At 63.3% G+C, this 56243-nt stretch carries 52 protein-coding genes and 2 tRNA genes (2 of these 54 only partly in view); 32 read left to right on the forward strand and 22 right to left on the reverse strand.

Going from position 1 to position 56243, the window contains the following annotated elements; translation table 11 throughout:
* A protein-coding gene (locus tag K3146_RS10730; RefSeq protein WP_221546278.1) for an alkaline phosphatase D family protein crosses the window boundary here: on the reverse strand, window positions 1-381 show its start. It extends 1293 nt beyond the left edge of the window; the window shows 381 of its 1674 coding nt (coding positions 1-381); the start codon lies at window positions 379-381; its stop codon lies off the left edge, out of view.
* Between the two features lie 165 nt (window positions 382-546).
* Between K3146_RS10730 and K3146_RS10735 the strand changes: the two genes are divergently transcribed.
* From K3146_RS10735 to K3146_RS10780, 10 genes are all read left to right on the forward strand, one after another.
* Window positions 547-732 (forward strand): hypothetical protein, encoded by a 186-nt coding sequence (locus K3146_RS10735; protein ID WP_221546279.1) that lies wholly within the window; start codon window positions 547-549, stop codon window positions 730-732.
* Window positions 729-1334 (forward strand): hypothetical protein, encoded by a 606-nt coding sequence (locus K3146_RS10740; protein ID WP_221546280.1) that lies wholly within the window; start codon window positions 729-731, stop codon window positions 1332-1334. The genes K3146_RS10735 and K3146_RS10740 overlap by 4 nt, the downstream gene beginning before the upstream one ends.
* On the forward strand, window positions 1331-1522 hold the full coding sequence (locus tag K3146_RS10745) for a helix-turn-helix transcriptional regulator (RefSeq protein WP_221546281.1): 192 nt from the start codon (window positions 1331-1333) through the stop codon (window positions 1520-1522). Before K3146_RS10740 ends, K3146_RS10745 begins: the two co-directional genes overlap by 4 nt.
* A gap of 111 nt (window positions 1523-1633) precedes the next feature.
* Window positions 1634-2704, forward strand: a complete 1071-nt coding sequence (locus K3146_RS10750; protein WP_221546514.1) for a YjgN family protein — start codon at window positions 1634-1636, stop codon at window positions 2702-2704.
* 3 nt (window positions 2705-2707) lie between these two features.
* Entirely contained in the window at window positions 2708-3775 is a 1068-nt protein-coding gene (locus K3146_RS10755; RefSeq protein ID WP_221546282.1) for a M48 family metallopeptidase, read from the forward strand.
* Between the two features lie 41 nt (window positions 3776-3816).
* Window positions 3817-4572, forward strand: coding sequence for an alpha/beta fold hydrolase (locus K3146_RS10760; protein ID WP_221546283.1), 756 nt, complete (start codon window positions 3817-3819; stop codon window positions 4570-4572).
* Window positions 4569-5429 (forward strand): tetratricopeptide repeat protein, encoded by an 861-nt coding sequence (locus K3146_RS10765; protein WP_221546284.1) that lies wholly within the window; start codon window positions 4569-4571, stop codon window positions 5427-5429. Before K3146_RS10760 ends, K3146_RS10765 begins: the two co-directional genes overlap by 4 nt.
* Window positions 5426-6400, forward strand: coding sequence for an LLM class flavin-dependent oxidoreductase (locus K3146_RS10770; RefSeq protein ID WP_221546285.1), 975 nt, complete (start codon window positions 5426-5428; stop codon window positions 6398-6400). Before K3146_RS10765 ends, K3146_RS10770 begins: the two co-directional genes overlap by 4 nt.
* Window positions 6401-6558: 158 nt before the next feature.
* Entirely contained in the window at window positions 6559-11247 is a 4689-nt protein-coding gene (locus K3146_RS10775; protein WP_221546286.1) for an NAD-glutamate dehydrogenase, read from the forward strand.
* A gap of 52 nt (window positions 11248-11299) precedes the next feature.
* Window positions 11300-12526: an NAD(P)/FAD-dependent oxidoreductase gene (locus K3146_RS10780; protein WP_221546287.1), complete on the forward strand. Its 1227-nt coding sequence runs from the start codon at window positions 11300-11302 to the stop codon at window positions 12524-12526.
* Here the strand turns inward: K3146_RS10780 and queG are convergent.
* Complete coding sequence (gene queG / locus K3146_RS10785) at window positions 12510-13571, reverse strand: tRNA epoxyqueuosine(34) reductase QueG (protein WP_221546288.1); 1062 nt, start codon at window positions 13569-13571, stop codon at window positions 12510-12512. The genes K3146_RS10780 and queG overlap by 17 nt on opposite strands.
* 68 nt (window positions 13572-13639) lie before the next feature.
* Here queG and K3146_RS10790 point away from each other — a divergent pair, with 68 nt between their 5' ends.
* From K3146_RS10790 to msrB, 4 genes are all read left to right on the forward strand, one after another.
* Window positions 13640-14608: an ABC transporter ATP-binding protein gene (locus K3146_RS10790; protein WP_221546289.1), complete on the forward strand. Its 969-nt coding sequence runs from the start codon at window positions 13640-13642 to the stop codon at window positions 14606-14608.
* Window positions 14605-15843 (forward strand): ABC transporter permease, encoded by a 1239-nt coding sequence (locus tag K3146_RS10795; protein ID WP_221546290.1) that lies wholly within the window; start codon window positions 14605-14607, stop codon window positions 15841-15843. The genes K3146_RS10790 and K3146_RS10795 overlap by 4 nt, the downstream gene beginning before the upstream one ends.
* A gap of 109 nt (window positions 15844-15952) precedes the next feature.
* Entirely contained in the window at window positions 15953-17293 is a 1341-nt protein-coding gene (locus tag K3146_RS10800; RefSeq protein ID WP_221546291.1) for a cytochrome P450, read from the forward strand.
* A gap of 56 nt (window positions 17294-17349) precedes the next feature.
* Window positions 17350-17844, forward strand: a complete 495-nt coding sequence (msrB, locus tag K3146_RS10805) for a peptide-methionine (R)-S-oxide reductase MsrB (RefSeq protein ID WP_221546292.1) — start codon at window positions 17350-17352, stop codon at window positions 17842-17844.
* On the opposite strand, the gene K3146_RS10810 is transcribed toward msrB, so the two are convergent.
* The 8 genes from K3146_RS10810 to K3146_RS10845 all read right to left on the reverse strand — a co-directional run bounded on the left by K3146_RS10810 (window position 17841) and on the right by K3146_RS10845 (window position 24948).
* Window positions 17841-19601, reverse strand: a complete 1761-nt coding sequence (locus K3146_RS10810) for a hypothetical protein (RefSeq protein ID WP_221546293.1) — start codon at window positions 19599-19601, stop codon at window positions 17841-17843. The two genes, msrB and K3146_RS10810, sit on opposite strands and share 4 nt — an antisense overlap.
* A 1-nt stretch (window position 19602) precedes the next feature.
* Window positions 19603-20046 (reverse strand): GtrA family protein, encoded by a 444-nt coding sequence (locus tag K3146_RS10815; RefSeq protein ID WP_247711198.1) that lies wholly within the window; start codon window positions 20044-20046, stop codon window positions 19603-19605.
* Window positions 20030-21505, reverse strand: a complete 1476-nt coding sequence (locus K3146_RS10820) for a sulfatase-like hydrolase/transferase (protein ID WP_221546294.1) — start codon at window positions 21503-21505, stop codon at window positions 20030-20032. Before K3146_RS10820 ends, K3146_RS10815 begins: the two co-directional genes overlap by 17 nt.
* Window positions 21505-23085 (reverse strand): NAD(P)/FAD-dependent oxidoreductase, encoded by a 1581-nt coding sequence (locus K3146_RS10825; RefSeq protein ID WP_221546295.1) that lies wholly within the window; start codon window positions 23083-23085, stop codon window positions 21505-21507. Before K3146_RS10825 ends, K3146_RS10820 begins: the two co-directional genes overlap by 1 nt.
* Before the next feature lie 102 nt (window positions 23086-23187).
* Window positions 23188-23835, reverse strand: a complete 648-nt coding sequence (locus tag K3146_RS10830; protein WP_247711199.1) for a PilZ domain-containing protein — start codon at window positions 23833-23835, stop codon at window positions 23188-23190.
* Window positions 23836-24009: 174 nt separating this feature from the next.
* A tRNA-Leu gene (locus K3146_RS10835) sits at window positions 24010-24094 on the reverse strand.
* 69 nt (window positions 24095-24163) lie between these two features.
* A complete protein-coding gene (locus tag K3146_RS10840; RefSeq protein ID WP_221546296.1) occupies window positions 24164-24445 on the reverse strand; it encodes an integration host factor subunit beta in 282 nt (93 codons plus the stop codon).
* Between the two features lie 161 nt (window positions 24446-24606).
* Window positions 24607-24948 carry a GntR family transcriptional regulator gene (locus K3146_RS10845; RefSeq protein WP_221546297.1) on the reverse strand — a complete coding sequence of 114 codons (342 nt, stop codon included), beginning with the start codon at window positions 24946-24948 and terminating at the stop codon, window positions 24607-24609.
* A 202-nt stretch (window positions 24949-25150) separates the two neighbouring features.
* On the opposite strand from K3146_RS10845, the gene K3146_RS10850 reads away from it, so the two are divergent.
* From K3146_RS10850 to K3146_RS10865, 4 genes are all read left to right on the forward strand, one after another.
* A complete protein-coding gene (locus K3146_RS10850; protein WP_221546298.1) occupies window positions 25151-26770 on the forward strand; it encodes a peptide MFS transporter in 1620 nt (539 codons plus the stop codon).
* Window positions 26771-26877: 107 nt separating this feature from the next.
* A complete protein-coding gene (locus K3146_RS10855; protein WP_221546299.1) occupies window positions 26878-28263 on the forward strand; it encodes an amidohydrolase in 1386 nt (461 codons plus the stop codon).
* The gene (locus K3146_RS10860; protein ID WP_221546300.1) at window positions 28260-29546 is read left to right on the forward strand and encodes an amidohydrolase family protein; all 1287 of its coding nucleotides are present in this window, start codon (window positions 28260-28262) and stop codon (window positions 29544-29546) included. The genes K3146_RS10855 and K3146_RS10860 overlap by 4 nt, the downstream gene beginning before the upstream one ends.
* A 68-nt stretch (window positions 29547-29614) precedes the next feature.
* Window positions 29615-30301 carry an NnrU family protein gene (locus tag K3146_RS10865; RefSeq protein ID WP_221546301.1) on the forward strand — a complete coding sequence of 229 codons (687 nt, stop codon included), beginning with the start codon at window positions 29615-29617 and terminating at the stop codon, window positions 30299-30301.
* Here the strand turns inward: K3146_RS10865 and K3146_RS10870 are convergent, their stop codons facing one another.
* From K3146_RS10870 to rpe, 8 genes are all read right to left on the reverse strand, one after another.
* A complete protein-coding gene (locus tag K3146_RS10870) occupies window positions 30302-31099 on the reverse strand; it encodes a crotonase/enoyl-CoA hydratase family protein (RefSeq protein WP_221546302.1) in 798 nt (265 codons plus the stop codon).
* A complete protein-coding gene (locus K3146_RS10875) occupies window positions 31096-31914 on the reverse strand; it encodes an alpha/beta hydrolase (RefSeq protein ID WP_221546303.1) in 819 nt (272 codons plus the stop codon). The genes K3146_RS10870 and K3146_RS10875 overlap by 4 nt, the downstream gene beginning before the upstream one ends.
* Complete coding sequence (gene dxs, locus K3146_RS10880; RefSeq protein ID WP_221546304.1) at window positions 31911-33833, reverse strand: 1-deoxy-D-xylulose-5-phosphate synthase; 1923 nt, start codon at window positions 33831-33833, stop codon at window positions 31911-31913. Before dxs ends, K3146_RS10875 begins: the two co-directional genes overlap by 4 nt.
* 74 nt (window positions 33834-33907) lie before the next feature.
* Window positions 33908-34375, reverse strand: a complete 468-nt coding sequence (locus K3146_RS10885) for a Fur family transcriptional regulator (protein ID WP_221546305.1) — start codon at window positions 34373-34375, stop codon at window positions 33908-33910.
* Between the two features lie 36 nt (window positions 34376-34411).
* Window positions 34412-35092, reverse strand: coding sequence for a peptide-methionine (S)-S-oxide reductase MsrA (gene msrA / locus K3146_RS10890; RefSeq protein ID WP_221546306.1), 681 nt, complete (start codon window positions 35090-35092; stop codon window positions 34412-34414).
* Window positions 35093-35319: 227 nt separating this feature from the next.
* Window positions 35320-36906: a bifunctional phosphoribosylaminoimidazolecarboxamide formyltransferase/IMP cyclohydrolase gene (gene purH, locus K3146_RS10895; protein ID WP_221546307.1), complete on the reverse strand. Its 1587-nt coding sequence runs from the start codon at window positions 36904-36906 to the stop codon at window positions 35320-35322.
* Window positions 36907-36914: 8 nt separating this feature from the next.
* Complete coding sequence (locus K3146_RS10900; RefSeq protein ID WP_221546308.1) at window positions 36915-38858, reverse strand: heparinase II/III family protein; 1944 nt, start codon at window positions 38856-38858, stop codon at window positions 36915-36917.
* Window positions 38855-39517 carry a ribulose-phosphate 3-epimerase gene (gene rpe, locus K3146_RS10905; RefSeq protein WP_221546309.1) on the reverse strand — a complete coding sequence of 221 codons (663 nt, stop codon included), beginning with the start codon at window positions 39515-39517 and terminating at the stop codon, window positions 38855-38857. The genes K3146_RS10900 and rpe overlap by 4 nt, the downstream gene beginning before the upstream one ends.
* Before the next feature lie 143 nt (window positions 39518-39660).
* Between rpe and K3146_RS10910 the strand changes: the two genes are divergently transcribed.
* The 3 genes from K3146_RS10910 to K3146_RS10920 all read left to right on the forward strand — a co-directional run bounded on the left by K3146_RS10910 (window position 39661) and on the right by K3146_RS10920 (window position 42649).
* Window positions 39661-39942, forward strand: a complete 282-nt coding sequence (locus K3146_RS10910; protein WP_221546310.1) for a PqqD family protein — start codon at window positions 39661-39663, stop codon at window positions 39940-39942.
* Between the two features lie 211 nt (window positions 39943-40153).
* Window positions 40154-42040 carry an asparagine synthase-related protein gene (locus K3146_RS10915; protein WP_221546311.1) on the forward strand — a complete coding sequence of 629 codons (1887 nt, stop codon included), beginning with the start codon at window positions 40154-40156 and terminating at the stop codon, window positions 42038-42040.
* Window positions 42041-42151: 111 nt separating this feature from the next.
* Window positions 42152-42649: a DUF2141 domain-containing protein gene (locus K3146_RS10920; protein WP_221546312.1), complete on the forward strand. Its 498-nt coding sequence runs from the start codon at window positions 42152-42154 to the stop codon at window positions 42647-42649.
* Here the strand turns inward: K3146_RS10920 and K3146_RS10925 are convergent.
* From K3146_RS10925 to K3146_RS10935, 3 genes are all read right to left on the reverse strand, one after another.
* A complete protein-coding gene (locus K3146_RS10925) occupies window positions 42640-43536 on the reverse strand; it encodes a hypothetical protein (RefSeq protein WP_221546313.1) in 897 nt (298 codons plus the stop codon). The two genes, K3146_RS10920 and K3146_RS10925, sit on opposite strands and share 10 nt — an antisense overlap.
* Window positions 43533-44564 (reverse strand): diacylglycerol kinase family protein, encoded by a 1032-nt coding sequence (locus tag K3146_RS10930; RefSeq protein WP_221546314.1) that lies wholly within the window; start codon window positions 44562-44564, stop codon window positions 43533-43535. Before K3146_RS10930 ends, K3146_RS10925 begins: the two co-directional genes overlap by 4 nt.
* Window positions 44565-44655: 91 nt before the next feature.
* A tRNA-Arg gene (locus K3146_RS10935) sits at window positions 44656-44732 on the reverse strand.
* A 112-nt stretch (window positions 44733-44844) separates the two neighbouring features.
* Here K3146_RS10935 and K3146_RS10940 point away from each other — a divergent pair.
* The 10 genes from K3146_RS10940 (at window position 44845) to K3146_RS10985 (ending at window position 54352) form a co-directional block, all read left to right on the forward strand.
* Window positions 44845-45243 (forward strand): hypothetical protein, encoded by a 399-nt coding sequence (locus K3146_RS10940; RefSeq protein ID WP_221546315.1) that lies wholly within the window; start codon window positions 44845-44847, stop codon window positions 45241-45243.
* Window positions 45244-45291: 48 nt separating this feature from the next.
* Window positions 45292-45777, forward strand: a complete 486-nt coding sequence (locus K3146_RS10945) for an MmcB family DNA repair protein (protein ID WP_221546316.1) — start codon at window positions 45292-45294, stop codon at window positions 45775-45777.
* A 51-nt stretch (window positions 45778-45828) separates the two neighbouring features.
* Entirely contained in the window at window positions 45829-46545 is a 717-nt protein-coding gene (locus tag K3146_RS10950) for a sterol desaturase family protein (RefSeq protein ID WP_221546317.1), read from the forward strand.
* Entirely contained in the window at window positions 46542-46985 is a 444-nt protein-coding gene (locus K3146_RS10955; RefSeq protein ID WP_221546318.1) for a DUF2141 domain-containing protein, read from the forward strand. Before K3146_RS10950 ends, K3146_RS10955 begins: the two co-directional genes overlap by 4 nt.
* Before the next feature lie 117 nt (window positions 46986-47102).
* Window positions 47103-49178 (forward strand): PAS domain-containing protein, encoded by a 2076-nt coding sequence (locus tag K3146_RS10960; RefSeq protein WP_221546319.1) that lies wholly within the window; start codon window positions 47103-47105, stop codon window positions 49176-49178.
* A 77-nt stretch (window positions 49179-49255) separates the two neighbouring features.
* Window positions 49256-50362: a phosphatase domain-containing protein gene (locus K3146_RS10965; RefSeq protein WP_221546320.1), complete on the forward strand. Its 1107-nt coding sequence runs from the start codon at window positions 49256-49258 to the stop codon at window positions 50360-50362.
* Window positions 50363-50373: 11 nt separating this feature from the next.
* On the forward strand, window positions 50374-51285 hold the full coding sequence (locus K3146_RS10970) for an alpha/beta hydrolase (RefSeq protein ID WP_221546321.1): 912 nt from the start codon (window positions 50374-50376) through the stop codon (window positions 51283-51285).
* Window positions 51286-51296: 11 nt separating this feature from the next.
* Window positions 51297-52679, forward strand: coding sequence for a M48 family metalloprotease (locus K3146_RS10975; RefSeq protein WP_221546322.1), 1383 nt, complete (start codon window positions 51297-51299; stop codon window positions 52677-52679).
* A gap of 18 nt (window positions 52680-52697) precedes the next feature.
* Window positions 52698-53384: a DsbA family protein gene (locus tag K3146_RS10980; RefSeq protein ID WP_221546323.1), complete on the forward strand. Its 687-nt coding sequence runs from the start codon at window positions 52698-52700 to the stop codon at window positions 53382-53384.
* A 2-nt stretch (window positions 53385-53386) separates the two neighbouring features.
* Window positions 53387-54352, forward strand: coding sequence for a M48 family metalloprotease (locus tag K3146_RS10985; RefSeq protein WP_221546324.1), 966 nt, complete (start codon window positions 53387-53389; stop codon window positions 54350-54352).
* Between the two features lie 3 nt (window positions 54353-54355).
* Here K3146_RS10985 and K3146_RS10990 read toward each other — a convergent pair whose 3' ends face one another.
* Window positions 54356-54964 (reverse strand): HD domain-containing protein, encoded by a 609-nt coding sequence (locus K3146_RS10990; RefSeq protein ID WP_221546325.1) that lies wholly within the window; start codon window positions 54962-54964, stop codon window positions 54356-54358.
* A 74-nt stretch (window positions 54965-55038) separates the two neighbouring features.
* On the opposite strand from K3146_RS10990, the gene K3146_RS10995 reads away from it, so the two are divergent.
* Window positions 55039-56243: the 5' portion of a sensor histidine kinase gene (locus K3146_RS10995; RefSeq protein ID WP_221546326.1), read on the forward strand. 13 nt of this gene lie beyond the right edge of the window; 1205 of the gene's 1218 nt are visible here — the first part of the coding sequence; it begins with the start codon at window positions 55039-55041; its stop codon lies off the right edge, out of view.

Raw genomic sequence — 56243 nt, forward strand, 5'->3', positions numbered from 1 at the left:
CATCGAACCATCGGGCGCGATGAAGCGGAAATAGTACCAGCGCCCGGGCTCCAGCCCTTCGGCCCAGGCCTTCACGCAGAAATCATTGTCGCCCGAGGCGGTGACCTGCCCCTCGGCGACCACGCGTTGGTTGGCGTCGGCCGAAAGTGCCTGCCAGGTCAGCTCGGTATCCTGCGCCGCGGCATATCGCGTCCACAGGAGCGCTCGCGAATGTCCGGGCTCACCACTGGCAACACCATGGGTAAACCCTCGCGTCTGGTGACCAAGTTGGGCCGACAGGGGCGTGGAGAAGAGCCCGGCGCCGAGCAGACCGCCTCGCATAAGGGTGCGCCGGTCGAGTGCTGGGAGGTTCGGGGAACGGGGCGGTTCGGTCTTCAGCATGCGGCAGTTCTCCTCATCTCTGCCTTCCTGACTGCGCGCGATGGCAGTCCGATGACAAGAACCAAATATCCGATTGACAAGCACACGCTCCCTTTTGGAAAGCACACTTGACATCAGTCGGAAGGTATGACAAATACCCTTTACATCAAGAAAAGGAGACTTGTCATGAAACAGACCTATCAGGCCCTATTGGTGGCCGCATCCATGATCGGAATCGCCTTGCTGGCGGTTTTCGACTTCGTGCCCGTGGAGGTGGCGCAATACTCGCCCTTTCTCCTCCTCGCCCTGTTCCCCGGCGCATGGCTGCGTGATCGCAAGTCCTGCGATCTTCTGAACGGGAGCGAGGCATGAACACGGGAACAAGAGGCGGCTTCACGCGCACGGTACCGTTCTGGGCCGGACTCACTTTCGGGACATTTGGCGCGGTCATGGGCCTGGCGCTGACCGATGCGATCAACAGCGTCACGGCCCTGATCCTGATGATTGTTCCGGCGGGCCTGTTCTTCCAGACCATGCGCGTGGCCAATTCCGCGAGTGATTGCATCGGACGTGGCGAGGCTCAGCGCCTCTATATCAAGCGGGTCGCGATCTTCGCATCGGCATATCTCGTCGTCATTGCCCTCCAGGTCAGCCTGCTCGAGGGCGACGATGTCTCACTCGCAGCGCGCGCCGCTCTCTCGGTGATGCCCGGTCTCGCCATCTGCGGTGTCTTCTGGGCGATCGGGCGGCTCATCGTAGATGAGAAGGACGAATTCATCCGCATGCTGATCGTTCGGCAAACCCTCATCGCGACCGGCCTCGCACTCGGCTTCGCCACCATCTGGGGATTCCTCGAAACGGGCGGCGTGGTGCCGCATATCCCCGCATACTGGTTCGCGGTCGCATTCTTCTTCGGACAATTCGTGGGCGCGGCATCGAACCGCATCACGCATGGATCGTGGGGCGCGCTGTGAAGAACCGTCTCAAGGTGCTGCGCGCCGAGCGCAACTGGAGCCAGCAGGACCTCGCAGATCGGCTCGAGGTCAGCCGCCAGAGCGTCAACGCGATCGAGACCGGGCGCTACGATCCATCGCTCCCGCTCGCATTCAAGATCGCCGATGTGTTCGAACTTGCGATAGAGGAGATTTTCACGCGCGATTGACCGTCCTGCGTGCTTGACTTGAAACGCCCCCGGCTCGATTGTCTTTCCCGGACGGGACTTGCATCGGGCAATCGAATACCGGGGGTCGAATTGAATACGCAATATGAACAGATGGAAGCCGAGAGTGCATTCGGTTTCGACGGCAATTGGAAAGACTTTGCGCGCATCGCGCTACCCAACCTCTTGCTCACTATCGTTACGCTGGGAATTTATCGCTTCTGGGCGACGACGCGCGAACGCCGCTACCTGTGGTCCCACACGCGCTTCGTCGACGAACGGCTCGAGTGGACAGGTACGGGCAAGGAGCTGTTCGTCGGCTTCTTGATGGTGATGCTGCTGTTCGCGCTGCCGGTCTTCGGCCTCCAGTTCGTCTCTCAGGCGCTGATCATGCGCGGCAATGAGGCGTTGGGTGCAGCGCTTGGCATATTGCCGATCGTGGCGATCTTCTACCTCACCGGGGTCGCGCGGTTCCGTGCACTGCGATACCGGCTGTCGCGCACGCGCTGGCGCGGCATTCGCGGGGGCAGCAACGACCAGGGCCTCAAATACGGCCTGTCCTACATGTGGAAGACCTTCGTCGGCTACATCCCGATCGGCCTGCTCATTCCCTGGTCGATGACCAGCCTGTGGAACGAGCGCTGGAGCAAAATGAGCTTCGGTCCCTACGAATTCGAAGCCAATGCCGATCCGGGCAATGTCTTCGCGCGCTTCCTGCTGTTCTACCTTGCGCCGTTCATCCTGTTCGCTGGTGCATTGATTGCGGGAGCGACAGGTGCCCTGGCCGGATACGGGATAGGCGGCGAGGAAGGAGCGAGCATCGGCATGTTCGGCGCGATCATCTTCCTCTTCCTTTTCTTCTATCTCGGCCTCGGCCTGATCGCGGTGGCATTCTATGCCAAGTTCTACCGCGAAGTCGTTGGCTCGACGCGCTGGAAGGACCTCCATTTCAGCTTCGAGGCTTCGACCATGGATTGGGTCAAGCTGCTGATTGGCGATGCGTTGATCGTGGTCTTCACGCTCGGCCTGGGTTTCGTGTTCCTCTCCTATCGTCACTGGAAATTCCTGATTGTCCACCTCGAAGCGGGGGGTGATATCCTCCTCGACGAGCTTACCCAGTCGACGACCAAGACCGCGCGGCACGGCGAAGGGCTGCTCGATGCATTCGACATCGGGGCGTTCTGATCGATGGAAAGCAACTTCCAGACCTCGGCCCAATGGTATGATGGCCATAGCGCCATACGCCACCAGGGCGAAGCCGTGTGGGACGGGGCAGACACCCTAGCGCTTCGCGGCCCGACCGGGGCGATGGAGGTTGCCATTCCCGACCTCGAATACTCCGAGGAACGGGGTGGCGAGCTGGTCTATCGCCGCACGAGCGAGCCGAACTTCCGCCTGATCCTGCCGGCCGATATCCCGCCTGGCCTCGCTTCCAGATTGCCTGAAAAGCAGGTCTATGGCGCCTGGGTCGACAAGCTTGGGCTCGGCAAGGCGAGCGCGATCTTTGCGGCCGTCAGCGTGGCGGCCGTCGCGCTGTTCCTGACCGCGCCCGACTGGCTCGGGCCGCGCGTGCCGGAGAGCTGGGAACGCAATCTGGGCGATGCGATGGTCGGCGATTTCGGTAACCGGCTGTGTCACACGCCCGAGGGCGACGCGGCGCTCGCCAAGCTGCTCGACGCGGTCGATCCGGCCGAGGAGCAGGTTCGCGCCGGTGTCGCCAATATCGACATGGTCAACGCCGTCGCCCTGCCCGGCGGTCAGGTCCTGCTGTTCGACGGGCTGGTGCAAGACGCCAAGACACCCGAAGAACTGGCGGGGGTACTCGGCCACGAAGTGGGGCATGTTCGCGAGCGCCACGTGATGACCGCGCTGCTCCGCCAGTTCGGGATGTCGATCCTGCTATCGGGAGCCAACACGAGCGTCGGCGAAACGGTCTTTGGCCTCGCCGCGATGGGATATTCGCGCGATGCCGAGCGCGAGGCTGATGAATATGCGCGCGAGCGGATGGACGAAAGCCGCATCTCGCCGCTCGGCACCGCGTCATTCTTCGAGCGCATCGGCGGCGAGGGAGAAGGCGAGGAGAATGCGATCATCGGCTGGGTCTCGAGCCACCCCGATCCGGCAGAGCGGGCCAAGGCCTATCGCGAGGCAGCCAAGGGCAAGACATTCGTCCCCGTGTTGAGCGAAGAGGAATTCGCCGCAATCAAGTCGATGTGCGAGAAAGACCCCGACGTCGAGGAGTTCGACTTCTTCTAAGGGGTTGCAATGCGCCGCCGTGGACGCGACACCTCGCGCATATGACTGACGTCCGGTTTCACCGCATGCCCGACGGGCGGCGCATCGCTTTCCGCCACCGCGAAGGCCGCGGCCCCACCCTGGTCTTCCTGCCGGGCTACATGTCGGACATGGAAGGCGGCAAAGCGACTGCCCTGTTCGACTGGGCGGGCGAACACGGTCTCGCATGCCTGCTGCTCGATTATTCCGGTTGCGGACAGAGCGAGGGCGAATTCGCCGAGGGAACGCTGTCGAGATGGCGCAAGGAAGTTCTGGCGCTGATCGACGCGCAGATTTCCGACCCCGTAATCCTCATCGGCTCGTCCATGGGTGGCTGGCTGATGCTGCTCATCGGCATGGCGCTGGGCGATCGACTGGCGGGCCTCGTCGGGATCGCCTCCGCCCCGGACTTCACGGACTGGGACTTCGACGACGCGCAAAAGCGCACGATCACCGAGCAGGGCTTCTTCCAAATGCCGCTGTCGCCCGAGTATGACTACGAGCCGCTGCGCGTGTGGCGCGGGTTCTGGGAAGACGGGCAGGCGCAACGCCTCCTCGCCAGCACTATCCCGCTCGATGTCCCCGTCCGCCTGCTCCACGGTGAACGCGACAATGACGTGCCCTCGCAGATCAGTACGAAACTTGCCGCGGCGCTGCGTTCGGATGCGGTTCAACTGACATTCGTAAAGGACGGCGACCATCGCCTCTCGCGGCCGCAGGATATCGCGCTGCTGCTGCGCACCGTGGACGGCTTGCTATCGGACCTGGAGACCGCTTGACCTACCCCCTCGCCCCGCTCGTTTTCATGCTGGCCCAGGTCGGCCCCAATCCCGCTGCAGGAAGCATGCCTGGGGTCCCGCCCGAATTGCAGGACCGCCCCCCGCGCGAGCGAGCAGTGTCGGGGCCGCAGGCCACCACGCTTGCCGATTGCTTGCGACTGGCCTCGAACGATCCCTACGCCGCGCTGGATCGGGCGCAATCCTGGCGTGAGGCAGCGCAGACAGATCTGGAGTTTGCGCAGTCGGCGCATTGCCTCGGCCTTGCGCTGGTGAAGCTCGGCCGGATGAGCGAGGCCCGGCAGGCCTTCGATCTTGCCAGCGCCGAGGCGCCTCAGGACAATCTTTCCTATGCCGCAAGGCTCGCCGCGATGGCGGGCAATGCGGCGATGGCCGAAAACGACACCGATGCCGCGATTGGCCTGCTCGACCGTGCAGGCGAACTTGCGCTTACCGCTGGCGACGGCGAACTCGCCGCCGACTTGCGCGTAGATCTCGCCCGCGTGCTGGTGCGGGTAGGGCGCGAGGAGGATGCGGCCCTCGCGCTTGCCGAGGCGCGTGAAGCCGATGGGCTCGACACGGAGGCCTGGCTCCTCTCTGCGACGCTTTCGCGCCGGCTGGAGCGGCTATTCGAAGCGCAAAGTCAGATCCAGCGTGCTTCCTTCCTCAGTCCGCGCGATCCTCAGGTAGCCTTGGAGGCGGGCGTGATCGCGGCACTCTCGGGTCGCGCCGAGGATGCACGTGACAGCTTTGAATCGGTGATCCGGCTGGCACCCGGCAGCGCCTCTGCCGAACGCGCTCAGGGATATCTGGACCAGCTCTCCGCGCCCGAAGAAGCCCCTGACACTCCCGAGGAATGACCGCCTTTTCGGTTCTCGACCTCGTGCCCGTGCGCGAAGGAGGGACGCTCCCCGAAGCGTTCGAGGCGGCCACTGCTCTTGCGCAGGCAGCTGAAAGGCTCGGCTGCAAACGGTACTGGGTTGCCGAACACCACGCGATGGAAGGGATTGCCGGAGGGGCCACCTCGGTGGTCCTTGCGCATATCGGCAACGCCACGAGCACGATCCGCATCGGGTCGGGCGGGATCATGCTGCCCAACCATACGCCATTCCAGATCGCAGAGCAGTTCGGCACTTTGGACGCGCTGTTTCCCGGTCGCGTCGATCTCGGCCTCGGCCGTGCACCCGGCGCCGGTCCGGAACTCCAGCGCGCACTGCGCAAGGACCTCCACCGGGCTGCGGAATCGTTCCCGCAGGACGTGGTCGAGTTGATGGCTTTGATGGCCGGGGACGCCGAAATCCATCCGACCCCTGGCCTCGGTGCGAAGCCCGAATTCTGGATGCTCGGCTCGAGCCTGTTCGGCGCCCAGCTCGCAGCCCGACTGGGCATGCCCTATGCCTTCGCCAGCCATTTCGCGCCCGATCACCTCGATGCAGCGCTGGAAATCTATCGCCGCGATTTCCAGCCTTCCGACCAGTGCGACCGGCCGCATGTCATGGCAGCGATGAACCTCTTCTGCGCACTAAGCGAGGCGGAAGCCGAAACCCTGGCAACCTCGCAGATGCAGGCCTTCGTGGCGCTGCGAACGGGCAGGCCCTCGAAACTCAAACCGCCCATAGAAGGCTATCGCGAGCAACTGCCCGCACCGGCGCAGGCCATGCTGGCGCATATCGGCCAGGCGAGCGCGATCGGAACGCCGGAGCAGTGCGCCGAGGCGGTGCGCGGCTTCGTCTCTCGCACTCAGGCAGACGAGATCATCCTTGCCGGCCCCACCTTCGATCCGCAGGCCCGGATCGACAGTCTCTCGCTAGCCATGCAGGCGCTCGGCTGACGCTACGGCTGCCGCCTTTGCATAGGATTGCAAAAATGCGCATTCGCCGCCTTGCCCTCGCTTGCCAACAGGCCTAATCGCGGCCCCTGACCGATCCGGGCAACGACTCGGATATTTCAAGGTGCGGCAACAATCCGCGCCGCAAGCGAGAGGCCCCCATGGGTTCCAAGACCGCCACTACTCCCGCAGCCCAGTCCAAGATGCTCGTGCAGCACATGCGCGATTCGATGCTGCCGGGGGACACGCCCTTCGACGATGCGCGCATGAAGGAGGCGGCGGATTTCGTCACCCAGGTTGCGCAGCAGCGTAGTTTTGGCGAAGTGGCCATGGCGATCGAGTCGGTTACGGAAGGTCACCGCTATACGCGCATCGCGATCGTCAATGACGACATGCCTTTCCTCGTCGATTCGACAGCGGCCATGATCGCATCGCTTGGCATTTCGATCGACCGCCTGGTCCACCCGGTCGTCCCGGTCGAACGGACCAAGGATTGCACGCTCGACCGAATTCTCAAGGGCGAGCCCGAAGATGCCTATTGGGAATCGATGATCTACATCGAGACCGCGCGCGTCGATGCCAAGCAGCGCCGCGCGCTCGAGGAGCAACTTCACGCTACGCTCGCGGATGTGCGTGCGGCAGTCACCGACTGGCCCAAGCTGCGGAAGCAGATGCAGCACGATGCCAAGGCGCTCGAGGCTGAAGAGGGTCGGGCGCTGCTCGAATGGCTCGATTCAGGCATGCTCACCCAGCTGGGCCACGTCGTCCGCATGCGCCACGGCTCGCAACAGGGCGAGCTCGGCATATGCCGGTCGGGGGTTCCACAACTGCTGGTCGATGAAAGCTTCGATCGCGCCTTCAAGTGGTTCGAAGCCAAAGGCGAACAGCGTACTCCGCTGATCATCAAGGCCAACCATATCGCGCGCGTGCACCGCGCCGTGCCGCTCGACCTGTTCATAGTCCCGCGCCGCGAAGGCAAGAAGATCGTCGCCCTGTCGGTCCATGCCGGTGTGTGGACCAGCGCAGCCCTCGCCGCGCCGCCGCGTGCGGTGCCGATCCTGCGCGAGCGGCTCGACCGCATTCGCGACAAGCTGAACTTCGACGAAGGCGGCCATGCCGGCAAGGCGCTGGTCCATGCGATGACCGCGCTGCCGCACGACCTGCTGATCGGATTCAGCGAAGCAGATACCGAGCGCGTCGCCACGACAATGATGGCGTTGGTCGACCGTCCGCGTCCGCGCCTCGCCCTGGTCGAGGCCCCGCTCGCCCGACACCTGTTCGCCTTCGTCTGGCTGCCGCGCGACATGCTGGCGACGCAAGTCCGCCTGCAGATCAAGTCGCTCCTCGAACATGGAGCTGCGGCGCGCCTGCTGGACTGGAGCCTGGAGGTCGAGGGCGGCAACCTCGCCATGCTGCGCTTCGTGCTCGATATTCGCGACGGTGCGAAGGCCCCCGACGAGGCCGATCTTGAAGAGCAGTTGCAGACCCTGCTCCGCGGCTGGAACGAGGCGGTCGAAAACGAGCTCCTCACCATGGTGGAGAAAGGCCGCGCCGCAGCTCTTGCCATGCGCTTTGCGGAGCATTTCCCGACCGCCTATCGTGCCCGCTTCGGCCCGCGCGAGGCGGCGGAGGACATCTCCAAGCTGCGCGCGCTGGGCATCCATGCCGATGACGAAGAAGATGCGCCGCATCGCGGTGCGCGGCTCTATCTGTGCGAGCGTGACGACCCCGCGTGCCTGCGCTTGAAGCTTTACCAGGCGGAGGGCAGCCTGCCGCTGTCGGACGCGGTCCCGGTGCTCGAGAACTTCGGCTTTCATGTGCAGGCCGAAATGCCCACCGTGCTCAATGATGCGCAACTCGGCACGATCCACGATTTCGCGCTTCAGCTCGCCCCGGGCGTAGACCCCAACGATCTCGTCGGCCGCGCAGAAGCGATCGAAGAAGCGGTGTCGGCAGTCCTCAACGGCCATGCCGAGAACGATGTCTTCAACCGGCTCGTGGCGGAAGCGGGGCTCGAGGCAGCTCAGGCCGACTGGCTGCGCGCTTTCTATCGCTATCTGCGCCAGACCGGCATGGGCTTCACGATCTACACGGTGGTCGATGCGCTGGCGAAAAACCGCGACATCACCCGCGCGCTGATCGCCCTCTTCGCCGCACGCCACGATCCGGATTTCAAGGGCAGCCGCGATAGCGCGATCGAGGAGGCGCGCGGCACGATCAAGCGCGGTCTCGCCAAGGTCAAGGCGATCAACGACGACCGCCTGCTGCGTCTCTACAACGCGTTGATCGATGCGATCCTGCGCACCAACAGCTTTGCCCCGGCGGCAAGCGAAGCGCTCGCCTTCAAGATCGACAGCTCACTCGTCCCGGGCCTGCCCAAGCCGATCCCCTGGCGCGAGATATTCGTCTATTCACGCCGCGTGGAAGGCATCCACCTGCGTTCCGGCCCGGTCGCGCGCGGGGGCCTACGCTGGTCCGACCGGCGCGACGACTTCCGCACCGAGATCCTCGGACTGATGAAAGCGCAGCGCGTGAAGAATGCCGTCATCGTGCCGACCGGCGCGAAGGGCGGCTTCTATCCCAAGCAGCTGCCCGATCCCTCGCTCGACCGCGAAGGCTGGGCGGCGGAGGGCCAGGCGAGCTACGAAGTCTTCATCCGCACGCTGCTGTCGGTCACCGACAATATCGTCGACGATAAGGTGGTCCATCCCGAAGGCGTCGTCATCAATGATGGCGAAGACCCCTATTTCGTCGTCGCCGCCGACAAGGGTACGGCGAAGTTCTCAGACGTCGCCAATGCCATCGCAGAGAACCGCGACTTCTGGCTCGACGATGCCTTCGCGAGTGGCGGCTCGAAGGGCTATGACCACAAGGCCATGGGCATCACCGCCAAGGGTGCCTGGGTCAGCGTCCAGCGCCACTTCCTCGAGATGGGTGTCGACGTGCAAACCGACCCGATCCAGGTGGTCGGCTGCGGCGACATGTCGGGCGACGTTTTCGGCAATGGCATGCTGCTGTCGAAAGCAATCAAGCTGGTGGCTGCTTTCGATCACCGCCACATCTTCCTCGATCCCGATCCCGATCCGGCCAAGAGCTGGAAGGAGCGCAAGCGCATGTTCGACCTGCCGCGCTCGAGCTGGGAAGACTATGACGAGGACCTCGTCTCGCGTGGAGGCGGTGTCTATCCGCGCGATGCCAAGGTCATCAAGCTATCCAAGGCAATGCAAGGCGTGCTCGGCCTCGATGTCGCGGAGATCGAACCCGAAGCATTGATATCCGGCATACTGAAGGCGCCCGTCGACCTGATCTGGTTCGGCGGAATCGGGACCTACATCAAAGCAGCTGCCGAGAATAACGTGCAGGTCGGCGATCCGGCGAATGATGCGCTGCGCGTCGATGCCAAGGAACTGCGCGCCAAGGTGATTGGCGAGGGCGCCAACCTCGGCACCACGCAAGCCGGGCGGATCGAATTCTCTTTGAACGGCGGGCGTTGTAACACCGACTTCATCGACAATTCGGCCGGCGTCGATTGCTCGGACAACGAGGTCAACATCAAGATCGCGCTCGCCGCTGCCAAGCGGGCAGGTAAGCTGTCCGAACCCAAGCGCGTCAAGCTGCTCGAAGCGATGACCGACGAAGTCAGCTCGCTGGTCCTGGAAGACAACCGCCTCCAGGCCCTTGCCCTGTCGATCGCCGAAATCGGCGGCGCACGGGCGATGGGATCGCAGCTCCACCTGATCGATACGCTTGAGGCAGGCGGCAATCTCGATCGACGCACGGAAGGACTGGCAGACAACCAGAACTTGCAGCGCCGCGCGGCGGATGGAACCGGGCTGACCCGTCCCGAACTGGCAGTCTTGCTTTCTTCGACCAAGCTCGTGCTTCAGGACGCGATCGAGAACAGCGACCTGCCCGACGATCCGATCCTCGAGGACCTCCTGCTGCGCAGCTTCCCCGAACCCATGCGCAAGACCTTCAAGGCTCAGATCGAGAACCACCGTCTGCGCCGCGAGATCATCGCCACCAAGCTCGCCAATGCGATGATCAATCGCCTCGGCATCATCCACCCGTTCGAGCTGGCGGAAGAGGAAGGCGTCGAGTTGTCGCAGGTCGCGGCCTCGTTTGTCGCGGTCGCGCATTTGTTCGATCTGCGCAGCCTGTGGGACGACCTGGACAAGGCGAAGATGGACGAAAGCGCCCGCCTGCTCATGTTCGACAGGCTGGCCGCTGCCGCCGCGAACCTCATGTCGGATGTCCTGCGAACCGGCGCAGGCCGGGTGAACCCGTCGGACATGGTGGCCAAGCTCGGTAAGGGCGTGAAAGTACTGATCACCTCGTCGGACCAACTCCTCGGCTGCGAGATCCGGAGCCAGTCGGCCAAGCTGCACGATCGATTCGCCGCCGCCGGCGCGCCCGATGCGATCGCCCGCAAGGTCACAGATATCTTCGACCTCGATGGTTCGGTTGGCCTTGCCCAGCTTGCCAGCGATACCGGGATCGGGCCGAAGCCGATCACGCAGGCATTCTCCGATATCGGCGCGATGATGGGGATCGACTGGGCGCAGAGTACTGCGGCAACGATGAATCCCTCCGACGTATGGGAGCGCTTGCTGGTCTCCGGAATCGCGCGTGATTTCCAGCAGATGCGGCTCGAACTGCTGCGCCGCCTGTCGCGCCGCAAGGATGCGAAGAAGGATATGCCCAAGGTCGTCGAAAGCTGGGCGCAGGACCACGAAAGTGCGATGCGCCAGTTCCGTTCGATGGTCGATCGGGCGCAGAGCCAGACGCCCGTGGCACCGGCCATGCTCGCGCAAATTGCCAGCATGGCGCGCAACCTGCTGGCGAGGTGATTGACCGCGCGACGCTTGACCGCGCGGGCTTTTGACGCCAGCGCTTGCGTTCATGGAGCATTATGACGTCGTCATCGTGGGGTCGGGTCATGGCGGTGCGCAGGCTGCGATAGCTTTGCGCCAAGCAGGCCATGAGGAGCCGATCCTCATGGTCAGTCGCGATCGCAACCCGCCCTACGAGCGTCCGCCACTGTCCAAGGAATATCTCGCCGGGGACAAGCCTTTCGAGAAAATCCTCATCCGCCCCGAGCAGTTCTGGGCGGACCGCAATGTCACGCTGCGCCTCGGGGCGAATGTCAATGAAGTCGACTGGATGAGGCATGTCCTGTCGCTCTCGGACGACAGTTCGATCACATACCGCAAGCTCATCTGGGCTGGCGGCGGCGATGCCCGCAGGCTGGGTTGTCCTGGCGCAGAACTGGCGGGGATCCACACAATCCGCTCGCGACGCGACACCGACGCACTGAGGGACGAACTCGCTGCAGGCAACCGCCGCGCGGTGGTGATCGGTGCCGGCTATATCGGCCTCGAGGCAGCGGCCGTATTGCGCAAGATGGACTGCGCCGTAACCGTGGTCGAGATGCAGGATCGCGTGCTCGCCCGCGTCGCCGGGCCGGAGATCAGCGAGTTCTACGCTGCGGAACACCGCGCGCATGGCGTCGACATCAGGCTCGAAACCGGTGTGGACCGGATCGAGGGCGATGGGGAGAAGGTGACGGGTGTGACGCTGACGACCGGCGAGACCATCGCCTGCGAAATCGTCATCGTCGGAATTGGCATCGTGCCTTCGGTCGGCCCGCTGATCGCCGCCGGTGCGGCAGGCAGCAACGGTGTGGATGTCGATACCTTTTGCCGCACCTCGCTCGACGATATCTATGCGATCGGTGACTGTGCGGCGCACCCCAATCCCCATGCAGGCAATGCCGTGATCCGTCTGGAATCGGTGCAGAACGCGAATGACATGGCGACCGTCGCCGCCAAGGCGATCATGGGCGACAAGCAGGATTACGATGCCGTGCCGTGGTTCTGGTCGAACCAGTATGACCTCCGGCTCCAGACGGTGGGCATTTCGACCGGCCATGATGCGACCGTGCTGCGCGGCAACCCGGCGGAGCGCAAGTTCAGCCTGATTTATCTCAAGGAGGGCGAGGTCATCGCGCTCGATTGCGTCAACAACACGCGCGATTACGCGCAGGGGCGCAAGCTGGTGTTGAACCGGGCGGAGATCGATCCGGCACTGCTGGCCGATACCGAGGTCGCGCTCAAGGAGATGGGTTGAGGCGCATCGCTGCCCAGTCGGCGGCTTCAGCCACGGCGGGATCGGGATCGCTTCTCAGTACTTCGACCTGCGCGGCCAATTCGCCATTCCCGCTATTGCCCGCGGCATAGAGGCAATTGCGCACAAAGCGATCGCGTCCGACCCGCTTTATCGGTGAGCCGGAGAAGAACTTGCGGAAACCTGCATCGTCGAAAGCCAGGAATTCGGCCAGGCGCGGGGCCGCCAGTTCTTCGCGCGGCGCCAGTTTCAGATGACGGTGGGCAGTGTCCGCAAACTTGTTCCACGGACATACCGCCAGGCAATCGTCGCAGCCATAGATCCGATTACTCAGCGCCTCGCGAAACTGCTCCGGAATCGGTCCCTTATGCTCGATCGTGAGGTAGGAAATGCAGCGCCGCGCATCGAGCTGGTAGGGCGCGGGAAAGGCTGCAGTAGGGCAAGCGTCCTGGCAGGCACGACACGACCCGCAGCGATCCCTGCCCGCATTATCGGGCGCAAATTCGAGCGTCGAATAGATCGCACCGAGGAACAGCCAGCTTCCGTGATCGCGGCTGACCAGGTTGGTGTGCTTGCCCTGCCAGCCGATACCTGCCGCCTCGCCCAGCGGCTTCTCCATCACCGGCGCCGTGTCGACGAAGACCTTGAGTTCGCTGTCCGGCTCGCGCTCGATGAGCCAGCGGGCGAGCGCCTTCAGCGCCTTTTTCACCACATCGTGATAATCGCGCCCCTGCGCATAGACTGAGATCCTCGCCCTTTCGTCATCACCCTCCAGCGCCAGCGGATCGACATCGGGCGCGTAACTCATGCCGAGCGCGATCACGCTCCTGGCTTCGGGCCATAGGCCTTGCGGGCTGGCGCGCTGGACTTTGCGGCTCTCCATCCACTCCATCGAACCATGGTGTCCGGCGCCGAGCCATTTCTCGAAGCGCCCCGTGCGCAGCGGGTCCTCGCCTGCATCGGCAAAGCCGCACGCCACGAAGCCGAGGCTACGAGCCTCGCGCCTCAGGTCCTGTTGCAGGGTGTCGAGTGACGCCGATTTAACCAAACTTGCTGTTGCTCCCGTTCATATCGCGCGGCTAACTCGCTGGCTCCTTAGGGGAGCCGGATACCGCGATGTCGCGAAACGACGATCAATACAAGAATGGCCTTGCCATCGAAGCCCGCGGCCTCGTGAAAAGGTTCGACGACACGCTCGCGGTCGACGGGGTCGACATCAGCGTGCCTGAGGGGGCGATTTACGGCATCCTCGGTCCCAATGGCGCGGGAAAGACGACGACCCTGCGCATGCTGCTTGGCATCATCGATCCGGACGAAGGCGTACGCCGTGTTTTTGGCCATGACCGGCCCCACGAGATCGCCAAGTGGATCGGCTACCTGCCTGAAGAGCGCGGCCTCTACCCGGCGATGAAATGCGATGATGCGATCGCCTTCATGGGAGCGCTGCGCGGCCTGCCGCTCGACGAAGGGAAGAGACGCGGACGCGAACTGCTTGAGAACCATGGGCTGGGCCACGCGGTCGACCGCCAGATCCGCCAATTGTCGAAGGGCATGGCGCAGACCGTGCAGTTGCTCGGCACGCTGGTCCACCGACCGCGGCTGGTGGTGTTCGACGAGCCCTTCAGCGGCCTCGATGCGATCAACCAGGGCAAGCTCGAAGTGATGATCCGCGACCTTGCGCGCGAGGGTACGACCGTGATCTTTTCCACCCACGTGATCCACCATGCCGAGCGGCTGTGCAACGATGTCGCGATCATCGCCGGGGGCCGGGTGCCCTATGCCGGATCGGTCGATGCGGCGCGCGACCGGATCCCGGCGCAGGTCCGGCTCGAGACCCGCAACGAGGGCGGCGAATGGCGCAGCGCGCTCCCTGCCGATGCCCGTCATGATGCGAAGGCTGCTGACAGCCACTTCTGGTATTTCCCGATCCCCGAGGGCGGGATCGAGGCGCTGCTCAAGCGGCTGATCGACGGCAAGGCCGGCATCCTCTCGCTCTCGATCGAGCGAGCAGGGCTCCACGATGCCTTCGTCGAAATTGCCGGCGAAGCTGCCGCACGGGCGCTTGAAGAGGAGAACGAGGCATGAGCCACGAACACGAAGCCTCGCGCCTTTCCTTCTTCGAGGCCGCCTGGGTGGTCGCACGCCGCGACTTCAAGGCGATCCTGTTCAGCAGGGCCTTCTTCTTCTTCCTGCTCGGGCCTCTGTTCCCGATCGTCGTCGGCGCGCTGGCCGGTGGCATCGGCGGACAGGTGCAGCGCGAGGCGGTCGTCAACACGGTCGCGCTTGCCATGTCCGACGAAGACAACGCCGCTCTCGTCGCGGCAGGCGAAGCGGCCAAGGACACTATCGGTGGATTGCCGCGTGTTGCAGTGATCGATAGCGAAGAACGCGAGTCGGAAGGACTGACGCCCGAGAGCTTGCTCGATACCTCCGAATTCGCAGTGGTTGTCACGGGCAGTCTGGTCAGCCCCGTCATCACCGGGACCCCAGCCCAGATTTCGCGGTGGGACGGGCCGGTTGCCCTCCTTTCGGCGATGGCAAGCGGCACCGCTCCTTCGGCCTTTCCCGAGATCACCGAGCGTCCGCTTGCGACAACGGCGGCAGCGGCGAAATCGGACCGCATCCGAACGGCACAGGCGGGCCAGCTCCTGCTGTTCCTCCTCATGATGCTGCTGGCGGGCATGGTGCTGTCGAACCTGGTCGAGGAAAAGGCGAACAAGGTAATCGAAGTGCTTGCCGCTGCGATCCCGATGGACTCGGTCTTCTTCGGCAAGCTCTTCGCGATGCTCGGCGTGAGCTTCGTGGGAATTGCCGTCTGGGCCCTCTTCGGAGGAGCCATCGGCGCGCTCGCCGGAAGCGCCATGCCTTCGCTGCCCGAGCCTGCACTGGGATGGCCGCTCTTCGTCCTGCTCGGCATAACCTACTTTGCGATGGGCTACCTCCTGCTCGGCTCGCTCTTCCTGACGATCGGCGGCATGGCGACCACCGTGCGCGAGGTGCAGACGCTGTCCATGCCCGTTACCATGGCGCAGTTACTGGTGTTTTTCCTTGCCGCTTTCGCAATGACCAACCCGGGATCGCCGCTGGAACTCTTCGCTGCGATCTTCCCGCTCTCTTCGCCCTTCGCCATGCTGGCACGGGCGGCGCAATCGCCCGACCTGCTGCCGCACCTGCTGGCGCTGGCATGGCAGGTCCTGTGCGTTGCGATCTTCATCAAGGCGGGGGCCACGCTGTTCCGGCGGCGGGTGATGAAGTCCGGCAAGGGCGGCCGCGGCACCAAGGGCCGGATTGCGGGAACCTTGCCCGGTGGATCGGCCTGAGGTCGCTTGCGTGCAATCCCTGCTGACTGAGCCCAGTTAGGTTCGTTTTTGCAACGCACTATTGACACACCTGTCAGTTAGGGCAGGATGTAGGGGAGAGGAGAATCCCATGGCCACTATCGCCCCGCAAAGGCCCGAATGCCGGACGTCGCCCACTGCGTATGAGGCGCTCAAGCAGCATTTCGCCGAGCATCCCGAGGAGCGATTGAGCCATCCGCACAAGTGGGACGTCAGCCGCAGCGACATCTATTACGAAAACACCTGGCAGCCGATCTTCAAGGAGATGCGCGAAGCCGGGCCGCTCCACTACATCCCGGAAAGCCCGTTCGGGCCCTACTGGGCGGTGGTCCAGCATAAGGCGATCCAGCACATCGAGGCGCTGCCCGAGACCTTCTCCTCAAGCTGGGAACATGGGGGCATCACCATCCTCAACCGGCTGACCGAAGAAGAGCTGGCCGCAAGCAATGTTGGCGACCGGCGCGAATTGCCGATGTTCATCGCCATGGACCGGCCGCAGCACACGGGCCAGCGGCGCACCGTGGCGCCCAAATTTACCCCCAGCGGCATGGCAGAGATGGAAGGCGAGATTCGCCAGCGCACGGGAGAGCTTCTCGATTCGCTGCCGCGCGGCGAAGTATTCGACTGGGTCGACAAGGTTTCGATTGAGCTGACCACCGGAATGCTTGCCATCCTCTTCGGTTTCCCGTGGGAAGATCGCCGCCTGCTAACCTTCTGGTCTGACTGGTCGGGCGATACCGAGCTCGCCAGCGTCCGCTCGCTGGACGAGATGCGCTGGGGATTCCTCCATGAGATGGCCGCCTATTTCCAGTCGCTGTGGGTCGAACGCACCCATGACAAGGAGCCGGGCGACGATCTCATTTCGATGATGATCCATTCCGAGGCGATGAACCAGATGCGCCCGGAGGAATTCATGGGCAATCTGGTGCTGCTGATCGTGGGCGGCAACGACACCACCCGCAATTCGATGAGCGGGATCATCTACCAGCTCGACAAGAATCCCGACCAGCGCAAGCTGTTCGAGCAGCAGCCCGATCTCATTCCCAATGCCGTGCAGGAGATCCTGCGCATGCAGACGCCTCTTGCGCATATGCGCCGCACCTGCACCGAGGATACCGAGGTCTTCGGACAGCAGATCAAGAAGGGCGACAAGGTCGTGCTTTGGTATCTCAGCGCCAACCGCGACGAGCAGGTGTTCGAGAACCCCGACAAGCTCGACATCACGCGCGAGAACGCCCGTCGCCATATTGCGTTTGGCTACGGCATCCACCGCTGCGTCGGAGCACGGCTCGCCGAATTGCAGCTGCGGGTGTTGCTCGAGGAACTGCACAAGCGCCGCATGCGCGTACATGTCGCAGGCGATATCGAACGCGTCCGGGCAAACTTCGTCCACGGATTCCGCAAGCTCGAGGTCGAAATCACGGAGTTCTGAGGTAACCTTTCGGTCGTTTCGAACGTATTCATGGGCACAAGCCTATGGAGCATGAGATGCAGACGACTGATCGGAACCGCCGCGCCTTTCTTGGCCTGCTGGGATCGGGTGTTGCCGCCACCACGCTCGCCGCCTGTGGTTCGAGCGAGGTGCAGGCAAAGGACTACCCGGTTTCGTTCAGCGAGGCGCAATGGCGCAAGAAGCTCACCAGGAGCGAATTCTACGTCCTGCGCGAAGCCGGGACCGAGCGCCCCTATACCTCGCCGCTCAATGACGAGAAGCGCGTCGGCACATTCGTCTGTGCCGGCTGTGCGAACGAGCTCTACAGCTCGAAGACCAAGTATGATTCGGGCACCGGCTGGCCCAGTTTCTGGAAGGCCCTGCCAGGTGCGGTGGGCACCAGCACCGACTACAAGATCGGCTATCCGCGCACCGAGGTGCACTGCGCCGATTGCGGAGGGCACCTCGGGCACATCTTCTCCGATGGCCCAAAGCCGACCGGCAAGCGCCATTGCATCAATGGCGTGGCAATGGACTTCGTCCTGGCCTAGTCGGCAATGCGGTAGACTGCGAGCTGCGGCGGGCCGCCAAGCTCGACGCGCTCGAGCCAATCCGGCGCTTCTCCTCCGCGCAAGCGAGCTGCGAGACCATCTGGCGCGACATTCGCGTAGAGCTGGATTTCGGTCATCTCGGTGCACAGGGCGAGGTAATCGGCCCCACTGCCGGATAGCAAAACGCGCGCCTCATCGGGCGATGCCAGGAATGTCCGAATGACTTCGGCCATCGCTTCATTGGCGCGGTGATGGCCGGTGGCTACGACCGCATGATCTGTCTCGAGCAGGATGGCTGGCCCGAGATCCAGCGGAGCCATTACCGTACCCTGCTCCAACCCGCCCAGCAGAGGCGCATTGGCATAGACGTCGCAGGCGCCGCTCGCGACTCCTTCCACCGCCGCAGGTTCGGGGGGGAGGATGGCACGCGCTGCCAGTACCAGCGTCATCGGCGCCAACAGTAGTATGATCGCAATCGCATTCCCGATCGCCGCCAAAGGGGCGCCTTGCTGCCGAATGCGCGCGAGCAGGCTCGACGTGAGCCATCCCAGCGGGATTGCCGCAATGATCGAGGCGAACGCCAGTGAGCGCGCGACCAGCATTCCGAGCGCCACCGAGGCGACCAGCAGGAACAGATACTCGGCCCACCAGGCGCGCAGCCACAGGTCCGAGCGCATGTAGAGCGCAGCGGCCGCCCCCATCGCCGCCAGCATCTGCAGCAGCGCAGGCACATAGACCGACGGGGCCTGCTTCCACAGCGGCTGGCCCTCGAACACCAGCCGGTACCAGTATTCCTCCACTAGCGGATCGAGCGTGGCAAAGGGCGTTGCGATGCAGGTGGGCGAAAGCAGCGCATAGGCTGAGAAGGCCGCGCCCCCGACCAGTGCGAAGAGCAGGAGCATTCCGAACCCGCGCAGGCGCGTGAGCTGTGCGATGAGGGTGGTCCCGAGTCCTGCAACAAGGAAAAACGCCACATGCGCGGGCGAAACGGCATCGCAATAGGCCGTCAACGAAGTTCCGCGTGTTGCGAGGTAGAGCCCCGCAAGCCCGAGCGAGAGCGCCTGCATATATGCAGCCAACCAGCCGCGTTGCTTGTGATCGAACCACCATCTTGCGAACAGCACGAGCGCGAAGGCGGCTGCCATGGGCAGGATCTCGAGCGAGATCGAAAGGCCGGTCGCCATGGCAAGTCCTGCCGTCCAGCCGTTGATCCGCGCATTGCGGCGGCTGATTGCCCACAGCGTGATCGCGACCATCGCCACCTGCCAACCATGGTGGTCGATCCGCATGGGCTGGAACTGGAACAGCAAGGCCGGAAGGAACCCGCAGGCGAGCACCGAGATGATTGCCACGCGTACGCCGAGCAGTCGCCATGCCAGGCTCCCGATGGCGAAGGCGGACACCATGAAGGTCGCAAAGGGAATGAAAACGAGGGCGAATTTCTCCGCGCCCGGCTGGCCAAGCAGAGGGGTGAATGCCGCGATCAAGAGCGCGATCGGAATATCGACGACACGGGTCCAATGCATTGCCGTGCCCGATGGAGGATCGATGCGGTATTGCGTCACGTCGAACCAGCCCTGGCCGGCCAGCAGGTCACGGACCTGTACCAGCCGCAGGACATCATCGGGATCGGGGAATTTGCCCGTGAGCAGGCGACTTGCTGCGGTCACCAGCATGATGGCGCAGACAGCCAGCGAGGCGAGCAAAATTTGGCGCGCGGGGAATTCCCCCTGCCGCAGTCGACGGTCCGCGTTCATGTCAGTCGATGTGGCGGAAAACCACCTTGCTGCGCAAGAGCCAGGTCGCGGTAAAGCTCACCCCGATCGCAGCCAGCTTGGCGATGCGCGGATCGAGCCCGGCCATGTCCCCCGCGCCAACGATCAGCGTCGTCAGCGCGAGACCGACGAGGGCCGAACCCACGAAGAGCGCCTTCTGGCGTGTACGCTGCGGCCCGCGAGCCGCTACCGTGTCGGTGAAGACCGCGCGGCTCGACAGAAGCCAGTGGGTCACGATCCCCACGCTGTAGCCAACGGCCGACGCCGGGGCTGCGGCGACCTGCAGCGAAAGCAGGAGCAGGAAGGAACCCATGTCGACTGCCAGCGCCGCAACGCTGGCGAAGCCGTAGCGCGTCAGGCGGACGAGGTCGAAGCGCTGGAGGATGGCAGCCGGTCGCAGCATCGCAGGCTCAGCCGGCCTTGCCATCAGTGCCACCTTCCGCCTCGACGAAGGACTCCGTGGCAACTCGCTCAGCCGCACTGCCCTTCCACTTCAGCAGCAGGTAAGGCACTTTGTCGGGCGCGAACTGGCTGCGGTGATGGCGGTCGTAATATGGCGGCATGTGGTCGCCCACGATGAGGATATCGGCTTCGGGGAAGTCGCTCGCCGTGATCTCCTTGATGATCGCGTCGTCCATCTGGTTCCACAGCGCGAACTGGCGGCAAATCATCGGGAAGTCGGCGGCGAGAACGGCGGAGTGCGTTTCGCAATTGTCGACCTCGAGATTCATACCCGGCGGCACGGGAAGGTGCGAATTGACGGTCAGCCAGTAGAGGAATTGCGGCTTGTCGGCGGCTTTCAGATCCTGTGCAATCAGCGCAGGCACATCGCGGTCGCAAGCGCCAGGAAATACCCCGCCGCATTCAAGCGTGCCACGTGCCAGAAGATCCTCGGCAAATTGCTGTTTCTGGAATCCGATGTTGGGGTACCAGGTGGCGCGATCGAAGAACGCCCCGGTAAAGCTGTGATAGGCGCGCGTCTCATAGCCCGCTTCGGCAAGGCGCGCCGGGAGACAGCCCGTATCGGCCTGTTCGAGCACTTCGTAATAGTCACCCCAGCGCCCGCACAGTTCGCGAATTTCGGCTGCGGTAGTGGAGTTGAAATAAGTGGTGTTGCCCGAGCTTACCTCGAACCGCTCGGCAATTGCAGGCGTGTTGTAGCGCGCGAATAGCAGGCGATCCATTTCGGCATTGCCAACTGGCGTGCCCAGCGATTCGACCATGATCAGGATCAGGTTGCGCTTGGGCTCTCCGGCAGCCGGAACGGCAGCGAACTGGGTCATGTCGTTCGCCGAAACGAAAGGCGTGCCTTCCACGGCCGCACGCTTGTAGTGGCCGCGCATGCCCTTGCCCATCAGGCCATCGACCTTGGCCAGCGTCATCGTGGCAAGGATCGCCAAAAGCACCAGACGAATGTCGTTGTAAGCCTGCGGACGGCGCATTAGCCACATGGCCAGGGCACACAGACCCACGAGCAGACCAGCCCCGACGATATACTCCACCGAATTGGCCGGATTGATCTCTAGGAAAAACTTGATCGAATGGAGCAACGATCCGAGCGCGAGGTTGAACAGCCCCGCGATAAAGCCGAGGATCGAGTAGATCATCGCCCCCACGAAGGCGACGCACTGGACCCAGACGGGCATTCGGCGCACGATCAGGCCGATAGCGCCTGCAGCATAGATCTCGGGGCGGCGCGGTGGCGCACCGACCAGCCACATGGTGGCAAAGCCGATATTGGCAAGCACGATCCAGATCAGCAGCCAGTTGAGGAACTGCTTCCATTCAGCAGGCTCGAACGGGCGGAAGAGCTTCTTGAAACCCTTCAGCTCGGCCGTCTGTTCGGGCGCTTCGGGTGCGCCCGGCGAAAGAGGAATGCTAGCCATTATGCTGCCTCCTTGCCTTCGTCCTCGCTCTCGATGCGAGTCGGGACTTCCCGGACCGAATTGAGCGCGGCGGCCTGATCTTCGGTCAGCTGGCGATTGGGGATTGAGGCTTCGGCGCCTTCATCGCCCGCCTCGTGGTATTCAGCATCCTCGTTGACGCACCACGTGTCGTAGACGCGCTTGCCGGCGACGATGTTCTCCACCGTCAGCATGGCGGTCATCATGGCGTGATCCTGGTTGTTGTAGCGGTGCATGCCATTGCGGCCGACGAGGTGCAGCGTCGGGTGCTTTTCCTCGAGCTCGATGCGCATGGCATCGACATTGGCGGCATAGTCCTCGTCATAGACGGGATAGGCCTTTTCCTGGCGGACCACCGCGCCCGACTTGACCTTCTTGCGGTCGACCAGGCCGAGGATTTCCATTTCGTCGGTGGCGAGCTTGACGAGATCGTCGTCTTCCATCGACCAGAGGCCATCGCCTTCGAAGCAGAAATATTCGAGGCCGACGCAGGCCATGTCTTCGTCGGGGATCAATTCCGGCGACCAGCTGCGGAAGTTCTGCACGCGGCCGACCTTCACCTTGCTGTCGTGGATATAGATCCAGTTGTCGGGGAAGAGATCTTCGCCTTCGACCATCAGCGCGACGGTGAGGAAGTCGCGGTACTTGAGGTCGCTTGCCTGCAGCGTCGAGGCCGGCAGCGGGTGGAGGCGCTTCGACAGCTCGCGCATGGGTGCGCTGCTAATCGCGTGCGCGGCTTCGACGATCACTTCGCCGTCCTTGCCTGCTGCACTCATGCGCCAACTGCCGTCGGCCTGCGCGGAAAGCTGCTTCAGGCCGTGGCCCATGATGACATGACCCTTGCCGGTCGCGAGAATCTTGTCGCGCGCCGCATCCCACATCATGCCCGGGCCAAGGCGCGGGTAACGGAAGGTTTCGAGCAGGGTCTTCACTTCCTGCCCATCGTTCGGCTTCTTGTTGAGGCCGAGGCTGCGCTTCAGGCCATCGACCACCGCACCCCAGAGCGAGAGGCCCTTGATGCGCTGGGCGGCCCAGTCGGCGCTCATCTCGTCACACGGCATGCCCCACACCTTCTCGGTATAGGTCTTGAAGAAGATCGAATAGAGCTTGTGACCGAACTGGTTGGTGGTCCAGTCCTCGAAGCTCTTCACATGCCTTTTGGGGAAGAGCTTGTACTGGAGGTAGCTCGCCATACAGACTGTCGAGCGCAGGATGCCGAGGTTCCAAAGCGCTTCGAAGGCGCGCAGCGGGTAACTGTAGAACTTGCCCTCGTAATAGATGCGGCTCATGCGCGGGCGCTGGATGAAATCGTCCTCGCCGAGGATCTCGTTCCACAGGTCGACGACCTGCTGGCTCTTCGAGAAGAAGCGGTGCCCGCCGATGTCGAAGCGGTAGCCCTCGTGCTCGACCGTGCGGCTGATGCCGCCGACATAGGTCTCGTCCTTTTCGATGATGGCGACCGTCTTGCCCTGCTTGGTCAGCAGGTAACCCGCCGTAAGCCCAGCCGGCCCCGCGCCGATGATGGCGACGTCGACCTTGAGCGGATTGCCCTTCGAAACCATGAATACCCCCGAGTTCTCTTGTCTCACGGGGAGTGAAGGAAAATGGTTAGGAGGTGGTTAACGCGGCGATCATTCAAGCGTTTAGAAGCGAGAAAAACCGTGTCAGGCCGCGTCCGACACATCCTCGAGCAGTGCCGGACACTGGACGGATGCCGCCATCAGAGCGAATTCGCGTAGCGAGAAGGTGTCCTCGAACACCAGTCCGTAATTCGCATCCTTGCGCCAGCGAACCTTGGCACGCGTTTCGGGAAAGCTGGTCGAAACGACGCGCAGGCTCTGGTCGATCGCGAAGGCCGCATCGCATTCGACACGCGCGCCCTGCTGCGACAAGTTCACGGTCTTAGCGTCGCCGCTTGCCGTGAGCGAGGAAAGGGTCAGCGGAATCTCGATATTGAGGCGCAATTGGCGTTTCGGAAAATTCCAGCTTTCGTGGATTAGCCGCTCGACCGTGACCGGGCGATCGAAGCGGTAGCTCGCCTCGCGCCCTTCGCGGCGGGTCTCGACCAGCTCGTAGGATTCGCCGTTCTGAAGTTCCAGGCCGAGTGTGGTCTCGTCCGGCAGTGCGTGGAAGGTACGGAGAGAAATCCCGGTCGAGGAGACATCGCGAATAACGCAGATGAACTCGCCATGCGCGGACACCAGCTTGGCAGCCCTGATCAGGGAGGTGTATCGCGCCGCTCCGCGCCGTTCACCAACATCGATCACCGGCTCTGAATCGCTGCCGAAACCTGCGGAATAATCCATCGTCATTCATACCCCTGGAGTTCGCGGAGGGCTGCACCCCTCACGGCGGAACTCTTGGACCAGTGCCCCTGTGGACTCCTCTAGTATCGACCTACGGGTTAATACGAAGATAAGATGGGGCACGCGACTGTCAGCGCGTCCGACAGTCGCCGGGCGAATGCACTCAAATCGCATGGATCATGGTGCGGGTGGTGGGACTCGAACCCACACGTCCAAAGGACAGGGGATTTTAAGTCCCCGGCGTCTACCATTCCGCCACACCCGCCAACCGGCGAGCCGCGTGCCTAATGCGAAGATGTCATGGCTGCAATTGCGAAGCTGGCAGGTTGAGGGATCAACCCTCGTTCAGGCGTTCGCGAATTTCCTTGCCCGGCTTGAAATAGGGCACGCGCTTGGCGGGAACGTCGACGACCTCGCCCGTGCGCGGGTTGCGGCCCTGCCGGGCCTGCCGTTCACGGGTCGAGAATGCTCCGAAACCGCGCAATTCGACCCGACCGCCCTCGGCCAATCGCTCGGCAATTTCCTCGAAGAAGATATCGACGACCTGCTCAACCTCTTCGGCCCTGAGTTCGGGATTGTCGTCCGCGATGGCGGCGAGAAGTTCGGATCGGATCATTGCGCTCTCTCCCGATCGCCATACGACGATCGCAAATGCCTGTTCGTGCGACCCCAGCCAGCCCGTGGTTGGACGGTGCTGAAGTACCTCAAATGGCAGAATTCTGCGGTTCTCTCAAGGCAACAATTGTTAACGCGGGACGGTTCCGCGTCGGGAGAGGCTCAGGCGTCGGCGAGCAATTCGGCGGGTGCGATGCCAAGCCGCTGTATCCGCTCGCGAATTTCCGGCCATTCCTCGCTGAGGAACGCCTTCCGTTCGCGTTCGCGAAGAGTCGCCGCAGCGCCATCTGCCACGTACATTCCGACGCCGCGCTGGACTTCGACCAAGCCATCGTTCTGAAATTGCTGGTAGGCTTTCGCGACTGTGAGCGGATTGGCGCCCTGTTCCGCCGCAAGCGCGCGGACCGACGGCAACATCTCGCCTTCCTTGTACCGGCCGTCGATGATCGCAGCGGCGATCTGGTCGCGCAGCTTGAGGTAGACGGGCTTGGACTGGTTGCTCATGGAGAATCCCCGAAAGTCGTAGAGTGCTTCAGTGCCATAATACAGCGCGGCGCGCAAGGTTCCCGGGACAGCGGCATTCACCGCAGCGCAATGTGGTCGCGAGTGTAACTAATGCTTCACTTTGCGCACGAGGCCGCTAGGGTGCGCGGCTTCTACGGCCCGAGAGAATGGCTGACTTATTGGATACGGGGATCGATATTAAATGAAAGACTTCGCACTTTGGGCAGAGGCGGACTGGATCGCTGCAATCGCAGCTACAGTGCTCGGGTTGTTCCTTATTGGTGGCGCCTACGCGGTCACACGCAAGGAGCCAGAGGTCGGCGGTCACCCCAAGGGCCTCTACATGCTTTTCTTCGCCGAGATGTGGGAACGCTTCTCCTATTACGGCATGCGTGCGCTGCTGATATTCTATCTGACGCAGCACTGGCTCTTTAATAGCAGCGCTTCGAATGTCATCTACGGCGCTTACATCAGCCTTGTCTACATTACGCCGGTTCTTGGCGGGTGGCTCGCCGATAATTACATCGGCCAGCGCAAGGCGGTGCTGTACGGCGCGATCCTGCTTACATTCGGGCACTTCCTGATGGCGTTTGAAGGTACCGGCGGTCAAAACGATCCGACGATCAACGTCTTCTGGCTGGCGCTCGCTTTTATCATCGTCGGTTCGGGCTTCCTTAAAGCCAATATCTCGGTGCTCGTCGGTCAGCTTTATCCGCGTACCGATGTACGCCGCGATGGCGCATATACCATTTTCTACATGGGCATTAATGTCGGAGCCGCTGTCGGGGCGATCCTCGCTGGCTACCTCGGCTTTACGCTGGGTTGGGAGTACGGCTTCGGCGCTGCTGGCCTGGGCATGCTGCTCGGCCTCATCGTATTTGTCATTGGCAAGCCGCTGCTAATGGGGAAAGGCGAACCGGCCAAGCCCCTGGCCAAGAACACCGAATTGCTCGTCTATGGCATCGGCATCGTCGGCGTAGCGGTGATGTGGGTATTGATCCAGTATCAGTCGCTTGTTGGCGGCATCATGCTGATTGCTGGTGCGCTTTTGCTTGGTTATGTTCTGATTGAAGCCTTCAAACTCGAGAAGCACCCGCGTGAACGCATTTTCGCGGCCCTCTTCCTGATAGCCTTGCAGCCCCTGTTTTGGGGGCTATTCGAACAAGGTGGCGGTTCGCTCAACTTGTTCACAAACGAGTTTATCGATCTGCAGGGCGTTCCTGCTCCGATCTTCCAGTCGATCAACCCCATATACATCATCTTGCTTGCGCCAATCTTTGCGGGCCTGTGGACTTGGCTTGGCAGGAAGGGCTTAGAACCGTCCACTCCTGCAAAGTTTGGTCTAGGACTCGTTCAGCTCGGCTTTGGCTTCCTCGTCCTGGTTTGGGGCGCGGCTACCGTTGGGATCGATGCGAAGATCCCAGTGATTTTCCTTTTTGGCATCTATCTCTTCCACACCACAGGCGAACTTTGCCTCAGCCCAGTGGGCCTGTCGGCAATGAATCGTCTGTCGCCAAGGCACCTTGCGAGCCTGATCATGGGCGCATGGTTCTTTGCGACCGCAGGCGGTGGGTTCGTCGCCGGGGTCATTGGCGCCGCCACCGGCGGCGAAGATGGAGATATGACACGGCAAGCTGCTCTCGATGTTTATTGGACTATCGGCCTTGTTTCTATTGTCGTCGGAATCTTCGTGGTGTTGATTGCGCGGTTCGTCGCGAAGTATATGCATCTCGACACGCTCAGCGACGATGCGCTCGAAGGCCACGCTGAAGCTGGTCTCGAGGCACAGGAGGCCGGAATCCACCCGACCACCAGGGCCTGATCGAGTTCAAACGATCGTCCGGCAGGTGATGCCGGTCGACCAAATTGGATTGACCGGACGGGCCGGGGCAGCGATGCTCCGGCCCGTTCTTCGTTTGGGGGAGATGCATGAAGAGATTTGCCACGCTTGCGCTGACCGCAAGCCTTGCCGCCTGTGCCACCAATGGTACCGACTCGAGAACGGCGTCTGCCTCCGAGGGTGACTGGTCGGCGCCCAAGGGCCGCGACGGGAGCGAGCCGTTTCCAAGCACCTATCGCCGTTACCCCGGGAGCCCCACCGCCCTGGTCGGTGCGACGATATACGACGGCGCCGGTGGCCGGATCGACAATGGAACCGTGCTGTTCCGCGACGGGGAGGTTGTCGCTATCGGCGACGGATCGCTGTCGACCGAAGGCTACGAACGAGTCGATGCCCGCGGCAAGTTCGTCACCCCCGGCGTGATCGACATCCATTCGCATCTGGGCGATTATCCTACCCCCAGCGTCGCAGCGCATTCGGACGGCAACGAGGCGACCAGTCCCACCACGCCCGAAGTCTGGGCCGAACATTCGATCTGGCCCCAGGATCCGGGTTTTTCGCGGGCGCTCGCGAATGGCGGTGTGACCAGTCTCCAGATCCTGCCCGGCTCGGCCAATCTCATGGGTGGTCGTAGCGCCACATTGAAGAACGTACCGGCCCGCACGGTCCAGGGCATGAAGTTTCCCGGCGCGCCCTATGGCTTCAAGATGGCCTGCGGCGAGAACCCGAAGCGCGTCTATGGCAATCGCAATCGCATGCCTTCCACCCGCATGGGCAATTTCGCCGTCAACCGACAGACTTGGCTGGAGGCCCGCGAATATCTCGAGGACGACGATCGCGATCGCGATCTAGGAATGGAAACGCTGGTCGGAGTGCTCGAGGGCGACATCCTCGTTCACAACCATTGCTACCGCGCCGACGAAATGGCGCTGGTGATGGATATGGCCAAGGAGATGGGATACCGCGTCTCCGCCTTCCACCACGCAGTCGAAGCCTACAAGATCGGCGACCTCCTGCGCGAGAACGGCGTTTGTAGCGCGATCTGGGCGGATTGGTATGGCTTCAAGATGGAAGCCTATGACGGCATTCTCGAAAACGCCGCCTATCTCCAGCGCGAGGGCGCCTGCGTGGTCATCCACTCCGACAGCGACCAGGGCATCCAGCGGCTCAACCAGGAAGCCGCCAAGGCACAGGCCGCAGGGCGCCGCGTGGGTATCGAGATCTCCGACGCAGACGTGATCAGCTGGATCACGCTCAATGCGGCCCGGGCCATGGGCATCGACGAGATGACCGGAAGCCTGGAGCCGGGCAAGATGGCCGATGTCGTGCTCTGGAACGGGGATCCGCTGTCGGTCTATTCGCGACCCGAGAAGGTCTGGATCGATGGTGCGCTCATGTTTGACGCCACGGATCGAAAGCGCAGGCCGGTGAGCGATTTCGAGCTTGGCCAGCCCGGTGAAGGAGATGTGAAATGAAGCGCCTCCTGAAACTCGCCGCAAGCGCGCTTGCGATTTTCGCAGCTCCCGCCGCCGCGCAGGATTTCGCGATCACGGGAGCGACCGTTGCTACTGGCGACGGAAGCGAACCGATTGAGAATGCCACTGTGCTGGTTCGCGGCGGAAAGATCGTCGCCGCCGGCCGCGATATCGCTGTGCCCGCCGATGTGACAGCACTCGATGGAAGCGGAACCTGGATTACGCCGGGGCTCGTGGCTGCGGTCACCGACCTCGGCCTCGTCGACGTGGGCGCGGTTTCACAGAGCAATGACAGGTCGGCGAGCGACTCGCGATACAATGCCGCGCTCGATGTCGCACCCACGATCAACCCTGCCTCACAGCATATCAAGGTCAGTCGCAATCATGGGATCACTCGCGCGGTGGTAGTGCCTAACCAGGGCAACGCCATCTTCGCAGGGCAAGGAGCAATTATCGACCTTGGGGCAGACCTCGATGCAGTGCGTAAGCCTCGCGCACTCCAGATGGTCGATCTGGGGGAGGGAGGCGCACGTCTCGCTGGAGGAAGCCGCGCAGCTGCGCATGTTGAGCTGCACAATGCCCTCGCCGAAGCGATCGCCTATGCGAACAATCGCTGGGATGGATCACGGGCGATGCTGGCGCGTATGGATGCCAAGGCGCTCGGGCCGGTCGTCAGCGGCGAGCAGAAGTTGTTCGTCGAGGTAGAGCGTGCATCGGATATTCTTGCCGTTCTGGAATTGAAGGAAGACTTTCCCAGACTCGATCTTGTTCTGGTCGGGGCGAGCGAGGGCTGGCTGGTCGCCAACGAGATCGCGGCCGCTGGCGTTCCGGTCATCGCCGATGGTCTCGACGACCTGCCCGAACGCTTCGAGGAAATCGCCAGCACACAGTCGAATATCGGCCGGATGGTGAAAGCCGGGGTGAAGGTGGCGATCAATGCCGCTGCGATGGAGAACCCGCGCAACCTCAACCAGTATGCGGGAAATCTCGTCGCGCTGACCCGCATTCCGGGGGCGGACGGTCTCAGCTGGGGGCAGGCTTTCGCGGCGATCAGCTCCATCCCTGCAGAGATTGCCGGAATGGGATCGCAAGCGGGTGTACTCGCCCCTGGAGCGATGGGCGATATCGTGGTGTGGGACGGCGATCCGCTGGAGATCGGCTCCATGCCCGTTCGCGTCTATATCGACGGGGTGGAACAACCACTCGACAATCACCAGAGCAGGCTGCGGGACCGCTACCGCGACCTGGATGAAAGCGATCTGCCCAAGGCCTACGACTGGTAGAAACTAGTGGGCTTGCAAACTAGGTTTCGATTTGCTACTTAATTAGCAATCGAGACGAGGAGAGGTGCGTGGAACCCGCATTGCAATCGCTTGTAGCCGCCAGCCTGGCATTCGTCGGGACCCACTTTGCCCTTTCCCATCCGCTGCGGGCTCCGCTCGTGTCGCGGATCGGAGAGAACGGGTTTCGCGGGCTCTACTCACTGGTAGCGCTGGGCACCTTCGTCTGGATGGCTCTTGCGTTTCGCGAGGTTGGGCCGGGCGGTACTCCGTTGTGGAACGGGATGGGCGAAGTGATCTGGATTATCGTGACCATCATCATGCTGCTCGCCTCGGTGATGTTGGCCGGCTCGTTCATCGGCAACCCGGCCCTTCCCGCGCCGGGTGCAGCGCAGATGGCAGAAAGCGGCCCCCACGGTGTCTTTCACGTAACGCGGCATCCGATGATGTGGAGCTTCGCCCTATGGGCAGCCACGCATATCCTGGTCAGTCCGACCCCTCGGCAATTCGTTCTTGCGGGGTCGCTCGGTTTCCTCGCGCTGGTCGGCGCGCATATGCAGGATCGCAAGAAGGAAGCGCTGATGGGCGAGGCCTGGGTGCATTGGGAGGCGAAGACGAGCTATTGGCCGCGCCTCTCCGGCCTTGCGAAAGCCAGTCCTGTTGCATGGCTGGGAGGAATCATGATCTGGCTCGCTGCGACCTTCGGACATATCCACGCAAATGGCATTCCGGCAGGAATCTGGCGGTGGGTAGGCTAGCTACTTTCCCCTGAAACTGGGCGCGCGCTTCTCGATCAGCGCGTCCACGCCCTCCATGTGATCCTGCGTCGAGTGCATCAGCGCCTGCGCATTGGCTGCCATTTCGAGCGCGCCATCATAGCTTGTCGAGCGCCCCTGCCGCATGAGATTCTTCGCCTGCCTCAACGCATGAGGAGGCATGGCGGCGACCTTCGCGGCCAGTGCCTTTGCTTCGTCCATCAGCGCATCATGTGCGACAACACGGCTCACCAGTCCCCAGTCGAGCGCGGTTGGCGCATCGATCACATCGCCGGTATAGAACATTTCTGCCGCGCGCGCCTCGCCGATGATGCGGGGCAAGATCCACGTCCCGCCATCGCCCGGGATAATGCCGAGCTTGAGGAAAGTAACGCCGAACTTCGACTTCTCGCTCGCAATGCGCATGTCAGCCAGACATGCAAGATCGCAACCAAGGCCGATCGCCGGACCGTTGACCGCCGCAATCAGGGGCACGCGCAGCGAGTAGAGCGCGCGCAGGATCTTGTGGATGTTGTTGCGATATCCATCGGCGATTTCCGGTGCAGTGCCGCCGAAATTGCCGGTCTTCTCCTTCATCGCCTTGATGTCGCCACCCGCCGAGAATGCGCGGCCTGCCCCGCTAAGAATGACGCAGCGCACATCCATGTCGGCATTGATGGCGTCGCAGGCTTCGACGAAAGCGTCGCCGTCGCCTGCTGCCCCCAGAGGGTTCATGCTGTCGGGGCGGTTGAGGGTGAGGGTGGTGACGTGATCGTTTGTTTCAACGGTAAGCAGGCTCATGGTTTGGCCCCTCCGGCTTCGATATTCTCCAGGAATGCGAGCACCGCCTCTTCGGCTTCGTCATGCCAGGCAAGATCATGGCCCTTGCCTGAAAATACCACCAGTTCCGCATCGGGGCGCAGTGCAGCAAGCTGTCGCGCGTGGGCATCGGGGATCAGCGTATCCGCGTCGCCGTGCAGGATGAGCACGGGGGCATCGACCTTTGCGATCTTTTCGGCATTCTCGTAGCGCGAGCGCAGGAGAATGCTTGTCGGGACCCAGCGAACCTTCTCGGCGGCGAGCTGGCGAAGGCTGGCGAAGGGCGAGATGAGGATTAGCGCCTTGGGCGCATGTTCGCTTGCAAGCTGCGTCGCAACGCCGGACCCGATCGAGTTGCCGATCAGGATCATGCTTTCTGCAGCGACCCCTCGCTCGGCCAAGAAACCCAAGGCTGCGCGGCCATCCTTGTAAAGGCCATCCTCGCTAGGACTTCCGGGATTTCCCCGATAGCCGCGATATTCGGCCGCCAGCACACCGTAACCGGCTGGCACCAGTCGGTCGGTGGCGACAACGCTCGACACCCAGTCCGCGCCATTGCCATGAAAGTATGCGATAGTCGGCATACCAGGCGCGGCGGCACGGTATCCTGCGGAGATATCGAGGCCGTCAGCAGTGCGATAGGTGACCTGTTCAAAGCCATCCGTTGGCGGAGCGATAACGCGCGGAGCAGGATAGATCAGCCGCTCCTGCTGGCTCCAGAGGAGCGCGAGCACCCCGATATAGGATATCAGCAGAAGTCCGAAGAACCACATCGTCCGGCGCACCGCCGGGCTCAAGCGCGCGCTTCCTCCACTCCTGCACTGTTGTGCCGCAGCGCGCCTAGCACCGTGTCGACGATATGAGGCGCATTGAGGCCTGCCTCGTCATACTGTTTGGCCGGATCGTCCTGGTCCTGGAAGATGTCGGGGAGGCGCATGGTGCGGACCTTGAGGCCAGTATCGGTCAGGCCTTCATCCGAGGCATAGGTCAGCACGTGTGCGCCGAGGCCGCCGATGGCGCCTTCCTCGATCGTCACCACGACCTCGTGGCTGCGCATCAGCTTCTCGATCAGCGCAGTGTCGAGCGGCTTGGCAAAGCGCATGTCGGCAACGGTGGTCGAAAGGCCCTTGGCCTCGAGCTGGTCAGCGGCCTTCTTGGCCTCCTCGAGCCTTGCGCCGAGCGAAAGTATGGCGACCTTCGTGCCCTCGCGCACGATCCGGCCCTTGCCGATTTCGAGCTTCTCGAGAGTCTCGGGGATCTCGACGCCGGTACCCGCGCCGCGCGGATAGCGGAAGGCAATCGGGCCGTCGTCGTATTCGGCGGCGGTATAGGTCATATGCGCCAGTTCCGCCTCGTCGGCGGCGGCCATTACGACCATGTTGGGCAGCGTGGCTAGATAGGTGATGTCGAAGCTTCCGGCGTGTGTGCAGCCATCGGCCCCGACCAGTCCGGCGCGGTCGATGGCGAAGCGCACGGGCAAGTTCTGGATCGCGACGTCATGCACGACCTGGTCGTAAGCGCGCTGGAGGAAGGTCGAATAGATCGCGGCGAAGGGGCGCATGCCTTCCGCGGCAAGGCCGGCGGCGAAGGTTACGCCATGCTGTTCGGCAATGCCCACATCGAAGGCTTTGTCCGGATGCGCCTTTGCGAATTTGTCGACGCCCGTGCCCGAGGGCATGGCGGCGGTGATGGCGCAGATGCGCGGGTCGTCGTTGGCGAGCTTCGCCAGCGTCTCGCCGAACACGTTCTGGTAGGCCGGTGGCCCTCCCGAACTTTTCTTCTGTTCGCCCGTCACCACATCGAACTTGGCGACGCCATGATACTTGTCGGCGCTGTTCTCGGCGGGCGCGTAGCCCTTGCCCTTCTTGGTCACGACATGGATCAGGACGGGCCCCTGCTCGCTGTCGCGCACGTTTTCGAGCACGGGGATCAGGTGGTCGAGATTGTGCCCGTCGATCGGGCCGACATAGTAGAATCCCAGTTCTTCGAACATGGTCCCGCCGGTCACCATGCCGCGGGCATATTCTTCCGCCTTCTCCAGACCGCCCCATACGCGGCGGCCAAGCTTCTTGGCGATGCGCGAGGCCATCGACCTGAGGCCGAGATACTCGCTCGAGGATACCATCCGCGCGAGATAGGCCGACAGCCCGCCCACCGGCGGTGCGATCGACATGTCGTTGTCGTTGAGGATGACAACCAGGCGATTGCCCGCCTGTTCGGCATTGTTCATCGCCTCGTAGGCCATGCCGGCACTCATCGCGCCGTCGCCGATGACGGCAATGCCGCGTCCGGGCTTGCCCTGCATCTTGTTGGCCATGGCAAACCCGAGTGCCGCGCTAATCGAGGTCGAGCTATGCGCAGCGCCAAAAGGATCGTATTCGCTTTCCGCGCGCTTGGTGAAGCCCGACAAGCCGCCGCCCTGACGCAAAGTGCGAATTCGGTCTCGGCGCCCGGTCAGAATCTTGTGCGGATAGCACTGGTGCCCAACGTCCCAGATCAGCTTGTCTGTCGGCGTATCGAAGACGTAGTGGATCGCGGTGGTCAGCTCGACGACACCGAGACCCGAACCCAAATGTCCGCCGGTTGTGCCGACGGCATCGATCATCTCCGCGCGCAGCTCGTCGGAGAGCTGGCGGAGCTGCTCTTGCTTCAGTTTGCGAAGGTCGGCGGGGGTATCGACCGTGTCGAGCAGGGGCGTCTTGGGGCGTTCACTCATACGAATGCCCTACACCGACTTTTCCGAACTGTCGATGAACGGTTTACCGACAAAAATGCACGCTTTGGCGCAGGTCAGGCAGCGCAATCGTCACACAATCCGCGCAATTCCACCACGGGGCGGACATCGGTGAATCCGGCGTCCTTGCCTGCTTCGCGTAGCGCGCCAGTTACGCGATCGTCGTCGATATGCATTGCCTTGCCGCAGTCGTCGCAGATCAGGAAGATGCAATCGTGGCGGCATCCCGGGTGGGTGTTCACGAGATAGGCGTTTGCGCTTTCGATCCGGTTGGCAAGGTTTGTGCGCACGAACAGGTCGAGGATACGATAGACGCTGTTGGGCGCCACGCGCTTGCCGCGCGCAGCTGAGAGGTTGTCGGCGATGTCATATGCTGAAGCAGGCTTCTCGTGCCGCGCCAGCTCCTCGAAAACGGACTGGCGCATGCCCGTCCATTGTTCGCCGGCATCGGTGAGCGTGAGACGGGCCGCGTCGATAAGCGCGTCGCCCGAATGTTCCTTATGTGCGTGTGCGTGTCCTGCCATGGGCGAGAGGTAAGCTCGCCCGCGCGCCGGCGCAAGTCAGTCGCGGCGGAATTCGGCGCGGTAAAGCGAGGGGTAGAGCCGCTTCAGCGCCGCAACCTTAGGCGCGTCCCACCGCACGATATAGCCATGACGCGGGTTCTTGGCGGCGAAATCCTGGTGGTAGGTTTCTGCGGCATAGAACTGGCGCGCAGGCTCCACGCTGGTGACGATTGGCGCATCCCACAGGTCGGTACGCTTGAGCTGTGCGAGGTAGGCAGTCGCGACCCGGCGCTGCTCCGCGGAAAGCGGGATGAGCTCGGCATTGTAGTGCGGCCCGCGGTCAGGGCCCTGGCGGTTCTTCAGAGTCGGATCGATCACGACCGAGAAGAATATGCGCAGCAACTGGTCATAACGAACGACGTTGGGGTCATAAGTGACTTTCACCGCTTCGACGTGATCGGTGATGCCAGAGGAAACGAGCTTGTAATCGGCCTGCTGGCGTGTGCCCCCGTGGTAGCCGGAGACGGCGCTGGTCACGCCCTTGGTATGGCTGAAGACGGCTTCGACGCCCCAGAAGCAACCACCTGCAAAGATCGCGGTCTTGAGGCCGCTGCCCTCCTGCGCCTTGCGAACGGCGGCCGGCGCTTCGACCACCTTCTCGGCGGCGAGGGCTGGCTGCTGGCAGGCGCTGGTCGCGGCGAGCGCGCCTGCGGCAAGGATGAGGGCGAAGCGCTTCATCAGATGATTGCGGCGACTGCCGAGACGATTTCCGCGCCATTGGAGAAGGCGACGATCACTGCACCGGCGAGAAATCCGATGCCGAAGTTGCGATAGAGGTCGGGGCTAAACAGGTTCATGACAGGTCTTTCGTAGGAATATCCCACGTGGTTACACGTCACCCAATTGCAACGTGCTGAATGCGATGGTTGTGAACGGTTCAGCCGATCAGGCGAACCGGGAAGGCCTTAGTGCCGGAAGTGTCGCATTCCGGTAAACACCATGGCGAGATTCTGCTCGTCGGCCGCAGCGATCACTTCCTCGTCGCGGATCGATCCGCCCGGCTGGATTATCGCGGTTGCTCCCGCTTCGGCTGCGGCGAGCAGGCCATCGGCAAAGGGGAAGAAGGCATCGGAAGCGACGGCGCTACCAACAGCCCTGCTCTGCTCCCAGCCATACTTTTCGGCAGCCTCTGCGGCCTTGATCGCGGCGATACGCGAGGAATCGCGGCGGTTCATCTGGCCCGCACCGATGCCAGCGGTCGCGCCGTCCTTGGCATAGACGATGGCGTTGGACTTCACATGGCGCGCCACGGTCCAGGCGAAGAGGCAGTCCTTCAGCTCCTGCTCGGTCGGCTCGCGCTTGGTGACGACCTTGAGGTCGGCCTCGGAGATCGCGCCGTTGTCGCGCGTCTGCACGAGCAGGCCGCCGGTGATCGGCTTGACCAGCAGGCCGCCGCGGCGCGGATCGGGCAGGTCGCCGGTGACGAGGAGGCGCAGATTCTTCTTCTTGGCGAAGGCCTCGCGCGCCTCGTCCGAGACAGAGGGAGCGATGACGACTTCGGTGAAGATCGCGCAAATTGCCGCGGCGGTTTCGCCGTCGAGCTCGGTGTTCACGGCGACGATGCCGCCGAATGCCGACACGCTATCGCAGGCTAGCGCTTCATTCCAAGCCTCGATCAGCGTCGAAGCTTGCGCCACACCGCAGGGGTTGGCGTGCTTGATGATGACCACAGCCGGTTCACCACCGGCGAATTCGGCGCAGAGTTCGAGCGCTGCATCGGCATCGTTATAATTGTTGTAGCTAAGCTCCTTGCCCTGCAGCTGTTCGGCCTGCGCGATGCCTTTCCCGTGCGGGCCGGCAGGCGTGTAGAGCGCGGCCTTCTGGTGCGGGTTTTCGCCATAGCGCAGCTCGACGGGCGACTTTCCATTCACCGCCAGGAATTCGGGGAACAGCTGCTGCTGGTCGGCAAATGCGAACCACTGGCTGATCATCGAATCGTAAGCAGCGGTGGCTGCGAAAGCCTTCGCCGCGCACTTGCGGCGGAAATCGAGGCTGGTTGCCCCAGTGGCTTCCAGCTCGCCGACAAGCGTGTCGTAATCCGCGGGATCGGTGACGATGGTAACAAACTGGTGGTTCTTCGCCGCGCTGCGCACCATGCTCGGCCCGCCGATGTCGATATTCTCGATGATCTCGTCGCGCTCGGCGCCGCGCATCACGGTTGCTTCGAAGGGGTAGAGATTCACCACGACCAGATCGATCGCGCCGATCGCGTGTTCTTCCATCGCCTCGGCGTGTTCGGGATTGTCGCGTACGGCGAGAAGGCCGCCATGGACCATCGGGTGCAGCGTTTTCACGCGACCGTCCATCATCTCGGGAAAGCCGGTGAGATCGGACACGTCCTTCACCTCGAGGCCAGCTTCGCGCAACGCGCGTGCCGTGCCCCCGGTGGAGACAAGCTCTACACCCTTGGCGGCCAAAGCCTTGCCCAGATCAACCAATCCGCTCTTGTCGGACACCGAGAGTAGTGCCCGCTTGATCGCCACGTCAGTCACAGGAAAATTCACCCCATACGTTTGAGCAGCCAGGGGAAGCGTTCCCCGCTGCGCGCGGCCATGCCTTCGACCACGATCTGCTGCACGCCATGCGGACGGCCCTGGCCGTCGGCCCAGAGCGAATCCTCCAGCGTGCAGTGCGCCTCGCCGCTAGTCCCTGCGAGGCGGAATTGCCAGTAGCTTGAATCGGGCAGCGCCAGGTGGACGCCGCGTCCGTCCTCGGTGAGCCGGGCGTCGATGCCGCGTCCGAGGTGAAAGCGTATGGCAAAGCCGATCTTGCCGCGCTTGCCCTTGCGGGTGGACGGTTCGAGTACATCTTCGCCGCGCAACTCGGCGCCGCTTTCGGAAAGGATCAGTATCCGTCGATGGATCAGGCCGTGCCGCGCGGCATAGCCATTGTGCGACGCTTCGAACCGAGTCGCCTTGCGCGCGCCCTGCTCTACCATGCGTCGGGTGAAATCGACTTCCTCGACCCCCTTGCCGATCTGGCCGTTGAGCAGGACGGCAGTAGAGTTCGCCTCGTCGAGGACCAGCGTCGAATGGGCCGATGTACCGCGCAGCCCCTGCTCGATCCGGGCGGGAACAAGCGCGCCGGCGAGCTCCGCGCCGCCGCAGTTGACGATGATCCGCTGCGGGCCGTGAGAGAACTCGAAGGCAAGCGTCGAGGCACAGCCGTGGCGGGCATGGCGGGCCTTGGGCGGCGGCGAGGCATCCATGACCAGCACCGCCTCGCGCGACCGGACCCGCTGGTAACCCCAGTGGCGCGCATCGAGCATCGGGCGGGCACGAACGCCGCTCGCGGTTACAAGTGCATCGAGCGCGGGCTCCGCCAGGACAGCGCTGCCCTGCCAGCTGCCGAGGCCGCGATCTCCCATCCGCAGCGAAAGCAGCGCCGGGACCAGCAGGCCGAGCATCGCCGCGAGGGCCGGTGGCGGATCGCATTTCACCGCCTGGTAGCAAGCGCGCAAGTCGATCAGCAGGGCGATGGCCTGCGCTTGGGCGGTCGGGCTGCGCGAAAGGACACCGCCATCATCGCTCACCAGTTCGCCGAGAGTGCGCAGGAGCCCGGCTTCACCATGGAGGCGCCGCGGTTTGCCATCGGTCATGAGCAAGCCCGCTGCGACGATCGACACCCAGCCGGTGACCTGCGCCAAGCGGTCCTCGCCACTCGCGACTTGCCGGTCGAGCCAGCGCGCTGTGGTCTCGATCGCTTCGAACAGCCGCTCCTTCAGCTTCTCGCCTTCGCCCGAAAGGAGGACGGGCGCATGGACCAGCCAGTTCAGCAGGCGAAGCCCTGCAAGCTCGACATCCCAGGCAGGGCCCTTGCCGGGCTCGGGATTCTTGTCGAGCCAGGCCTTGAAAATCCGGATTGAGGTATCGGCGCACTGGCCGCGCGGCGCGCACGAAGACAGGTCTCGCATCCAGGTGAAGCCGTGGACGGCCCGCGCGAAAGGAGGTGTGAGCTTGGAGGGCGACGCGAAATCGAGCTTGCCGATAGGCGCTTTGAGGCCTGCGACCTGGAAATGCCCAGCCCTTAGCGCCATTCCCACAGCCCGGTCGCCCGCGAGCGGGGTTTCGACCATGGCAACCAGGCGCGGCTTGGCAGGCTTTCTCAGCGGCGCGACGATGAAGGAAGCGGGCACGCCCATTCGGTAGGCCCAGCGCATCGCCGTGTTGATCGGCCCGTCATTGGGCAGGGCGAAATCGGCGGGGACAAGCGCGCGTGCCGGTTCCAGCGGCTCGGGATCATAGACGGGTTCGCTACCCTGCTCCGGTTCGACATGCGGCTCGGGAGCGGCTTCGACCTCTTCTTCTTTCAGAGGGTCTTCGACTTTCGACTCCTGCGCGTCGACAAGCGGCTCAGCCTGCGCGAAGAGCGGCAGCGCGACCTGCATCTCGTCCCGCGCACCCTCGCGCGCCACGTCCAGCAGATCGGCGCGCCCCTTGGTCATCCCCGCCCTTTCAGCGCTGCGATGTTCGCTGCGTATTTCTCCGGTCCGCCGCGGAAGGTTGCCGAGCCCGCCACGAGCACATCTGCACCGGCATCGATGCAAAGCGGGGCGGTCGTGGGATCGACGCCGCCGTCGACTTCGAGGCGGATGTCCTTGCCTGTCTTGTCGATCATCTTCCGGATCGCTTCGATCTTGCGCAATTGCGAATGGATGAAGCTCTGCCCGCCGAAACCGGGATTTACGCTCATCACCAGCACCAGGTCGACCTCCTCGATCAGATAGTCGAGCATCTTGGCGGGCGTGCCCGGATTGAGCACCACGCCTGCCTTCTTGCCGAGATTGCGGATCGCCTGGATCGTGCGGTGGATATGCGGACCCGCTTCGGGATGAACCGTGATGATATCCGCCCCGGCATCGGCGAAAGCCTCGAGATAGGCATCGACCGGGGAGATCATCAGATGGACGTCGAAGGGCTTGTCGCTGTGCGGGCGCAGCGCCTTCACCACGGCCGGGCCAATGGTGATATTGGGCACGTAATGCCCGTCCATCACATCGATATGGATCCAGTCGGCCCCTGCTTCGTCGACCGCGCGGACTTCCTCTCCCAGCCGGGCAAAATCGGCAGAGAGGATCGAGGGGGATATCAGCGGGGCAGTCATGATCTGCGCGTGAGCCTTGGGACGGGGTGGGCCTGGATGCTGCCGAATTACCCGTCCCCACCGCATCTCCACAAGATTCTCCGCAGGCTTATCCACGAGCGGACGGGCTTGGATTGCCTAGCCTGCCACGATAGAGGCTTCCCATGACCGTCTTTCGCAAATGCACGGAGAACTTTGTCGCCACGCTGGTGGATGATGAGGTGTTGATCGTCGATCTCGATGGGGGCGAGCTGTTTTCCCTATCCGGCACGGGCCGGGCAATCTGGGACGCGGTGGACGGCAGGCGGAGCGCCGCGGAGATCGCAGAGATCCTGGCCGAGGCACATGCAGGCGATAAAGCGGATATCGAGACCGATGTTGCCGCATTGCTGGCCGAATGCGAGTTGGCAGCGCTTGTGGAACCGGTCGGACAGGCAGCGCTTTGACGGCAGTCCAGCCTCTGCTAGAATGCAGCAAAAGGACGCCCTTCGATGAGCAAGAAACCAGAAGTCGCAAAATCCGCCAGGCAGCCGTGGACGAAGCCCGAGTTGAAACGGCTCGGGACAATTCGCGACATCGCGGGGCCAATCGGCTTCGGCACACAGGCGGGCCCCAACGCACGCTCCTGACGCACAAGACGACGCGTAGCCATCTACCATGATCGCCGCGATCCGGTGCATGGGCGGGCTGGCCCCCGAGGCCAGGAGATCGATTAGCCAGCTATTGGCCGATCATCCGTCACCAATCCCTGCTCACGCCGCGATCCGGAATTTCGAATGCTGGGGTGCGAAGCTCGATCCCGGAAACATAGGCGCGACGCTGTTTTTCGGGCGGATCGACAATTTCAGGGATACCGCGCACGCACTAGGGCTATCCCCGGAAAGCACACCGGTCGAAATCTACTCGCGCGCGCTCGGTCATTGGGGCGACGAAGCCGACCGCAAGCTTGTCGGCCACTACTCCGCAATTACTCTCGAAGGACCCAATCAGCTACGCCTCGTTCGTTCGCCGTGGACAGCGCCGCCGCTCCACTTCGTGGCAGGGCAGGAGATAACAGGCGCATCCCCGCTCCTCTCGGCGCTCTTCGCGGCAGGCGTGGAAAAACGGATCGACTGGGACCATCTCGTCGACCAGCTCGCCTTCGATCATCATGATTGTGAGCCGGTGGGCTGGTACAAGGGAATTGGCCGTGTGCCCCTGGGCTCCCGCATCAGGATCGATGGGTCGGATTGGACGCTCGATCGCTATTACGATCCCGTCGCAACGGAACCCGTGTGCTTCGATCGCGACGAAGATTATGTCGAGCGTGCGCAGGAACTGCTCGACGAGGCTGCACGCGTGGCACTGACCGGGGTAGAGAAGCCCGCAATCATGTTGTCGGGAGGGTTGGACAGTCCGCTCGCCGCCGCAGCGCTGCTGCGCGAGATGCCAGAAGGCGCGACGCTGCACAGCTTTACCTTCGGGCCGATACCCGAATGGGACGGCTACTCGCCGCCCGGCACATTCGGCGAGGAGCGTGAGCGCGTGCGGCGCTTTGCCGCGATGCATCCGCAGATCGAGCCGCATTTCCCCGACCCCGTTGCGGGCGGTCACGACCACCGGCTGCGCGACCTTCTCGCCCGCACCGAAATCGGAACGGCAAACGTCGCCAATATCGGCATATTCCATTCCCTGTTCGAGCAGGCGAAGGCTGCGGGCTGCGACGCCATGCTGACCGCGCTGCATGGCAATTTCACTATCAGCCTCGACGCGGGCTGGGCGGCAGCCGAGGCCCTGCGGAGCGGGAGGCTGGCAAAGGTCAGGCGATTGCTCGCCGCATCGGCCGAGGACGAAGAGGCGCACTCGATCTTGCGCAGGTTCCTCTCCCAGGCAGTGCTACCCAACCTCCCGGAAAGCGTTCAGCGCGCAGTGCGGCAACAGGTCCATCCCGAGCGTTCTGCGCCTGTACCGCTCGCCTCGCTGCTGAGCGCCGGAACCGCGAACGCATGGCGCAAGAGGTCGACGAAGCGCGGCAGCCGAACGGTATTCGAACGTCCGACAATTCCAGCCAGCCGGGAGGAGGCGATCCGCCGGATGTGGGCCAGCGCCGATAGCGGCGAGGATATCGACCTCGGCATGGAGCGCCTGCACGGAATGGCTCACCGCGACGTTACTGCCTATCGCCCGCTGTTCGAATTCTGCCATGGCCTGCCCACCGACCAGCTGCGCCGCGCCCATGTCGACCGCTTCCTCGCACGACGAATGGCAAGGGGCATGATGCCCGAAGAGCAGCGGCTCGAGACGCGCCAGGGACGGCACAATGTCGATTGGCACGCGCGTATGACCGGCCGGAGAAGCGAACTCCTGGTGCAAGTCTCGGCACTCCGCGCCCATCCGGAGCTTTCGCGCATCCTCGACCTTGATAGGCTCGACCGGTTGCTGGTCGATTGGCCGGAAGAAATGCCACGCGCCCTCGAAGACCGCATCCCGCGCGAAATCGGGATCACGCGCGCGCTGACCACCGCCGCTTTCGTATCCCACGTCGAGAAGCGGAACGACTTCTGATCTCGCCCACAACTGAACGCCGAATTCAGGCGCAATTCAGCGCAAAATGCTAGGAGGGCACGCAAAGATGGGCGGATCGACCCGCCCCATGGTAACGCAACGGGGCCAATCATGACCAAGACAATCACTGCCATTACCGGGACCGCCGCGCTCGCCCTCGCCGGGCTGTCGCTGGCTGTTCCCGCGCAGGCGCAGTATCGCGAGAAGATCACCCACGACCTCTCCAAGTGCGACGCGGGAGGCGGCCCGGCCGTCATGGTCTCGATCACGGACATCAAGGAAAGCACCGGCACCATCCGCATCCAGTCCTATCGCGCGACGAAACAGGATTGGCTCGAGAAGGGTCGCTGGATCTATCGCATGGAAGCCCCAGCCAGGGCTGGCACGATGAAATTCTGCATGCCGCTGCCTGCCCCGGGCCATTACGGTATCGCTGTGCGCCATGACCTCGATGGCGACGGGAAGACCGATATTTTCGGCGACGGCGGCGCAATGTCGAACAATCCCAGCATCAACATCTTCAACATGGGCAAGCCGAGCTACAAGAAGGTCGGCTTCGATGTGGCAAACAGGGTGGAGCGCATCTCCATCCGCATGCGCTATCGCTGACGGCGTCTGGCCAGCCACAAATCGATTGCTGCGCCGGGCATGGCAAGCAAGGGATGTTTCTCCCGAAAGGGCGTGACTTCCAGCGCAATGCCGGTGTGGCGCTCGAGTTTCCAGGCACCGTAGCGGGCGGCACCCTCGAAGGTCGTTGTCGCCTTGGCGAGGCGCAGGATATTGAGCGCCTTGCCAAGCCGCTCGCGCTGGGCCCACGACCTTAGTATCTGCGCCTTGCGATCCTGGCCGAGATGTGGCCGCAAGCCCTCTTCCGCGCGCTCGAAATCGATCCCGGCCGCTTTCCAAGCCAGCGGCAACAGGCCGTCGAAATGCTCCGTATTCACCGAGAGGATGGAATCCTCACGCCCCGGTTTCTCGACCCGGAACTCGGCGCGATAGGTCGCCTGGAAGAGCGCGCGCCAGAAATCCTCGGCTGATCCCTTATCCGGACCAAGCGCCGCTGCGAAGGTCGCGGCGGAAACCGCGGCCGCAGCAATCGCCCTTTCGACTGATGTTACGGAAGCCTCATCGCGCGTCCAAACAAGCGCGCTGGGCTGCACGAAACGCGTCCAGATAGTGGTATCGCGGCTGTCCCCGCGCGCTGCCTCGGCAAACTTCTCCAGGCTCATCGTGGCGATCTTGGCGCGCAGCGTTTCGCCAGCACGATCCCATTCGCGATAACTTACGCGTGGCCAGACTTTCTCGCGTTGCGGCCCGGCCAAGAGGACATAGAAATCAAGGACACCCTCGAGCGAACCGGTGCGCAGATTGGAGCCATAGAACAGCACCGCGCAGGCGCCCGCTTCTTCGCCCAGCATGCGGGCAAAGTCCGCAACCTCGCCGCGCACCTCGCGCGCGAGCGATGCGGATACCCGTTCGGCGAGCGACAGACTCACCCGGCTACGAAAGTGAGTTCGGGGCCCTGCTCGATCCGGTAGCTGCCCGCCGGAAAATGCTCCCCGTCGAGGATGAATGGCGAATCGAGAGTGATCGCAAACCCCTGCGCGGAGAGGTGGTGCAAGCCCTCACGTTCGAGCCAGCGCGGGTGCCAGCCGGCGAGGATCGCGGGTACGGAAAAGAGGACCCTGCGGCGCGGATGGTCGAGCAGCAGCAGGCGGATATCCTTCTGGCCCTTGCCGAAGAGCTTGATGTCGAGCGGCATTGTCTCAAGCGTCGAAGCAAGGATCAGCGTCCGCCGCGAGGGATCGCCATGGCGCGAATGCGCAATTGGCTCGTGCGAGGGGAGGTACTCGAGCTCCATCTTGGCGCCGCGGCGCCAGACGTTGCTGTCGCTACCGAAGAGAGCCTGGGCTACGCCCCATGCGCTCGTCACGCCGACGGCGAGCGAATTGAAGAAACCGGCGCGGTGGGCGTCCTGCCCGGCCTCGACGCCCTGCGCAAAGGCACCCGCTCCGAAGATGAAGCCGAGCATCGGCGGATCCTCGCTGCCCTCTTGGCTCACCGCCAGCGGTTGACGCAGCACGCGCTTGCCTTTCTCGGGATTCTCGAAGGCCGCGATCGCCTGCGCCAGGGACCAGTCGCGCGGGCTGCCCAGATCGACATTGAGCGCATTGGTCTTGCCGCGGGGGAGCACTGCCAGCTCCGGCCAGTTGGTGCCGAAAACGGCCTGACCCATCGTCAGGACGTCGCGAACGGTTCCATCGCCACCGCTGATGACGAGGAAACCGATACCCTCCTGCGCGAATCCCGCGAGCGCGTGGGCGATATCGCGCCGCGTTTGCGGACGGACGATGGAAACATTGGATCGCTCGCCGAAATCCGGTTCGCGCCCCTTGTTGTGATGGCTGCGCGCGCTGAAGATCACGCCGACACGCTGCGATTGCGCAGCGCCGACCGGCGAGCTTGCCGCTTCGTCACCAACCTGCGCCGGAAGGTCGTCGAACTGGTAGATCTTGCGCTCCATGACTGGCTTGGGCCGGTCTAGGGCCTTTTCATCGATTTGGCGAGAGGGGCCCCGGCCCCCTGCGACAAGCAGCCTGAAACAGACGCTACGGTGGCGCACCCGACAGGATTCGAACCTGTGGCCTCTGCCTTCGGAGGGCAGCGCTCTATCCAGCTGAGCTACGGGTGCATTCCGTGGGCGGGGCGCTTAGCAAGGCGGCCTCGTTGCTGCCAGAGTTAATTGCTCAAAGTGAATCGCGCGTTAGCGATTTGGCAAGTGCGCGGGAGTATTCCGTTCGGTCATGAGCGCTATGTCCCACCAGTTCGACTTGTCCCAATCGCGCCGCTTGTCCGGGGCCGAACAGCCGGAGGTCCGGCCTATCGATGCGGCAGCGCTGGCTGCGCAATGGGACGCCATCCACGAAGCCGCTGCCGCCGTCGGCAACCTCGCCCAGCTCGGCGAGGAGCCGGTCGACGAACAGGTCCGCGGTTTGCCCGAGCGTGCGGTCGCGATGGGAGGCGTCAACCTCGCCATGGTGGCTCGCGGGATCGACGATCTTTCCGCGGTCCTGAAACCCGGCCTGCGCGCGCTGCTGGAACTTACCGGCAAGGGTCACGATACGACCTGCGCGGCACTCACGCTCTGGCGCGAATTTCATAACGCGCGCGCTTCGGTGATCGCTCTCGTTCCGGCCGACTGAACTTCCGCGCGGCTTGACCGCGTTCCCATTCTGTTCCATCGATGCGCCATGAGCGAATCTGATGTGATCGAGACTTCAAGCGATGCGGCGAGCGTGTGCCGCGGCATCCAGCGCCTATTCGCGCGCAACGATGTCTGGCTGATGCCGGAGATGCCGCTGCGCAACGGCAGGCGGGCCGACCTGATGGGGCTCGACTCAAAGGGGAGGATCATCATCGTCGAGGTCAAGGTGCAGCGCGGCGACTTGCTCGGCGACGGGAAGTGGCCCGACTATCTCGAGTTTTGCGATCGCTTCTACTGGGGCCTCCCGCCCCATCTCGACCGCGCAGTGCTCGACGGGGAAGACTACCGCCCCGATTGCTGCGGGATCGTGGTGGCCGACGGCTATGACGGCGAGATCGTTCGCCCTGCCCCGCTCCACCCGCTCGCCGCCGCTCGCCGCAAGACCGAGGTCGAACGTCTGGCCCGCGCTGCCATGCGCCGCTCGACTGTTGCGCTCGATCCCCACTGCTCGCCCTGGGGCAACGCCGAATAGACGCAAGGCTTGTGGGCGCCGCCCGGGTTGCGGCATAGCAGGCGCCAAGCCATGTGGACCGCCATCCTCCTCTCCGCTGCCGCGATGACCGCGATTGTCGCCCTGCGCTATCTCGCATCGAGCGGGGTGTTTGCCTGGCTCACCAACCGCCGCCTCCCTGAGTATCATGCACGGCTCGGGCCGCAGATCCGCCGCGAGATCGGTTGGTCGCTTGCGTCGGCAGCGATCTATGGTGTGCCCGCGGGGATTGTCGCCTGGGGTTGGCAGGAACGTGGATGGACGCAGATCTACACCGCGTGGGATGCGATGCCATTCTGGTACCTGCCGCTCGCGCCGCTGATCTACCTCTTGCTGCACGATGCCTGGTTCTACTGGACGCATCGGCTGATGCATCGCCCTGCATGGTTTCGCGCGATGCACGCCGTCCACCACGCCAGCCGTCCGCCGACAGCCTGGGCGGCGATGAGTTTCCACCCGTGGGAGGCAATTACCGGCGCGGTGGTGATCCCGGCGCTGGTCTTTGTCGTGCCCATCCATGTCGCCATGCTCGGCCTCGTCCTGCTGGTGATGACGGTGATGGGCGTGACCAATCACATGGGCTGGGAAATGTTTCCGCGCCGGCTGGTTCACTCCCCGTTAGGCGGATGGCTGATAACTGCCAGCCACCACCAACGCCATCACGAAGAGTATCGATGCAATTACGGACTGTATTTCCGCTTCTGGGACCGGCTGTGCGGCACCGACAAGGGGTTGAGCGAGGCCATATGACGCGCCTAGCCATCCTGCCCGTCGCCGCGATTGCGCTCGCCGCTGGCGCCCCTGCCCCGGATACGTCCAGCATTACCGTGACGGTCACCAATCTGCGCAATGCCGAGGGCTTGGTGCGCGCCTGCATGACAACGGCAGCCAAGAGCTTTCCCAAATGCCGCGGTGTCGAGGGCGCGCATGCGACCACGGTCAATGCGAAGGAAGGCTCGATCACTTTGACCTTCGAGGGCGTCAAACCGGGAAATTACGCCATCGCCCTGCTCCATGACGAGAACGCAAATGGCAAGGCCGACCGCGCGCTGGGCATGATGCCAAAAGAAGGTTTCGGCTTTTCGCGCGATGCACCGGTTCGCATGGGCCCTCCCAAGTTCAAGGATGCCGTGTTCGAACTCGGCGCCGAACCGCAGGAAATGACGATCAAGATGCGCTACATGCTCTGACCGGGCGCCTTGCCAGAAAGCCCGCCGCGAAGGTTTCAGTTAACCTTAACCCTTTTTTCAGTGCAATCGGGCCATAGCCGTCCCTCGACAACCACTCGTTTGGGGGCTTTTGCGGCAATGGACAGGCTTTGCGGAGATTTCGACGCATTCGATGCGGCGGGCGATCACGACAATGGGTTCGATGATCACGACGCGCATTCCAACCCGCCGCCCTCGCCGGTGGGGCAGGACGAACGCCGCATGCAGGTGCGCGCCTACAACCACTGGGTGAACCAGCTCGGTGACCAGAACCTGCCCAATGTCGAGGACCTCGAACCCGAGGAAATGGCGGATTTCGGGCCCCATTCGGTCGTGCTCGATTTCTCCACCGGGACCGGCACTCCGACCATTCAGTTTATCGGCACGAAGCTGCGCGCGGAATGCGGGTTGTTCGACCCGATCGAGGAGCTTCACGAGATCCCGGAGCAGTCGCTCCTCAGCGAGATCGCCAAGAATTACCTGAAGGTCGTCGCGGCGCAGGCCCCCGTCGCCTTCGAAGCCGAATCGGCTTACGTGCACCGCAAGTCGGTCGCCTATCGCGGCATCCTGCTGCCCTATTCGAGCGACAACGAGACGATCGACTTCGTCTTTGCCGTGGTGAACTGGAAGGACCTCGCCGACGCCGCAACCGCCGAGGCGCTGCTGGGCGAAATCGACGCTGCCATGGCGCAGCCGGCCCCGCTGCCTACCGAGGAACCGCAGGTCGAGGACGCGCCGCAGGAGACCGCAGAGATCGTTCATTTCGACCTCGAGGCCCACAAGGCTGCGCAGGCAGAACCGGAGCCAGAAGTCTCCGAAGAACCGGTCGAAATCGCAGAACCGGATCCTGCCCCTGAACCGGCGCCCTGGTCGAGCGACGACAATGTCCTCGACATGCGCGGCACAGATCTCGGCGATCCGGCGGAACCCGAAGACATCCCGCAACCCAGCTTCGGCCAGGCTGAAGAAGCCGCCACCGAATATGTCGCTGAACCCATTCAAGAACCCGCGGCCAGTGAGCCGGTGGAGGACACATTGAGCGAGAAACCCGTCGAAATTCCGCGGCGCAAGCCCGCGGTCGATGCCCTTGGCAACCCGGTCGGCAATGCGTCGGCAGAAGAGGATACGCACGATGAGGTCAGCGGCGGCATTACGACCGCAGCCGACTACGGCCTGCCGGAGTGGGACGAGGAAGAGGACATCGACGAGGATGTCGAGGACCTTGTGAACCCGCTCGCCAATATCGATCTCAACAGCCGCCTGCTGTCGCTGGTCAACTCGCACTCGCGAGCCAAGAAGACCGTCGATCTCGCCACGCTGTCCGAAAACGCGATGGAGGACGACGACGAACAAGGCCATGACGAGGAACGCCAGCTGTTCAAGCCCAAGGCTCCCTCGATCGACACGCTGCTGACGCCGGAAGAATATGACGAGGACGAGACCGAAGAGGTCGAAGCCTACGAGTATGACGACGCGGTCGAGGCGTTGCCCGAGTTCGAAGTGTCGGATCTGGAAGAACCGGAAGCCGACGAGGGCTTTTCCGAACTCGAGGCTCCTGTCGAAGACGCCGCTGCGCTCGAAGCATTCGAGGCGGAGGTTCCCGCAGAAGAGCCTGTGGCGGACGAGGCAGGAGAAGAAGAGGTCATCCTCGAACTCTCCGAAGTGGCCGAGGACATTGTCGAAGAGGTCACGGCGCCCGTCGTGGACGAGGTGATCGAAGCTCCCGAAGAGACCTTTGCCGAGGTCGAGGAAGTGGCTGAGGAGCCCGTGGCGGAGGTCGGGGAAGCCCTCGAAACCGTCGAGCTCGCCGAATGGGACGAGCTCGATGAGCCGCTCGAACTGACCGACGAGTTCGTCGTCGAGGATGAAGAACTGGTCGAGGCCGCAATCGACGTCGAGGAAGTTGCCGAGAGCGAGCCCGCTCCCGAGCCTGTCGAACCGGGCAGTCTCACGGGACTCCTCGCCGCAGTCCATGAGTTGTCGGAAGCCGCCCGCACCACGCAGGACCCGGGCCGGCGCGCGCTTTACGAAGCGGTCGGCAAGGCCTTCGACATCAGCATCAAGGCAGTGCTTGCAGCCGAGGGCCGCGAGGATGGTTCGATCGATATCGCACCGCTCGACCTCGACGAGCAGTTCGAGGAAATGAAGGCCTCGGCGCTGCGCGAAACGGGCTGACGTCTCCCCACGCCTTTCAAGACGCGAAAAAATAAGCACTTGAGCATGGGGCGGACCGCAGGGTAGCGGTTCGCCCCATGCCGTTTCTCGCCACCGCGCCCATCCGTATCCAGCCCTACTTCGGATATCGCAACCGGGAGCGCCTGTTCGTCACCGCCCGCGCCCTGCGGGCCCGCAAGAGCGAGTTCACTGGCCGCGGCAAATGGCAGGCGATGCGCACGATGATGGCGCAGTTTGCCAGTCACGAAGTGAAGGAGCTGCCGGTCGAACTCGAAGTCCGCTCGCCGGCAGGCGAGACGCGGCGCGTCCAGGGCATTACCGACAAGGAAGGCTTCGTCCATTTCGACATTCGGCTCGAAGGCGATTGGGAATATGACGACCTCCCGCAATGGGAGACGGTGACATTCCACTGGACCAATGGTCTGGGCGCACAATGCGTCGACGGGCACGTGCTCGCGCCCGGACGGTCTACCGGGCTCGCGATGATTTCGGACATCGACGACACGATCATCGAGACGGGCATTACCGGCAATTTCCGGGCGGTCATGCGGAACTGGCGGCGGGTGCTCATGGAGATGCCCGAGGAACGAATTCTCGTGCCCGGTGCGGACCTGTTCTACAGCGCGCTGGGGGGCAATGAAGGTCTGCCTGAAGGCAAGGGGCATGCGGGGGACCACCAGGCAGCATCCCGCAGACCCTTCTTCTACGTGTCCTCGAGCCCCTGGAACCTGTTCTCGTACCTCGTCACCTACATGAAAGGTCGGGGCCTCCCGCTCGGCCCGATCCAGCTGCGCGACTGGGGTCTCAATCGTGAAACCTTCGGATCGGCGAGCCATGGTGCGCATAAACGAGCCGCGATCGAGGGCATCCTCGCGACCTATCCGGACATCAAGTTCGCGCTGATCGGCGACGATTCGCAAGGCGACCTCACCGCATTCTCGGCGATTGCGGTCGATAATCCGGGGCGTGTACGGGCCGTTTTCATCCGCAAGGTGGGGGAAGCCATGAGCCCTGAGGAAGTGGCCGCCAAGGCTGCGCTCGATGCGGCCAGGATCCCGCTGTGGATGGGCGAGGGCTATGACGAGGGACACCAGTTCCTCGCCTCCATCGGGCTGCTGGAAGATGGCGAGGCGGAGAAGATAATCGATTCGGTCGGCCATGCCGAAACCGAGGCGGCAGAGTGAGGGGGCGCGCAATGACCGTCGTCGCAGTCCTCGTCGGCCTGGCTCTGCTGGCAGGGCTGGGCATCTGGCTGGCCTTGCAACACAATCCGCACCGCGTCCTCGATACGGTGGACCGAGTTGTCGGCCCCGGTTCGGATGTCGAGCGTGTCCATGCCGCAGATCTGGGCGACGATCCGCGCCAGAAGCTCTTCGTCTATCGCGATGGCGAGCGGCGCGAGGGACAGCCGGTCTTCCTTTTCCTCCATGGAGGAGGCTGGCGTCACGGCGATCCGGAGCATTATGCCTTTATCGCTCGCAGCATTGCACCCGAAGGCTACATCGTGGTGCTCGGCGGATACCGGCTCGGAGAGCAGGGCCGCTATCCGGCAATGCTCGAGGACACGAGCGCTGCGATCGCATGGACCCACGCAAATATCGCGCGGTTCGGCGGCGATCCGCAGCGCATCCTCCTGGGCGGACATTCGGCTGGTGCCTACAATGTCGTGCAGACCGTGCTCGAAGCCCGCTGGCTGGTGGACAAGGGCGTGCCCCGCACGGCAATTCGCGGAGTGGTCGGGCTTGCCGGTCCCTACGACTTCTTTCCCTTCGACACCGATTCCTCGCGGAGCACCTTCGGCTCGGTCGATGCCGGCCCCCAATCGCAGCCAGTGAATCACGCGCACGGCGATGCGCCTCCGATGCTGCTGGTGCATGGCGAGACCGATACCGTCGTCCGCCCGCGCAATTCGCGTGCGTTGGCCGGGGCCTTGGGCGAAGTCGGCGCCGAGGTGGAAACGCTGTACCTGCCGGAGGCCGACCACAATGCCCCGCTGTTGGCGCTCGCTAATCCCTGGCGACGCGATCCAAAGGTCCGCGACCGGATTCTCGAGTTCCTGGGTGAGGCAGGCTCGGTTTCAGTTTCGGTTCAGGCCGAAAACCCTTAGGCTGGGCGCCGATGCGCATCTTTTCCCATTTTGTCGCCCTCTTCGCCCTCGTGGTTTTCGCGGCCCAGCCCGTATCGGCACAGTCGATCCTGCGCGACGCGGAAACCGAGGCCTTCCTGCGGGAGATTTCCGCGCCGCTTGTCGAGGCAGCCGGGCTGGAGCCGGGGAATGTCGACATTGTCCTGATCAACGACCCTTCGATCAACGCTTTCGTGGCCGGTGGACAGGCGGTCTATATCCATAGCGGGCTGATCGACGCGGCGGACACGGCTAACGAAGTCCAGGGCGTCATCGCACACGAGCTCGGCCACGTTACCGGCGGACACGTGATCCGCATCGGCGAAGGCTACCAGGCCGCAACCACCATCTCGATCCTGTCCATGCTCGCCGGGATCGGTGCCGCCCTGGCTGGATCGGGCGATGCGGCAATGGGCATCATGGCAGCAGGCCAGCAGGCCGCACTCGGCAAGTTCCTCGCCTTCAGCCGCACCCAGGAAGCGAGCGCGGATGCCGCCGGGGCGCAGTATCTCTCGAAGGCCGGGATCACCGGCAAGGGCTCGCTCGCCTTCTTCGGCAAGCTGCTCAACATGGAATTCCGCCGCGGGATCAGCCAGTCCGACGAGGCGGGCTTCTACCGTACCCACCCGCTTTCCGGGGATCGCATCTCCAAGCTGCGCGAGGTCTACATCGTCGACCCGGCCTGGGATGCACCGCTCGACGAGGAATGGGAGCGCAAGTTCCAGCGGGTGAAAGCCAAGCTCCACGGCTATGTCGCCAAGCCCGAATTCACCTATCGCGACTATCCGGAGAGCGACACCTCCACTCCCGCCCTCCTTGCCCGCGCCTATGCCTATCACAAGGATGCGCGGATCGAGCGGGCGCTGGAGGCGGCCGATATGCTGATCGCGCGCGAGCCTGAAGATCCCTATTTCCTCGAGCTCAAGGGGCAGGTCCTGCTCGAATCCGGGCGCGTGGAGGAGGCTGTCATCCCTCTGCGGCAAGCAGTCGAATTGACCCGATCCGAACCTCTGATCGCTTCCATGCTTGGCCATGCCTTGATCGCGACCGAGGACGAAAGCAATTTCGAGGAGGCCGAGCAGGTACTGCGCGCTGCAGTTGGCCGCGATCGCTATAACCCCTTTGCATGGTACCAGCTCGGCGTCGTCTATGCCGCGCGGGGTGACATGGCACGGGCGCGGCTCGCGAGTGCAGAGCAGCAGGTGATGAACCGCCAGTATCCGCTCGCGCTGCGCAGTGCACAGGCGGCCGAAGCGCAGCTCCCCTACGGCTCGCCCGACTGGCTTCGCGCGCAGGATATCGCCCACGAGGCGCGGGCGCTGATGGAGCAGCTGTGCGAGATGAACCGAGCAAACTGCCAGGGCCGCCGACGCTGAACCGGAAAGAGTGACACGATGAAACTCCTAGTAACGGCGCTGGTTGCCTTGATTGCTGGCTTTGCCGGAGCGGCAGCGTTCAGCTTCAGCGGCTTGGGACATCAGCAGACACGCGACTACCTGCTGGAGAACCCCGAGATATTGCCCGACCTTGCCGAGGCATATCAGGCACAGCAGGCCAAGGCTCGCCTCGCCGATGTTTCGGGCGAGATCCGCGAGCCCTTCGCCGCCGGAGTGCTCGGAAATCCGCAAGGCACAAAGACCCTCGTCAAATTTACCGATTACGGCTGCGGCTATTGCCGCCAGAGCGTGGCCGATGTCGACCGTCTGATCGCATCCGACCCCGACCTCAAGGTGGTGATCCGCGAATGGCCGATCTTCGAGGGGAGCGAGGACGCGGCACGCATGGGTCTCGCCGCTGCTGCGCAAGGCAAATACGATGCCTATTACCACGCCATGTTCGCCAGTGGCCCGCCCAGCGCGGCGTCGGTTGAGGCTGCGGCGCGCACGGCGGGACTGGACATGGAGGCGGCGCGCAGTTTCTCTGAATCTGCCGAGGTGACCGCCGAATTGATGCGCAACGATGCCTATGCCCGGCAGCTCCAATTTACCGGGACGCCGAGCTGGGTCCTTGCCGACCGCGCTGTCGAAGGCGCCGTGGGTTACGAGGACCTGGCCGAGATGCTGGCCGAAAGCGACGGCTAAGAATGGTTCGGCGGGCACATGTGGCCCTCTTCGGCCTGTTTGCTGTGCTGGCCCTGCCGGCTTGCGCAACGGCGCAGGCCTCCGCCAACCCGCTCGCCGAATTCCAACGCCGCGAAGCGCTCGTCCACGACACCGGCTGGCAGCTGGCGCGCGCGAACCGGGGCTTTTGCGAAAGGACTTCGCCCTCGATAGGCTTGCTGATCCACGATGCCCGCAATTACGCGCGGGCCGGCGAGGTCCGACGGGCGTTGTCTCTTGTGGGCGATATCGGCGTGCAGGCCGTCGCCGTGGGTTCACCCGCACAGAAGGCGGGCATCGCAGCGAACTGGAGCGTGATTGCCATCGATGGCGAGCCGGTTACTTCGCGGTGGCGGCCCACCTCGCCATCTTCGCAGCGAACCCTTCAGATCGAACGCACGATTGCCGACAGCCTGGGGAATGGCGAGGTGACGCTCCAGCTGCGGCGCGGGTCCGCAAACCCCGTTCAAATCTCCTTGCGCGGCGTTGCGAGCTGCTCGGCGAAGTTCCGCCTCACCTCAGGGGACGATCCCTATGCAGGGCCGGAAACGGTCTTCGTAGGCCATGATTTCCACGCCTTCGGGATGGACCGCGCCGAGCTCGCAGCCGCAATCGCACACGAGCTGGCCCATGTCCTGCTTGACCATCCGCGAAAGAAACAGGCAGAGCGCTGGGGCACGGCACGCACACGGGCGAGCGAACGCGTGGCCGACCGGATGATGCCATGGCTGCTATGGAATTCGGGCTACGATCCGCACGCCGCCGCACGCTGGATGCGCGAGTGGGGGCCAAAGCATTCGGGCGGCGTCCTGCGCAAGCGCACGCATGACGGTTGGGACGAGCGGCTGGAGATGATCGAAGCCGAGATCGCCGCTCTCGAAGCCTTGATTGCCGATAATGGCTGGAGCCGGGGCCAAGCGGATTGGTCGGCGCGCTTCAGCGCCGATTGAGGATCATTCCTCCATCGCGGCCTTGTACATCGAGGCGAGCGGCTTCTCCATGACGCGGCGCACCATCGGTTCGAAGAATTCGAGCGGTTCGCTCTCGTAGTCGGGATCGAAGGCGGACTGGTCGTATTTCTCGCAGAATTCCGCGCAGGCATCGAAATGCGGTGAATTGCGGAATTTTTCGCGCATGTTCTGGTCCATGCCGAGGTGGTGGAAGTAGTAGTAACCTTGGAAGGCGCCGTGATTCTGGCAGATCCAGTGGATCTCCTCGGTCACGAAGGGCTTGATGATCGCCGCCGCAACTTCGGGATGGTTGTAGCTGCCCAGCGTATCGCCAATGTCGTGGAGCAGCGCCATCACCACATATTGCTCGCCGCGCCCGTCACGATGGGCGCGCGTTGCGGTCTGCAGCGAATGCTCCAGCCTGTCGACAGGAAAGCCGCCAAAATCGCCGTCGAGCAGCTTCAGGTGATCGAGAACGCGGTCGGCCAGTCCCTTGGCAAATTCGCGGTATTCGCCACCGATGATGTCCCAGTCTTCCTTGGTGCCTTCCTTCATCTCGCGAAACTTGGCACGTTCGGCGATCGAATGGGCGAGGGTCTCGGGCTTGTTCATGGTGGCTCTCCTACTCCGCTGGGCATAGTAGCGGCTGGCGCTCGCCCTCGCAATTGGGCTAGGAGTAGCGGCGCATGGCCGTTTTGCCCCTCAGTCCGACGCCGTTCTTCCAGAACAAGAACCAGGCGTTCTGGAACCTCCAGCTGGCCGGCTGGGGCGGTACCGCGCTGCTGCGCGCCATGTCGGCCTTTGCAAATGGTCAGCCGCTCGAGTTCTTCTTTGTGATTCTGATCGCCTCGATCACGGGCTTCTCGATCAGCCTAATCCTGTCGGTCATCTATGCCTATTTCATCCGCCAGCGGCCACTTGTGACCTGGGGCGGAACTGCCGTGACCCTTGCCGTCGCCGTAGGCATATACGCCTTCATCGACAGCTGGGTGCTCGGCCTGACGAGACCGACTGCGGATTCGGGTTTCGTCCGCACGCTCATCGGCATCTACTTCTTCGACCTCACCCTGCTCGGCGCGTGGTCGGCGCTCTATTACGCGATCAACTTCTTTCTCCAGGTCGAGCAGCAGGCCGACCGACTGGAACGGCTCGAAGCGCAGGCGACCAGCGCGCAGCTGGCCATGCTGCGTTACCAGCTCAACCCGCATTTCCTGTTCAATACGCTCAACTCGATCAGCACGCTGGTCCTGCTGAACCAGACCAAGCCTGCCAATGCGATGCTGACCCGCCTGTCCAGCTTCTTGCGCCATACGCTGGTGACCCAGCCGGGCGGCAAGGTCACCGTCGCCCAGGAGGTCGAGACGCTGAAGCTCTATCTCGACATCGAGCGCATGCGCTTCGAGGAGCGGCTGCAGACCGAGTTCCGCGTGGAGGAACGGGCTTCCAAGGCGCAAATTCCCTCCATGCTGCTCCAGCCGCTGATCGAGAACGCGATCAAGTACGGTGTCAGCCCGCAGGAGGAAGGTGCGCAGATCTCGCTCCTCGCCCAGATCGTGGGGCCGCGCCTGCGCATCACAGTGGCCGACACCGGCCCCGGGGTCGACGTGGGCGGGGTGGCCGACGACTTGCCGGCGGTGATGGCGACGCACAAGCGCCGCGATTCCACCGGCGTCGGGCTCGCCAATATCCGTGACCGGCTCGCACAGGCCTATGGCGACGATCACCGCTTCGAAATCCGCTCCCCCGAAAGCGGCGGTTTCACCGTGCTGATCGAGATTCCCCATGAACTCGCCGACGAGGTGGAGCCGTCTGCCGCACCGGCGGCGACAGCGTCGCTGAAACAAGCCAGCCCCTCGTCCGTTAATACCCTTAATCCCCCCGCTAAGGTAAG

It is taken from the genome of Qipengyuania vesicularis (assembly GCF_019711415.1).
Taxonomy (GTDB): domain Bacteria; phylum Pseudomonadota; class Alphaproteobacteria; order Sphingomonadales; family Sphingomonadaceae; genus Qipengyuania; species Qipengyuania vesicularis.

What these genes read in the sequence shown, in the direction of transcription:
- K3146_RS10760 (WP_221546283.1), top strand. Translation starts at nt 3,817, where the DNA reads ATGACTGACGTCCGGTTTCACCGCATGCCCGACGGGCGGCGCATCGCT.
- K3146_RS10815 (WP_247711198.1), bottom strand. Translation starts at nt 20,046, where the DNA reads ATGGCAAGGCCGGCTGAGCCTGCGATGCTGCGACCGGCTGCCATCCTC.
- K3146_RS10960 (WP_221546319.1), top strand. Translation starts at nt 47,103, where the DNA reads ATGGACAGGCTTTGCGGAGATTTCGACGCATTCGATGCGGCGGGCGAT.
- K3146_RS10795 (WP_221546290.1), top strand. Translation starts at nt 14,605, where the DNA reads ATGAGCCACGAACACGAAGCCTCGCGCCTTTCCTTCTTCGAGGCCGCC.
- K3146_RS10900 (WP_221546308.1), bottom strand. Translation starts at nt 38,858, where the DNA reads ATGACCAAGGGGCGCGCCGATCTGCTGGACGTGGCGCGCGAGGGTGCG.
- K3146_RS10970 (WP_221546321.1), top strand. Translation starts at nt 50,374, where the DNA reads ATGACCGTCGTCGCAGTCCTCGTCGGCCTGGCTCTGCTGGCAGGGCTG.
- K3146_RS10740 (WP_221546280.1), top strand. Translation starts at nt 729, where the DNA reads ATGAACACGGGAACAAGAGGCGGCTTCACGCGCACGGTACCGTTCTGG.
- K3146_RS10755 (WP_221546282.1), top strand. Translation starts at nt 2,708, where the DNA reads ATGGAAAGCAACTTCCAGACCTCGGCCCAATGGTATGATGGCCATAGC.
- rpe (WP_221546309.1), bottom strand. Translation starts at nt 39,517, where the DNA reads ATGACTGCCCCGCTGATATCCCCCTCGATCCTCTCTGCCGATTTTGCC.
- K3146_RS10930 (WP_221546314.1), bottom strand. Translation starts at nt 44,564, where the DNA reads ATGGAGCGCAAGATCTACCAGTTCGACGACCTTCCGGCGCAGGTTGGT.
- K3146_RS10845 (WP_221546297.1), bottom strand. Translation starts at nt 24,948, where the DNA reads ATGAGCAACCAGTCCAAGCCCGTCTACCTCAAGCTGCGCGACCAGATC.
- K3146_RS10860 (WP_221546300.1), top strand. Translation starts at nt 28,260, where the DNA reads ATGAAGCGCCTCCTGAAACTCGCCGCAAGCGCGCTTGCGATTTTCGCA.
- K3146_RS10870 (WP_221546302.1), bottom strand. Translation starts at nt 31,099, where the DNA reads ATGAGCCTGCTTACCGTTGAAACAAACGATCACGTCACCACCCTCACC.
- K3146_RS10790 (WP_221546289.1), top strand. Translation starts at nt 13,640, where the DNA reads ATGTCGCGAAACGACGATCAATACAAGAATGGCCTTGCCATCGAAGCC.
- K3146_RS10810 (WP_221546293.1), bottom strand. Translation starts at nt 19,601, where the DNA reads ATGAACGCGGACCGTCGACTGCGGCAGGGGGAATTCCCCGCGCGCCAA.
- K3146_RS10840 (WP_221546296.1), bottom strand. Translation starts at nt 24,445, where the DNA reads ATGATCCGATCCGAACTTCTCGCCGCCATCGCGGACGACAATCCCGAA.
- msrA (WP_221546306.1), bottom strand. Translation starts at nt 35,092, where the DNA reads ATGAAGCGCTTCGCCCTCATCCTTGCCGCAGGCGCGCTCGCCGCGACC.
- K3146_RS10780 (WP_221546287.1), top strand. Translation starts at nt 11,300, where the DNA reads ATGGAGCATTATGACGTCGTCATCGTGGGGTCGGGTCATGGCGGTGCG.
- K3146_RS10945 (WP_221546316.1), top strand. Translation starts at nt 45,292, where the DNA reads ATGAGCGAATCTGATGTGATCGAGACTTCAAGCGATGCGGCGAGCGTG.
- K3146_RS10735 (WP_221546279.1), top strand. Translation starts at nt 547, where the DNA reads ATGAAACAGACCTATCAGGCCCTATTGGTGGCCGCATCCATGATCGGA.
- K3146_RS10820 (WP_221546294.1), bottom strand. Translation starts at nt 21,505, where the DNA reads ATGGCTAGCATTCCTCTTTCGCCGGGCGCACCCGAAGCGCCCGAACAG.
- K3146_RS10775 (WP_221546286.1), top strand. Translation starts at nt 6,559, where the DNA reads ATGGGTTCCAAGACCGCCACTACTCCCGCAGCCCAGTCCAAGATGCTC.
- dxs (WP_221546304.1), bottom strand. Translation starts at nt 33,833, where the DNA reads ATGAGTGAACGCCCCAAGACGCCCCTGCTCGACACGGTCGATACCCCC.
- K3146_RS10750 (WP_221546514.1), top strand. Translation starts at nt 1,634, where the DNA reads ATGGAAGCCGAGAGTGCATTCGGTTTCGACGGCAATTGGAAAGACTTT.
- msrB (WP_221546292.1), top strand. Translation starts at nt 17,350, where the DNA reads ATGCAGACGACTGATCGGAACCGCCGCGCCTTTCTTGGCCTGCTGGGA.
- K3146_RS10955 (WP_221546318.1), top strand. Translation starts at nt 46,542, where the DNA reads ATGACGCGCCTAGCCATCCTGCCCGTCGCCGCGATTGCGCTCGCCGCT.
- K3146_RS10885 (WP_221546305.1), bottom strand. Translation starts at nt 34,375, where the DNA reads ATGGCAGGACACGCACACGCACATAAGGAACATTCGGGCGACGCGCTT.
- K3146_RS10985 (WP_221546324.1), top strand. Translation starts at nt 53,387, where the DNA reads ATGGTTCGGCGGGCACATGTGGCCCTCTTCGGCCTGTTTGCTGTGCTG.
- K3146_RS10940 (WP_221546315.1), top strand. Translation starts at nt 44,845, where the DNA reads ATGAGCGCTATGTCCCACCAGTTCGACTTGTCCCAATCGCGCCGCTTG.
- K3146_RS10855 (WP_221546299.1), top strand. Translation starts at nt 26,878, where the DNA reads ATGAAGAGATTTGCCACGCTTGCGCTGACCGCAAGCCTTGCCGCCTGT.
- K3146_RS10965 (WP_221546320.1), top strand. Translation starts at nt 49,256, where the DNA reads ATGCCGTTTCTCGCCACCGCGCCCATCCGTATCCAGCCCTACTTCGGA.
- K3146_RS10910 (WP_221546310.1), top strand. Translation starts at nt 39,661, where the DNA reads ATGACCGTCTTTCGCAAATGCACGGAGAACTTTGTCGCCACGCTGGTG.
- K3146_RS10850 (WP_221546298.1), top strand. Translation starts at nt 25,151, where the DNA reads ATGAAAGACTTCGCACTTTGGGCAGAGGCGGACTGGATCGCTGCAATC.
- K3146_RS10950 (WP_221546317.1), top strand. Translation starts at nt 45,829, where the DNA reads ATGTGGACCGCCATCCTCCTCTCCGCTGCCGCGATGACCGCGATTGTC.
- K3146_RS10920 (WP_221546312.1), top strand. Translation starts at nt 42,152, where the DNA reads ATGACCAAGACAATCACTGCCATTACCGGGACCGCCGCGCTCGCCCTC.
- K3146_RS10915 (WP_221546311.1), top strand. Translation starts at nt 40,154, where the DNA reads ATGATCGCCGCGATCCGGTGCATGGGCGGGCTGGCCCCCGAGGCCAGG.
- K3146_RS10980 (WP_221546323.1), top strand. Translation starts at nt 52,698, where the DNA reads ATGAAACTCCTAGTAACGGCGCTGGTTGCCTTGATTGCTGGCTTTGCC.
- K3146_RS10830 (WP_247711199.1), bottom strand. Translation starts at nt 23,835, where the DNA reads ATGACGATGGATTATTCCGCAGGTTTCGGCAGCGATTCAGAGCCGGTG.
- K3146_RS10825 (WP_221546295.1), bottom strand. Translation starts at nt 23,085, where the DNA reads ATGGTTTCGAAGGGCAATCCGCTCAAGGTCGACGTCGCCATCATCGGC.
- K3146_RS10975 (WP_221546322.1), top strand. Translation starts at nt 51,297, where the DNA reads ATGCGCATCTTTTCCCATTTTGTCGCCCTCTTCGCCCTCGTGGTTTTC.
- K3146_RS10990 (WP_221546325.1), bottom strand. Translation starts at nt 54,964, where the DNA reads ATGAACAAGCCCGAGACCCTCGCCCATTCGATCGCCGAACGTGCCAAG.
- K3146_RS10770 (WP_221546285.1), top strand. Translation starts at nt 5,426, where the DNA reads ATGACCGCCTTTTCGGTTCTCGACCTCGTGCCCGTGCGCGAAGGAGGG.
- K3146_RS10800 (WP_221546291.1), top strand. Translation starts at nt 15,953, where the DNA reads ATGGCCACTATCGCCCCGCAAAGGCCCGAATGCCGGACGTCGCCCACT.